The sequence below is a fragment of the Terribacillus saccharophilus genome, from assembly GCF_002272075.1.
GTDB classification, from domain to species: Bacteria; Bacillota; Bacilli; order Bacillales; family Amphibacillaceae; genus Terribacillus; species Terribacillus saccharophilus_A.
Genome location: NZ_NPBJ01000016.1, coordinates 56,644 through 113,795, shown reverse-complemented (window position 1 = coordinate 113,795; position 57,152 = coordinate 56,644). Strand labels below are relative to the sequence as shown.

Genomic DNA, 57,152 nt, shown 5'->3' with positions numbered 1-57,152 from the left:
ATTTCCATCTCTGCGAGTTCTGGAAAACATGAGAAGAAGTATCCTCTAATATGCTCGGGATTTCCTGGCAGCAGGCAATCTTCTGGTGTGCGGTCCTGAATAAGCAATACTCCACCGGGGCGCAATAAACGATATGCTTCTGAGAAACAAGGCTGTATGTCCTGTAAGTGATGAATCAATGCGCGTTCCAGAATCAGGTCGCAGCTCGCTGATTCCAACCCAGTTGCTTGAGCGTCACCCTTGTGGAAACTAATTCCTTCCCGCCCGTGACAATACTCTGCTGCTGCCTCGAGCATGACTTCTGATGAATCTACTCCTATCACAGATGGGATGCCCATTTCCGCAAGTGCTTTCGTGTAAATACCGCCGCCGCAGCCGATATCGAGAGCCTGTTCAATAGGATGATTTTCGATGAGGGAGGTATAAGTTCTAATCCATGTGGCGTTTGCATTTCTTTGGGTATAACTCCATTTATTCTTTGTATGATGAAAATCCATAGTTACTATCCTTTCTGATTGGAAGTGAAAAAATGGCTTTACAGTTGGTGGATCTAAATGGAGCACAGCAGGGTGTCATTATGAAGCATAATAAGGATAAAGCTGCTCCTATCTTGTTATTTCTGCACGGAGGTCCTGGATTTCCTGCTTATCCGTTAATAAAGGCACATGGAGTGCAACTGGAACAAGAGTTTACTGTTTGCTACTGGGATCAGCGCGGTACCGGTTCCTCCTACAAAGCAGCTGAGGGCGGAAAATTGCTTACGTTGGAACAACTACTTGCAGATACCTTGGAATTAATTGCATTCCTAAGGAAGACCTATGACAAAGAGAAGATATATGTACTTGGGCATTCATGGGGCAGTATTTTAGGAACAATGGCTGCGCAAAAAGTGCCAGAACAGCTTCATGCCTATATAGGAGTAGGGCAAATTGGTATTCAGTTTGAATCGGAAAAAGAAGCATATGACTTCCTCGTCTCGGAAGCTGATCGCCGCTCAGATGAAAGAGCTAAACGTAAATTAGCTCGGAAAAAATTTGATAAAAGTTACTACCAAAACCGTGCCTATGGAGCAGTTCGATTCAAGTATACGAATAAGTACGCTGTTGGTTTTACCCGAGATGGTTACAATAGCAGTCGCCTGATCCGGGAAGTGATGGTCTGTCCAGAATATAGATGGATAGATAAATTCAATATATTCGCAGGCAGCGGACTCTCGTATCAAAGGCTTGCAAAAGAGATAAGCACAATCAATCTAATTCGTACTGTTCCTGAGCTGGAAGTGCCGGTGTTCTTCCTTCATGGGCAGTATGACTATCAAACTACTTATCAGCAGGCTTACAACTTCTATACATCACTTAAAGCACCAGTTAAACAGTTTCATACTTTTTCAGAAAGTGCACACAGCCCGTTTCTCGAGGAACCGAAGAAGTTTATCAATCTTTTAAAAACGATACGGGAGACTGTTGCATCGTGACAAAACAAAAATCAGAAGTTCGTCCGCTTAAAAGTACCGATGTTGCCCTTCTGGTCAAATGGCTGTCAGATCCTGAAGTACTTGTATTTTATGAAGGCGGGGTTCCGCAAAGTAAAGCCATTGCAAAAGCGTGAGTGGCATGAAGGGAGCTATCGGGATTGCTTGTTAATGGAATGGAAAGGAGATGCATATGAGAATAAAGTTACGTGAGCTTATGGAGGAGAACTGGGAAGCTGTCCATGCGTATGCTTCACTGGAACAGGCTTGTCGTTATCAGCCTTGGGGGCCGAACACGGAAGCTGAATCGAAACAGTTTGTAGAGGAAGTGTTGCAGGATGCTGAGGAAGAGCCGCGGAAGCGATATGTATATGCAATCATCTTCGAGGAGAAAATGATTGGTTCTGCAGAATTGCGTATTAATAGCACACAAAACCAAGAAGGGGAAATCGGCTATATCATCCATCCCGATTTCTGGAACAAAGGCTTTGCAACAGAAGCTGCTAAAGCTGTTCTTTCTATTGGATTTCGTGGATTTGGTCTGCATCGTATCTATGCTACCTGTGATCCGAATAACCTGGCTTCTGCAACCGTATTGGAGAAAATCGGCATGCAGAAGGAAGGTTTTATCCGGGAACATATTCGCATGAAATCAAGCTGGCGGGATTCCTTCCTTTACAGCATGCTAGAACAAGAACACCCTCAAGAATGGTAGCCATATGTGTACGTGAATAGAAAATAAAGGACTGCAAGCAGAGCTGCCAGCGGTATGGTGACGCCCAGGATATTGGAGCGTTTCCAGGGACCTTTTGGATCTTTATAACCTTTATACAACAGATATATTAATAAACCGATCATCGGTACAAACAGTAAATGACGGATATCAGCTACCCATTCATTATTCACGATCCAATTCACGTTAGGTGTCGTTGCTCCTTCATAAGCGTTATCAATGCGCTCCTTAACCATAACAAACAGAGCACCGAGTACTAGATAGTAAATAATAAATAAGCTTTTAATAGGTTTGTTTAAATAGCGGGTAGATAGGATGACCGCAAAAAATAAGACAAGCAGTATAGCTAACAGAATATATTCCTGCATGATATATATTCTCCTTTCTCTTGTTAAACTGACTTACATGAAGATAGGATTGATAATGTGAAATTAACTTCGACCAATCAATTTGTGAGACAAATGAGTCTGAAGGAAGAATCCTCAGCGCTCCTTAATCATTTCCCATTTTCACTGCCAGTCATTCAAAAGTTAGGCAAACTTTCTTTCCATCCCAATGTTACGTACATCATTGGAGAAAATGGCATGGGCAAGTCGACACTGCTTGAAGCGCTTGCTGTCGCACTCGGCTTCAATCCTGAAGGCGGTTCGAAAAATTTCTCTTTCTCAAGCTACGCATCACATTCCGAATTGCATGAACTAGTGCGAGTTGTACGCGGCGGGAACCGCCCAAAGGATGGCTATTTTTTTCGAGCAGAGACTTTCTATAATGTAGCGACGCATATTGAAGAGCTGGATCGAGGAGGAGGCGGACGGAAAATCATTGATTCCTACGGCGGGACATCCTTGCATGAACAGTCCCATGGAGAGGCGTTCTTCGCAGCCTTTATGGAGCGTTTCGCCGGCAATGGATTATATATTCTTGATGAGCCAGAAGCAGCTTTATCTCCGATCCGCCAGCTGTCGATGCTTGCTCGGATTGATAAACTGGTGGAAGATGGATCGCAGTTCATCATCTCGACACATGCTCCGTTGCTGATGGCTTACCCGGGCGCGAAGATTCTACAGCTGGATGCGGAAGGAATGGAAGAAGTTCAACTGGAGGATACACAGCATTATAGCATCATGAAGCAATTTTTCGAGGATAGAGGCAAACTTTTACATCATTTATTTAAAAAATGAATAGGGGAAAAATTATGTTCGAAATGACAATCCGTTTTGCTGTTACCGATATTGAGAAAGCCAGGAGCTGGTATACGATCTTTCTTCAGAAAGATCCGGACTTCATTCCGCATGCAGGATTTTTAGAATGGGAAGTAGTGTCAGGCTGCTGGCTGCAGTTAGCCGAAAAAGCGGAAACTGAATATCGAAACGGGCCACTCCGCCTAGGTGTAAGGAACTTGGAAGCAGCAAGAGAGAGAGTTATCGAAAAGTTGGACATACAGGATTTTGACATTCATATGCGTTCAGATGTACCAGTCAAGTGGGCAACCTTTCCTGATCCGTGGGGGAATCAGCTCGGATATTATGAATATCTTGATAAGGAAGAAGAACAGAACAGGATAAATCAGTTAAAATAGTTAGATAGAAGAATAGCATGTGATAAGGAGAGTTCCCGAATGACAAATAGTGAAACGAATCCTAAGGTTGACGAGTTCTTAAGCAAGGCTAAACAGTGGAAGGAAGAATTCATAAGCCTGAGAAATATTGTTCTTGACTGTGAGCTGACCGAAGATTTCAAGTGGAAGCATCCTTGTTACACGCTTGAGGGTAAAAACATCGTTTTAATCCATGGATTCAAAGACTATTGCGCGCTTTTGTTTCACAAAGGTGCTTTGTTAAAAGATGCCCACGGGGTACTGATTCAGCAAACGGAGAATGTACAAGCGGCACGCCAAATAAGGTTCACCAATGTACAAGAAATAGCTGAAATGGAAACCGTCATAAAATCCTATATATATCTGGCGATAGAAGTTGAAAAAGCCGGTCTGCAAGTAGATTTAAAAGAGCACGCTGAATACATAATTCCTGAAGAACTTCATAATAAATTCGATGAAATCCCTGCCTTGAAAATCGCTTTTGAAGCACTGACACCGGGACGACAAAGAGCATATATATTTTACTTTTCTCAAGCTAAACAATCCAAAACGCGAGAGGCAAGGATTGATAAATATATGCAGCACATTCTCGATGGAAAAGGGTTGAATGATAAATAATGTAACGGCAGCAGAAATTAGTGGCATATAGTTAGTTATACAAATCAGAGGTGAAGACATGGAAATTACCAGAGCAACAATACAGGAAGTAAAACAAACAGCAAAATTATTCGATCAATACCGGCAGTTCTATAAGCAAGCTCACGATTTAAGTGGTGCAGAGGCGTACATAACAGAAAGGCTGGAGAAGGATGATTCCGTCATATTCCTCGCAAAGGATGGAGATGATTATGTCGGTTTCACTCAGCTATATCCTACTTTTTCTTCTATCGGGATGAAACGCGCATGGATACTGAATGACTTATATGTAGCGAAAAGTGCTAGAAAACAAGGTGTAGGAGAAAAATTGCTTGATGCAGCGGAGGCTTTCGCAAGGGAAACTGGTGCGGGAAGTATCGCACTAAGTACAGCTCCTGATAACGAGAAGGCGCAGCGTCTTTACGAACGGAAAGGATACGAGCGAGACCAGCAGTTCTATCATTACGAGTTTACCCTGTAGAGGAGGATGTAGAGGATGATTATCGATGTTCTGCAGCATGTTCCATTTGAGGATCTTGCTGCTATAAGTGATTGGGGAGAAGCGCGCAGACATAGCTTTCGCGTTCATCATCTCTACGAAAAAGTTGATCTTCCCCATGCAGCGAATATCACCTTGCTCATCATTCTGGGCGGGCCGATGAGTGCCAATGATGCAGATCAATGGGTAAAGGAGGAGCGCGAACTGATCCGTCAGCTAATTGATCAGCAAAAGCCTGTATTCGGTATCTGTCTCGGTGCACAGCAAATTGCGAAGGCTTTAGGAGCGACTGTATTCCAAGGTGAACAAAAGGAAGTTGGCTGGCATCCAATTCAGACCGTTTCTACGCACTTTTCTTTCATTCCAGACGAGATGACTGTCTTCCATTGGCATGGTGAACAATTCTCCTTACCAGACGGTGCGATACGGCTTTTTGGAAATGAAATCTGTGAAAATCAAGGCTTTGTGTATCACGATCATATAATAGGTTTACAATTCCATTTCGAGACGACTAGAGAAAGTATGGAGAAATTGATATTGCATGACCGGGATTATCTTGATGATAGTCTATATGTCCAGAGTGAGCAGGCAATGAAGACAGCAAATTTTCCGTTAGAAAATAAAGAAGTATTGTATCAGCTGCTGGATCATTTGGTGGATGCTGTGAGAGAGGATCGGAAAACAAGTGGATTGTAGCTGCGAGAAAACGAACGATATTCTTTTTGAAGCGGACTTTGCTGATCCAGTTTGGTGTGCGGTTTGCAAGGAAAATCTAGATCTTGATGAATTTCCAATATCAAATGAGTTGAAACAGATGATTGGAAATTGGACGAAGAAATATGGGCATTGGTTAGATTGGGATAAGGAATTATTAAAGATAGGTGCAGTAAGGACTGAAGAAGAATTTAATAAGGAAGGAAGGTTATTGTCTATCAAATTGCAGCATGAACTGCCTAATTTCACTATCTGCTATAAAAAATCTTATTTAAGCTCTTTTTATACATGAAAGCTGCCAGCTAATAAAGCTGACAGCTTTTTTGATTCAACTAGTTATATTGAATTACTCGTATAAATTCGGTATAAGGGATTTCCTTAAACATATAATCGGTTATGAGCACTGTTCATGCCTCTATTTTCTACTCTAAAAATGTATACGCTTACAAATTTAGTCAGAAATCAGAAGGGGGAATTCTGTATGCGAAAAAGAGTCAAAGGCTTTGGATTAATTCTGCTTATTTTTGTTCTTGCTTTGATGACGGCATGCTCCAGCAGTGATGAAACAGAAAGCGGAAAGAAAGAATTGACTGTCGTTTATCGATCACCTGGATCAGTAGATTCACTAAAGAATTTTTTTGACTCAGGTGTGTTGGATGAATTTGAAAAAGAACATCCGGATATCGATGTGAAGATAACGCCAATTACAGCGAGTGAGGGAGACTATTTCTCTAAAGTTGCACTGCAGATGAAGTCAGCAGAAACCGCTCCGGATGTTGTATCGGAGGATACATTCATGCTTAATTCTGATGCGAATGCCGGCTATCTTGATCCTTTGGATGATCGTATTGCAGATTGGGAGGAATGGGATAACATTATTGAAAATCTAAAATCAGGTGTGACAGCGGAAGATGGCAAGGTGTATGGGGTGCCGTCGACTTCTGACTCTCGTGGGCTTTGGTACAGCAAAGAGCTGTTCCAGGAAGCGGGCCTTCCTGTACCTTGGGAACCGAAAAATTGGGAAGAAGTACTGGATGCAGCGATAACAATTAAAGAGAAGACAGATGGAGTGACACCGCTATTTATGCAAGTTGGCAAGGCCAATGGCGAGGCAGTTTCGATGCAGACACTCGAGATGCTGCTATATGGAACTGGTGATACTCTCTACGACGACTCCGATAAAAAGTGGGTTGTGGATAGTCCAGGTTTACTGGATTCGTTCCGCTTTATTTCACAGGTGTACGATGTAGAAAAAGTTGGTCCAGATTTCTCTGTCGTCATGAGCGGTCAATCAGGAAACGTGGCTTTCCAGCAGTTATTCCCGCAAAAGAAACTGGCAATAGCACTGGATGGCAGCTGGAACGCACGGAACTGGGCTGAGAACGGAGCGGCTCCGATTGAAAATGTTGAGGAGAAAATAGGGTTTGCACCTATGCCGACCCAGAATGGGCAGGAACCAGGAGCAATTACAATGAGTGGAGGCTGGGCATGGGCAATTCCATCCAAAGCAGATATGAAGGAAGAATCATGGGAATTCATTCAATTCCTGATGGAAAAGGATAACAGCATCAATCGCTCCCTGACAGATGGTAACTTGAATACTCGTACAGATGCTGTTGAAGTAGAAGAGTATGTGAACCGTCCATTTGCCAAAGAATCGCAAGCGTACTTGGAAAATGCACAATTCAGACCAGCGAATGATAAGTATCCAGCAGTTTCCACGCAGCTGCAGACAGTAGTCGAAGCAATCGCAACTGGAAAACTGACTCCTGAAGATGCTGTGCAGCAATATAAAGCTGGAGTAGAACGAGTGGTAGGCAAAGAAAACACGAAGGTGGCTGAATAGGAAACCATCCCATCAAGGGCGCTGGATTACCCAGTTCCCTTTGATTGGGCGGGAGAAAGGTGACGAATATGTATGCATAGAAAAGCGATACTTTTTTTGTCTCCGTCTTGGATTCTTCTTTTATTATTTTTCATAACACCGATGTTACTGACTTTCGGTTTTGCTTTTACGAATTTGTCACTTACAGGAACCGATGCAGCCAACATTCAATTTATCGGATTCCAAAATTTCACTAATATGTTTCAAGACCCAGAATTTCGAATTAGTGTGTTCCGGACGCTTATTTTCTTACTTTTCTCTGCCGTAGTCGGACAGGTTGTATTAGGATTGATCCTTGCATTGTTAATGAAGGAGAAGCGACGCGGTTTTCGCCGATTTATTGGTGTGATCGTAATTGCCGGCTGGGTGACGCCGGAGATTGTCGTAGCTTTTTGCTGGGTAGCTTTCCTGAGTGATGCGGGTACGTTCAATGCAATTCTGCAGGGGATTGGGTTTGAACCAATCACCTGGTTATTCACTTTCCCGATGGTAAGTGTCATTATCGCAAACATCTGGCATGGTACTGCTTTTTCGATGATGGTTTTCCAAGCGGCACTGGACGATGTGCCAAAATCAGTACAAGAAGCTGCGGTCATAGATGGAGCGTCCCGCTGGCAGATATTCTTCCGCGTTACACTTCCAATTGTTAAAGGCTCGATAGTGACTAATATGATGCTCGTTACGCTGCAGACACTTGGCGTTTTCACGTTGATTTACACGATGACAGGCGGGGGACCAGGTAATGCTACACAGATTCTTCCAATATTCATGTACAACCAAGCATTCGTAAACTACCAATTCGGATATGGCACAGCCATTTCGCTAGTTCTACTCGTAATCGGTACGGTTGCCAGTCTGCTGTACATGCGTTTTATGAAAGTAAAACTATAAGGAGGAGGGATGCAGAATGAAGGTATCGAAAAAAGAATTAGTAATCCACTATCTGGCGCTCATCTTCTTAGCTATCTGCTTCTTACTGCCTTTTTTGTGGCTCGTATTCGCTTCCTTCGATCAGCAGGCAACCCAAGCAATCAAGCTGCCGGAGAAATGGACGCTCGATAACTTTACGGCTATTCTGTCAGACCCAAGTAATATCCGTTCTTTTGCAATCGGTTTGTTTATATCGCTTGGGCAGGCAACGATTGTTGTAATTGTTGCTGGATTGGCTGCTTATCCGCTTTCTCGATATAGGCTGCGATATAAGCGGTCATTCCTGCTTACCATCTTGTTCATGACGTCTTTGCCGATCACGGCAGTTATGGTTCCGGTCTATCAGCTGTTCCTATTCCTGAACATCCAAGATTCTATTATTTTCACGACGATCTTCCTTGCTGCGTCAGGATTGCCATATGCCATCTGGATGATGAAGAATTTTATGGATGCGGTACCGATTGAACTGGAGGAATCGGCATGGGTGGATGGTGCATCGGTGCTGACGAGTATGCGTAAAGTAGTTGGGCCGTTAATGCTGCCAGGAATCTTTACGATTGCAATTTTCACATTTACAGGCAGCTGGGGAAATTTCTTTGTTCCTTATATTTTGCTGCAGACACAGGAGAAGCTTCCAGCGTCTGTGACACTATACCAGTTTTTCGGAAACTACGGCATTATCGAATACGGCAAATTAGCAGCGTTCTCCATGCTGTACACAATGCCATCTATCATTCTTTATATCTTTGCTCAAAAATACATGTCCAAGGGCTTCAGTCTCGGAGGAGCATCCAAGGGCTAAGGGAGTGTAAGTATGTTGGGTTTGAAAGAACGTCAGCTAGAAAGAAGAATAGAAGAGTTGGAGAAATACCGCTATCGGGATCGACATGATTTGCAGCATTTTCTAGCATTGGAGGATCAGGATAAGAAGGTCGCACCTGAAGTACCAGGTCTGGAAGCTTTTAAAGAGAAGCTGCATGTTGGGGACCATTGGAAAGGCCGAGATCGCTATCTATGGCTGGCAAAGGAAATCGTTCTTCCTGAGGAATGGGCAGGGAAACAGGTAGTTGGTGTATTCGATTTTGGCAAGACCGGCGGCGGAGGAAATTCAGGCTTTGAGTCACAATGCTATGTGAACAATGTAATGTATCAGGCGGTAGACTCCAATCACCAGGAACTGTTCTTTGAGGATGAGTGGTATGGTGATTCTATTCTTTTGGCATTTCGTCTCTGGTCAGGATTAGAAGGAGGTGGCAAAAGGGTAGACCAGGAGCATCAAATAAAGCGCGCTGAAGTAGCCCTTTTCGATGAACAAACCGATGATTTTTATTATACGACCTTTGCCATTCTTGAAACAATACGTGTACTAGACGAGAATGCCGCGGAGCGGGTCCAGTTATTATCGCTGTTAGACCAGACTATCCGGTTAATTGATTGGAGCTCCCCAGGAAGTGATATATTCTATCATTCTATTTATGAGGCAAACGACTATCTCCAAAGAGAATTGGATAATCTGGACAGCGATTCTCCAATCACAATTCGTTGTATCGGTCACACTCATATTGATGTAGCTTGGCTGTGGCGTTTGAAACATACGAGAGAAAAAGCAGGCCGCTCCTTCTCGACTGTTTTACGTCTGATGGAAAAATATCCTGACTATAAGTTTCTGCAAACACAGCCGCAGCTTTATAGTTATGTAAAACAAGACTTCCCGGAACTGTACGCTCAGATTAAGGAGAGAATTGATGGTGGTCAGTGGGAAGTGGACGGTGCGATGTGGCTGGAGGCTGATTGTAATTTACCTTCTGGTGAATCATTGGTGCGTCAGATCTTACAGGGTGCCAAGTTCATCCAGGAGGAATTCGGAAAAGATGTGAACTACCTCTGGCTGCCAGATGTGTTCGGATATTCATGGGCATTGCCTCAGATTCTCAGCAAGGCAGGGATCAATACATTCTTAACGTCCAAGATTAGCTGGAACCAATTCAATCGGATGCCAAATGACACATTTACATGGCGAGGGCTGGATGGAAGTGAAGTGCTGACACAATTTATCACGACACCTGATCCATCACCAAGGGAAAATACATGGTTCGCTACGTATAACGGTCAAATCCTGCCTGATACAGTAACAGGAACTTGGGATAACTATAAAAACAAAGCACTTACAAAGGAACTGCTTCTTTCCTATGGATACGGAGATGGCGGAGGCGGCGTGAACAGGACCATGCTTGAAATGCGGAGAAGACTGGATCGTATGCCAGGGCTGCCTAACGTCAAAACAGGCGATGTTAAAAGTTATTTCGAATCACTCCATGATCAGACCCAGAATACATCAGAGTTCATGCCAGTGTGGGATGGAGAACTTTACTTGGAATATCACCGCGGTACGTATACGAGTCAAGCCTACAATAAGAAAATGAACCGCAGGATGGAACTGAAGCTGCGTGAGACAGAATTCCTGCATGTATGGAAAGCAATTCAGGCAGATGACTTTTTGAAGTATCCATCTTCTACTTTAGAAGAGGTATGGCGGACATTATTACGTAATCAATTCCACGATATTATTCCGGGATCTTCAATTCGGGAAGTATATGAAGATAGTGAAAAGGAATACGAGGATGGGTATGCAAAGCTGCAAGCGCTGCAGAAGGTTGCAGCAGACGATTTGATTACAGATGAAAAGCATACATGGAGCATTGTGAATTCTTCATCGTGGCAATTGAATGGTATTGTCAAGATAGAGACAGAGGATGACGGTGTATGGGAGGATGAAAACGGCAGCCCTTTGGCAGCTCAAAAACACAAAGGCGGCTGGCTGGTCGAAGTACCGGCTGTACCGGGAACAGGAAGTAAGCAGGTTCATTTAAAGACCGACAAAAAAGATTCAGAACAGGATAATGCGTGGTTCCAGTTGAAGAACCGGGAGCTTGTAACTCCATTTTATGAAGCTAGGTTTAATGAATACGGTCAACTCCAGTCTCTATATGACAGGAAAGCAAAGCGTCATGTAATAGCTGAGTCGGAGAATGCAAATGTGTTTCAGGTGTTTGAGGATAAGCCACTGGATTACGATGCTTGGGATATCGATTTATTTTATCAGGAGAAAAAGAAGGAAGTCACAAACCTGCTCGATTTTACTCTGAAAGAAGCAGGTCCACTGCAGCTGGTGATAGAAGCGTGCTGGCAGTACGGTAATTCGACTATTCATCAAGACATTATCTTCTATCGCAACCGGAAAGTTATTGATTTTAAAACAGAAGTAGATTGGCATGAGCGTCAGCAATTATTAAAAGTAGCCTTTCCTGTCCAAATTCGGGCTACAGAAGCAACTTATGATATCCAATACGGCAATGTCAAACGACCGACACATTGGAATACTTCGTGGGATATAGCCAGGTTCGAATCTGTTGCGCATCAATGGGTCGATTTCTCGGAGCAAAATTACGGTGTCAGTCTGCTTAATGATTGCAAGTACGGACATGACATCAAAGATCATACAATACGTCTGTCTTTGATCAAATCCGCAATTGCACCGGATATCGAACAAGACCAAGGTCACCACGTATTTTCGTATTCCCTTTACCCACATGAAAAAGGATGGGTGGAGGCAAATACTGTACAAGAGGCATGGAAGCTGAATCAGCCGTTCCAAGTATACAGCGGAGTAAATGACAAAGACGGAGCAAAATTATTTTCTATAGATAACCCGCATGTGCAACTGGATGCAATTAAGAAAGCAGAAGATAATGAAGACATCATCATCCGCTTGCATGAATATACCGGTGGTACACAGCAGGTGACGATACAGCCAGAGTTCAACTATACCTTCTGGGAAGAATGTGATTTGAGGGAAAGAAAAGTAGACCAAAGCCCTCAGGAAGGAAATATAGAATTATCCTTCACTCCATATGAAATAAAGACAATTCGTATATCCAAATCATGAGAAAAGCCCCTTTGTGGGCTTTTCTTTTTTACTGTATACTTTCGATTACAAAAGCAAAGGAGGATACATATGCGTGCGTTCGGTAATAAAGAGCAAGGAAAAAACTATGTAGAGAGACGGGCTGTATACGGGATTCTGCACGGGGGCATATCCGGAAAAATAGGCGTGATTCGTAAAAGAAACGATCAATTATTTATGTTGCCTGGAGGTGGAATAGAGAACGGTGAGAATGAATTAGAATGTCTGGAAAGAGAGGTCGTGGAGGAAACTGGCTACACGATAAACGAGCCAGCATTTCTATGTCAAGGAACACAATACTTCCAGTCCAGAGATGCTAGTCACTATATACAAAATATAGGGAGTTTCTACAGCTGTACACTAGGAGTTAAAGAGATAGAACCAATGGAAGAGGATCATGAATTGATTTGGCTGACTCCTAAAGAAGCAGCGAGCAGATTATTTCATCAGCACCAAGCCTGGGCAGTCCGGCAATATATCGGATTACTAGATTAAATCGGATCAGCTTATATGTGCTTTGGATTCTAACTTTCCTATAGTATACTTTAGGAAAGTGTTTCCAATTATACATATAGCAGGGGGAATGGATTTGTCTGAACAAGAAATGCAGTATACGGCAAAGGACTTGGCTGCTTCATTGGATGTGACAACCTCGACGCTTCGAAGATGGGCGATTGCATTGGAAAGTGCTCATTATCCGTTTCAGCGGAACGAAAAAGGACAGCGGATATATACAGAACAGGATATCGCTACATTTAAAGAGTTAAAGAAATTACTTGGAGAAAAAATGACTTTTGCGGATGTAATTCAGAAGCTGACCGGGCATAACAAGTCTATGGAGAAGAAGTCAGAAACAGAGAAAATAATGAACGTAACTGCGGAGGAACTGGAGAAGCTTGTCTCACGTGCAGTGAAAAAAGCAGTGAAGAAAGAACGGGAAAAGCTGTTCAAACAGATGAAAAAGCAGATGAAAAAAGAGCTGGAGAAACTAAAAGAGAAAAATTAATTAGGTTACTATGTGATGTTTTTATTACCTTAAAGAAGATATGCCTCAATCTAAATGATACAAAATTCTAAAAAATAAGTCTAGTATTATTTTTAATTGATGCCAAAATGAAATTGTATTCGATTATAGATTAGGAGGCGTTATTATGAAGCAGAATATTTATGACAATGAAGTATTTTTTGAGAATTACAAGGCTCTGCGGGAAGATCCTGTGAATTACAATGAACTTCTGGAACAGCCTGAGATAAAACGAATGCTGCCTGACTTAAATGGCAAGCATGTTTTGGATATTGGCTGTGGCATGGGGGACTTGGCCAGGTATTGTGCGGAACATGGAGCTGAGCGTGTCACTGCTATTGATCCATCCAGCAAAATGCTGCAGGAAGCAAAACTCAGAAATGGTCATCCAGCAATTGATTTTGTTCAAACAGCATTAGAGGATGCAGTGCTGAAAAAAGAGAGTTACGACATTGCTGTCAGTTCACTAGTAATGCATTATGTGGCAGACTACGATGCAGTTATCCAGTCTATCCATGCATCATTGAAAGAAGACGGTATCCTTTTGTTCTCCACCGAGCATCCAATTGTAACTGCCAGAAAAGAAGGCGACAAATGGATTACAGATGAAGAAGGGAACCGGATTCATTTCGCGGTGGATAACTACCAGGAGCAAGGCAGACGTGAAGTTAAATGGTATGTAAATGGAGTAGTTTACTACCATCGGTCGTTCGCTGCGCTATGCAACGGACTTATACGGAATGGTTTCAGTCTCCAAGAAGTAACAGAGCCAATGCCAAGTGAAGCGGCAATTGCTCAGCTGCCGCGGATAGACCATGAGCTGCGCCGACCATCATTCATTATTTTGAAGGCGAGAAAAACAGCCCGTCCTTAATGGACGGGCTCCATTTCTACCCAGCCTCGAACGCTGTTGATCAGCCAGATGCGAGAAGCAGTTTGGAGGTCAGCCTTCGTCAATACAGCTTCTTGAATCGTCTCTTTTTCCAATAATTCTTGTCGCAGTGTGCCAGGCAGCAGGCCGCTGGAAACAGGAGGCGTCAGCAGCTTGCCATCCTGCTCGATGACAAGATTGCCAATCGTGAATTCAGTCAGCTCGCCAGCATCATTCCAAAGCAGCGTATCAAACACACCTGACTTCTCTATCTTATAATCTTCGTATACTTTGCGATAAGTCGTCTTGTGATAATAATATCGGCTTCTATTGTCAATTGGTGTGGCAGCCAAAGTGAATTTCTGTTTATTTTTAATCGATGCTGGCATTTCACTATAAAAGAGCTCAAGCTGTCCGCTCTGATTAGCTAAAAGACGTATCCGGTGAGATTGTCCAGGGTGCTCGTTTTGGTGTTGATACAGAAGCTTGCGGACAGCCGCTTCTTTAATCGGGATGCTGAAATAATCTGCAGACTGCAGCAGACGGCGTATATGTCTATCCTCCAATAGGAAAACACCACTTGAATACGCAATCGTTTCCAACAGCTCGAAATCAGGAAGCTGCTCCTGCAGTACAGATGATTTGGCGATTGCTTCCTCATACTCACCCTTAGAAGTGGAATCCCAAGTGATACCTCCGCCGACACTGTAGGTAGCCTGCTTTTCTGCCTTGTCGACAATTGCAGTACGGATTGGCACATTGAAGACAGCTTCGCCGCCTGGTTCAATATAGCCGATGGCACCGCAGTAAACCTCGCGCGGTTCAGATTCGAGGTCCGTAATTACTTTCATTGTGCTCGCTTTAGGAGCTCCTGTGATCGATCCGCATGGAAAGAGGGCCCGCATGATATCGATAATTGTTGTGCCTGGGACTGTTTCTGCTTCTATAGTTGAAGTCATCTGGTAAACTGTCGGGTATTTTTCAATTGTATATAACGCTGGAACATGCACAGTACCAAGCTTGGCAACCCTGCTGATATCATTGCGCAGCAAATCGACAATCATGACATTCTCCGCACGGTCTTTGACAGAGGCAGCTAAGGTTTCCAGCTGTTCAAGGTCCTGCGTGTATGTAAGTCCACGCTTGATCGTACCTTTCATCGGTTTTGTAATAATACGTTCTCCATCCCAGCGGAAAAATAATTCAGGAGAAGCGGATAAAATAGCAGTATCTTCCCACGCCAAATAGGCAGTATAATCGGCACGCTGTGCTCGCTGCATTTGGCGGAAAAGAGTAGCAGAATCACCAGCAAAGGCTGTGCGCAGACGCATTGTATAATTCGTCTGATATGTATTGCCAGCAGCAATTTCCTCTTTAATAGTCTGGATAGCTTGGTCATATGTTGTTTTTGAGATTGCTGGCTGCCAGTTCAGCTTAATCGGTGCTTCACTAATTGATTCTGGCTGCTCTTTACTAAAGGTCTTGTAAATACCAAATTGTAAAAGGGGCAGCTTTGATCCAGCAGCAGTGACATAGCTTGGATCGAATGCTCCAGCAGCTTCATAGGAAAGGTAGCCGGCAGCATAATATCCCTTTTCTGTATATACTTGCACCTGCTCCAGGCAGGGAATGACTTCATCTATTGTGTATGCGGTCAGCAGTGTATGCTGCTCTGTGAAACGCCGATGCTGTGTTTGTCCATTTGCATCAGCAAAATTGAAATAAGCGTACATAGAATATCTCCTTTCTTGCTTTCCTAGTATCTCATATGGTGGATAAGCGGAATAGCTTATCGGAATAGAGTAATTATTGAAACTATTTCCATATTATCTCGTAATAGTAGGTACAATATTTTAGGAGGAGTTGTACGTTGCGGACGATCCAAGTGTTGAAGGAAATAGGCTTTTGGGTGTTTGCTTGCATCTATTTGATCGGGATCCGTCCCAATCTCGACGGATATGTACTCTTGATACCGGATCTGCTTATTTGTGCGGCTATTGTACTTTCACTAACTGCATACGTACTTCGCTTCGGGCGGAAGAAAGGGTATTAGTAAGAGGAGGTAACAAGGGATGAAACCATTCGACTATACGGATGCCATTATATTGCTCACCTTCATCGTGTTTATGACAAGTATAGATTTAAGTCATATGAAATGGGTGGAGTGGGGAGTTTTGATTGTATACTGTGTATGGGCTTTCTTGATGGGATTTAAGACTGTAGCCATCTTGAAACAATCAAAATCAGAGAACTGATAGCCTGAAAGAGCTCTAATCTTAGTTGATCGCATTATCTCAGATGGAGGTAAGAGAATGCATATCATATTACATAAAGCAACAGAGGCAGATGCGGAGCTGATTCATGAATACCAGGTCGCAGCTTTTCAGCCGCTACTTGATAAGTATCAGGACTTGGACTCAAACCCTGCCAATGAGCCGTTATCACGTACAATTGAACGCATTAACAGAACAGACGGAGGATTTTACAAGATACTGACAGAGGGACAACTTACGGGCGCCATTTGCCTTTTTTCGAAAGAACCTTATGTTTATTGGATCAGTCCAATCTTCATTCATCCTTCTCACCAGGGGAAGGGAATCGCTCAGCAGGTTCTAAAGCTGGCAGAAAACATGTTTTCGGATGCTAGGATTTGGCGATTGGCCACCTTGCGGGAAGAAAAGGGCAACTGTCATTTGTATGAAAAAATAGGATATAAACTGACTGGCAAGATACAAACGTTGAATGAGCGGGCTACATTGGTTTATTACGAAAAGCGGATATAAAGTTTTGCGACGGGTGATTATGCGTAAAGACATTATGTCTGCCGAATGGATGCAGACGGATCTCCATCCATTTGATGAGCGGGGCAAAACAGCGTTAGCTGCTTTATTTTACAAGAGGTTTAGGGATACGATAGATGAAGAATACGATAGCAAGAATGCCTATTTAGGTGAAATACAGGATGTGTTGGATGGGAAGTACGGTCTATTCCTGCCTTCCTGTTCTTATTTCTCACAAACTTCTGAGGGGATAAACGGTGTTACGATGGTAACGCTCTTCCGTTCTGTTCCTTTGCTTGCTTATGTGGTCACTGCTCCGGAATGGCAGGGAAAGGGCGTTGCCACTAGTTTGATACAGTCTAGTGAGCAGGCCTTAGTTCGGCTAGGCTATGAAGCTCTTTATCTAGTTGTAACCAAGCAGAATTATCGCGCCAGATCACTTTATCGGACATTAGGATTCCGCGAAGCGGGGGAAGACTGGGATGCGGTGTCAGGAAGGGAGAAGCAGAAATGATTGCAGTAAGATTAGTCAAAGAACAGGATGCAGCAGATCTCTTATCTCTGGAGCTGCGAAATAAGGAATTCTTCCAGCTTTATACGGGGAAGCGTGAAGAGCACTTTTATACACTGGATGGTCAAAAGGAGCGTATTGATCGGGCAATTGCTTCTGCTGCTGATGATACTGGTTATTATTTTGTCATTCTTATGGATGAAAATATAATCGGTATTGTCATGCTGTCAGAGGTAGTGCGCTGGAATCTTCAGAGCTGCTGGATCGGCTATTTTCTTGATAAGGATCAAAACGGAAAAGGGTATATGACAGAGGCAGTCCGTCAGGTAGTGGCTATTGCTTTTGATGAATTGGAATTTCATCGGTTAGAGGCAGGTGTCATGCCGCATAATATCGGCTCTATCAAGGTGCTGCTAAAGGCAGGCTTCCATAAGGAAGGTATCGCAAAACAGAACGTCAAAATCAATGGAAAGTGGCAGGATCATCAAACTCTTGCTATCATTAACCCTCGGGACCTCATTTGAAGGAGAGGGAAGATAGATGAACAAATGGCTGCTTATAGCTGGGGTATTGGTGGAAATCATCGGTATTCTATTGATATTGTTCTGGCGAGTTGACGATATGGTTGCGATTATTAGTGGTATAGTAATTATTGTTATAGGGATAGTACTTTTCCAAATCGGATATTGGCGGATCATAAAAGCTCGCAAAAGAGGAATGAAAAGAAGATAAAGAAGTCAGCTGGTGGGGAAACTCAATCAGCTGGCTTTTTTTTATCTAAAATTTACGCTAGGTTTGCCTGCTGTTCTGCTATGCTAATGTTATCCAGTGAAAAGGAGTGTTACCAATAATGAAGAGCAAGTCATCCTCTATTGCGATCACTCTTACATGCTGCTGTATCTTCCTCTGTTGTCATGCGGTTGAAGCCTCATTAGATCCTAACTCATCTGTATCAATAAATAACAAAAGAGCAGACATTTTTATTTGCAGTTCAGATCCAGTTTTTCAAGAGACTAACGGAAAATATTCAACAGAAGATTTCCAAAACGCAATACCAGCTGAAATGCCAGTAGCAGAAGAATCTTGGCTGGAAACTTTGTTGCATACCTTTTTTAATAAAGACACGCAAGAAACAATCTCTTCTGATACAGAACAAGCGAGTCCACAAATGATTCCCTATAAGCGAAAGCCAATAAGCCTTTATCCGCAGAATTCCTACATTCATTGTTTGCTGTCTGCCCATATGAACACAGATCCATATGCGAATCTTCCCTATTAAGCTAGTCCATTAAGTCTATAAAATATTGAATATTTGTATGTCTTGTCGATTTAATAGGGAATAATACCTTGAATTATATTATTTATTAATATTCCATTTTTACCAAATTACTTTACAAATGTGGAATATTGCCGATATATAGTAATAGAGTGAAATTTTATGAATAGGGGCTTGATGTAATGAGTATGCAAGTACATGAGCAGACGGAACAGGCAATACATCCGATGTTGGACGCCTTTGTAAAGGTAGGGCCGTTCTTGCAGGATCTAATCAATGAAGATGTCACGATTGGTATCTATAATACGGAGAAGTTGATTATCAATTTCCCTGCCAAGACCTTTTCATTGAATGTTACACCTGGAGACCCATTAATGGATGGGGATATCGTAACAGCGGCTATTCGCCAGAACAAAAATCAATATGCAGTCGTACCGGAGGAGCTTTTCGGAATCAGTATTATCGCCCGTGCTATTCCGCTTCACGATGAAGCAGGAAATGTAATAGGCGGTATCGGAGTCGGTTTGAGCATCGAAAGTGCGAATCAATTGTCCTCAATTGCTTCTAATCTTTCTGATGTTATTGGCGACGTGACTGCAACAATCCAGGATATGGCGCAATCCATCTCTGGTTTGGCAGAAGGCATGAATTACATATCAAAGAAAGCTTCAGAGGTAACAGATAGCGTGGATACGATTGAGGAAGTATCCAACGTCGTTAAGGGTATTGCGGATCAGAGCAACTTGCTTGGTCTCAATGCTGCTATTGAAGCTGCGCGTGCTGGAGAACAGGGACGCGGATTCAGTGTGGTTGCAGATGAAATCCGCAAGATGGCAACTGGCTCCAAGGATCAGGTAACAGAAATCCATCAGATTACCGAGAAAATCAAGACTGTTATCGGCAAGCTGAGCAATTCAATTCAAGAAGCAAATGCAGAATCAGACACACAATCAGCTGCCATCGAAGAGCTGACAGCGACGATGGAAGAGATTAACGCTAATGTACAAACTCTAGCAAATCTAGCAAAAGAGAATATCTCAATCAAAGACTAATAGAGGTGACCGACATGGAAAATTTCAAGCATTTGAACAGTCAGTATATTAATGGAGAATGGCGTGAGGGTCAGAGCAGTGTAAAAATGGAGAATCGCAATCCATATAACGGTGAGCTAATTGCTACCTATCAAGCTGCAAGCTTAGATGATTTAAACGAAGCATATGAAGCATCTGCCCGTGTGCAGAAAGAATGGGCGAAAACAAACCCGGTAGCACAACGCGCTGTCTTCGAAAAAGCTGTTGCTTATCTCGAAGCAAACCATGAAGCATTTGTTGAGACTATCATCGAGGAAATTGGCGGTACAAGATTAAAAGCTGAATTCGAGATCGGTCTCGTTACAAATATCATCAAGGAAGCCTCAACATTCCCATTCCGAATGAACGGCCAAATCCTGCCGTCCCCGATTGATGGCAAGGAAAACCGTGTTTATCGTGTTCCTGTTGGAGTGGTGGGCGTTATCAGCCCATTCAACTTCCCATTCTTCCTATCCATGAAGTCTGTTGCGACTGCATTGGCAGCTGGAAATGGTGTTGTATTGAAACCGCATGAACATACTGCAATTACTGGTGGTACGATGATTGCGAAGCTATTCGAGGACGCTGGTCTTCCAAAGGGCTTGCTCAATGTCATTGTGACAGAAATCAGTGAAATTGGTGATAACTTCGTAGAGCATTCAATTCCTCGTGCGGTATCCTTCACAGGGTCTACTAAAGTCGGTAAACATATCGGAATGGTAGCCGGTAAGAATTTGAAAGAGGCGCATTTGGAGCTTGGCGGTAACAGTGCATTGGTAGTTTTAGAGGATGCAGATATGGAACTTGCAGTCAGTGCAGCTGTATTCAGCCGTTTCACTCACCAAGGTCAGATCTGTATGTCTGCCAATCGTCTGATTGTGCATGAAGATGTGTATGATGAATTCGTTGAAAAATACTTGGCGAAGGTTTCCAGGCTTACTTGCGGTGACCCGAAAGATCCAAGCACAATCATCGGACCGCTTATTAACGAACAGCAAGTGAAAACGACTGTAGCGTTGATTGAAAAAGGTATCGAAGAAGGTGCAACACCGCTAATCAAAGGTAAAGTGGAAGGTAACATTGTTGAGCCAGTAGTATTCGGCGATGTAACGCCAGATATGACACTTGCAAACGAAGAACTATTTGCCCCAGTCGTCAGCATTTTGAAAGTGAAGAGCGATGAAGAAGTGCTTGCCTTTGCAAATAACAGCGATTATGGCTTGAGCGGTGCTATACATACAAGAGATGTGGAGCGCGGTGCAGAGCTTGCGAAACAAATGGATACGGGTATGATCCACATCAACGACGGTACAATCAATGATGAACCTACTGTTGCTTTTGGCGGGGTGAAGAATTCCGGCCTTGGCCGCCTGAATGGCGATTGGAGCCTTGATGCATTCACAACAACAAAATGGATAAGCATTCAGCACGATCGCAGACAATATCCGTATAGCTAATGATAGAAGCCCCGCAGCTCATAAGGCTGTGGGGCTTTTTTTATGTGCAGCTACTCTGCAGCCATGGCATCCTGTTTGGTTCGATGAACTGTGCCATATGGATGTTCAGGCGGTGCATAAATAGTATAAAGCTTCAAAGGTGTACGACCGGTATTTATCACATTATGCCATGTTCCAGCAGGGACAAAGATGGCATAATCATCTTGGACATATTGCTGATATTGTAAGTTGTCTTTCCTAGGGCCCATTTGGACTAGTCCATGCCCGGATTCAATGCGTAGGAACTGATCGACATTCGGATGCCTCTCCAAACCGATATCTTCTCCTGGTCGGATACTCATCAATGTCACTTGAAGATGTTTTCCGGTCCAGATAGCTGTTCGGAAGAATCGATTATTTTCTGTAGCTTGTTCGATGTCGACAACATATGGTGAATTTCCGTGATCGTGTATTTGCTGCTGCCACTGATAATTGCGCCAGTCATTTGGACTCGGGGGCCAGTGATAGTGCGGATATCCAGGGTACATTTATCCTTCTCCTTTGCTGCAGTTATATCGTATCCTATGCTATTGCTCACTGAGAGTTCTTGGTGGTTTAAAGCAAAAGAAAGAGTACAGGAGGTTTTCCTGTACCCTGAAAAACGATCATTTAGCTTTGATTACGTCAATCCGTGGCATCTCCGGCTGTTTCATATCATTTCCCAAGAAATAACTTGTATGAGGTGGCTGGTTATAAGCAACATTCTGCCAAGCAACGCCTAAGCGGTAAACAGGGTCGTGCATTAAGGTAGGGAGTTTTTCTTCGGTTATGTCTGTTGTCGTATAAAGGACAAGAGCGCTGCTGTCTTCTGTACGCCAGATGGCTTCCTCACGCCAGTCACCGATTAAATCAGCCTGCAGGGCAGGATTTCCTTTTGTTCCATTGTTGGAGTAAGTTCCTTCGGCATCGAGTAATGTATCCAATTTTTCTGTTTCCGGGTTCCATTTTCCGATTAGGCCAGTACCAGTCTGGATGCTTTCATCGAAAGTATGATCAAGTATTTCACGTGTCAAGTCGCCGTCCCACCAGATAGCAAAATTGGCAGGAGGGATATTTGTGGAAATTTTCTCCCCTGAAGCAGCGTAGAGTCCACCTGTCGGGCTGTTCCATGCACCGTCAATTGCCCACATTTCTGCTCCTGGATAGCGAGGGTCAATGTCAGATGCAAGACCGCGTCCTACATCTATATTTGTAGGGATCCCCCAAATTAGTTCTCCTGTACGGGCATCGCGGAACTCTAATCCTGCTTCATTTGGATAGGATTCATGTACTTGGAATACTTCAAGCCCTGGTCTGCTTGGGTCTAAATCGCTAAGATGCATTGCATCACCGTGACCAAGACCAGTCGAATAAAGACCAGTGCCATCGTCGTCCAATGCCATCGCGCCATAGATGATTTCATCTTTGCCGTCTTCATCCACGTCTCCGATACTCAAATTATGATTACCTTGCTGTGCATAAGCTTCGTTTCCAGGTGTTTCACTATTGAACATCCATTGCTTTTTCAGTTTGCCATCTTTATAGGTATAGGCCGCAATTACTGTCTTTTCATAGTAGCCTCTTGCTTCAATGATACTCGGTGTTTTGCCATCCAGATAGGCGACTCCGGCAAGGAAACGGTCCCCTCGGTTCCCGTAACAGTCACCCCAATCACAAATATCCCCCCGGGCTGGTTCATAGTCGACTGTCTGCTTGATCTTACCCGTGTTGCCTTCGAATACAGTCAAATATTCTGGCCCTTCGAGTATATAGCCTGATGCATTGCGATGATCCGCGTCAGGATCGCCGAGAACTTTTCCTTTTGAATCTGTTGTTCCGTCAGCTGTTTTGACGACAAGCTCAGATTTTCCGTTACCATCAAAATCGTAAACGAGCATTTGTGTGTAATGGGCACCTGCACGGATATTATGGCCAAGATCAATTCGCCATTTATGCGTCCCATCCATTTCATAAGCATCGATTAAAACATTGCCTGTGTAGCCGGAGCGGGAATTATCCTGTGCATTGGATGGATCCCATTTCAAAATGATTTCCCATTCTCCGTCACCATCCAGATCTCCGACGCTGGCATCATTGGCATTATAAGTATAGGACTTCCCATCCGGTGTTTTACCATCAGCTGGCTTTTGAAGGGGGATATGCAGCTGATTGTTTTGCCATACTTTAATCTTATCCTGATCTACGCCTTTTCCGATTGCTTCTACACGATATACACTATTTACAGTACCATCTTTATCCAGGAAATTTGTGCTGTGTTTCACAGGTTTCCGAGTGATTTTCTTACCGTCGCGATATACATGAAAGGAGGTTTTTTTCGTATCGTTCCCGAGGAATCTCCAGCTTAAGAAGACACCATCCTCTGTCTGGACGGCAACAGCGCCACGTTCCAAATATTCCATTTGCCTTTTAGGCAGTTTCTTGGCATCGGCAGAGAAGGGGATTGCGAATGTCAGAAGCAGGACGAGCAGCAAAAGCAGACATTTTTTCAATATAACCATTCCTCTCCTTATTTGTTGAAGCGCTTTCATTTTAATGCAGTAGGAAGGTTAATTCTTATTAGACAAGGCAGGGCATTCTCAAATATGGTTGTAAATATCTTAAAATCCATGCCTGAATAGGCATGGCTCATCAGTTAAATTATTATTTAGCAGTCCCTAATGTATGAATCACATGAGCTGTACAATTGATGCCGTTCAGGAAATAATCCACATCAAGATTCTCGTTCGGCGAATGGTTATGCTGATCAAAATTCGCATAAGGAACGATGATAGATGGCAAGCCTAGTATACCTGTCCACACATAATCCGGAAGGGAGCCACCCATACTCGGCTGAATGAGCGGGTCTGTTTGGTAAGCATTCTCGACTGCGCTGATTACTTTCTGAACAATCGGCAGCTCCGCTCTTGTGCGTGAGGGCTGCATGCTGCCCAAGTATGTAACCTCTACGTCAGGGGCATAGGCTTGAACATGCTTTTGGATCTTTTCAAAGATATCGTTTGGATCCTGATCCACAACGAGCCGAATATCCATTTTGAGACGAGCAGTGGAAGGGATGATCGTTTTCGTTCCTTCTCCTGTATAGCCGCTTTCCATACCAAAGATATTAAAGGTAGGCTCACCAGTCATCTTCTGATAGTAGGAAGGACCATCCATGGACAGGTCCGGATAGCCGATCTTTTCACCTAATGATTTCTTGTCATAAGGTAGCTTCGTAAGCAGCTGCTCCTCATAAGCGGTGAACGGACGGATGCTATCATAGAAGCCTTCTATTTTGACATGACCGTCAGCGTCTCGCATTGTATGCATTAGCTCGATCAGTTTCCAGGCAGGGTTAGGAACAATATTTCCAGTGTTGCCAGAATGGTTATCCCGATCTGCTCCTTTGCTATCGAATTGAATGGAAAGCATTCCGCGTACACCAAGCAGCACGAGTGGGGAAGAGCTGTTATGAGACGGGCCATCAGATGTGTAAACAAGATCCGCTTGCAGCAGATCTTTATGCTCTTTCACAAATGCTGCAAGATTTGTACTGCCTTTTTCTTCTTCACCTTCGAAGACGAATTTAATGTTGATAGGCAGATCGCCCACTGTATTCAAGTAGCTTTTGACGCCGAACAACTGAGCCATCAGCTGACCTTTGTTATCGCCTACACCGCGGGCATAGATTTTGCCGTTGCGGATTTGGGGTTCGAATGGAGGAGATTCCCACGCATCGTAAGGCTCAGGAGGCTGTACATCGTAGTGTCCATAGATAAGTAAAGTGAAAGCTTCCGGATCCTTGATCAATTCTCCATATACGACTGGATGACCGGCCGTCGGAATGATTTTTGTCTCTATTCCGAGTTCCTCCATCATTCCTTTCAATAGTTCAGCGCATTCCTCAATTCCGTCATTCTGCGTACTGATGCTTCGCTGGCGCAGCAAGGTGAATAGCTGGTCCAGGAAGTCTTGTTTATTTGTTTGTATATAATCCTTTAATGCAGATGAGTTCATATAATTCTCCTTTATTTCTTAATTCAATGTTCCAATCAGAACTGTGGCAATCAAGATTGAACAAGTCGTCACAGTTGTGAAACCGCCCATAAGCATGGGTGTCACAATCTCATTCATGATGGCTTCTCTTTCTTCTTCTGTTTCTCCGACTTCACGGCTGATTTCCTCACAAAGGATATAGTCTGCAGGGAAACCGAAAAGTGCTGTCAATGCAACAGGCATACCAAGATACTTTCCGACACCGAGAAGCTTGGAAGCGAGCAATCCTCCTATTGTTACACCTGCCGTACCAAGCAAACATATCAATAGAATTTCTGGAATATAGCTGGCCAAAGCAGCTGGTGTCACATCATCCATTGAAGAAATAACGATGAAGATGACAGCAATCATGGCAATTCCGGTTGCGTTTGCTTTTTCCATTGTCTTGGCAGGATAGAAGCCGATATAGGCACCAATTACCCCGATGATTAAACAGAAGATAGTGTAGTTGACGCCGGTGACAGCATCAAGGATAACAGCGATACCGCTGCCCAAATAAAGCTGAAGAATGAAAATAAGGGATGTCTGATATTTTTCCGGTAAAAGTAATTTGCGTTCGTTCTGGGCTTTGACTACTTTATTTGGCCGTTCTTCTGAAACTTCCTCTTTTTCCAAAGCTGCACCGCTGTGCAGGCGGGCCTGTACTTGCTGTTTCACAACAAGGGCATGCCTTTTTAAGAAGAAGGAAGCAAGTGGGATGCCGAATAGCTTATGAATGCTTAGTACTAATGCTGGGATGATGACAAGGCTGGATAATCCTAACTCGGTCAGTTTTTCACTCGTAACGAGATATGCTACAATTCCGCCGACGACTGGACCTGCACCTGCTACTGCAGTCTCATAATCAAAGAATATCGGAACAATTGCTAGTACTAGTGCTACTGCAGTAAGGGAACCAATCAAAGCGATCAAGATAGGTTTCAGCTGTCCTTTGATCAAGGAGAACGGAACAAGTGTACCAAGGTGGACAATGAATGGTGCAACAATCAGGGATCCGAAAGCTGTAATGACTGAATCAGACATTAGTCCATTTGGGATGATTCCTGCCCAAAGGAGCCCAACGTATAGCAGCAAAGCTGCCAGCAGCATTGGAATGCGTGCTTTCGTCCAGATGGAGATGAGTTCTCCTAAACCTAACACAGCAATCAATAAAAGGGTGATCATGACAGGGTTGCTACTGATCTCACTCCACATGTACATCCTCCTCCATTTTCTATGTAAGAATATTAATAAAAACTAAACTATATTCAGAAAATTGTCAACATACTAATCAATTAAAGCGAAAAATCTGCTAGGCTAAAAGTCTTGTTTTCTGTATAATAAGCTCATTCAATGGAGAAACGAGGAGAAGGATGGGTATATTACATGCCTTTACACTGCCGTCTGTCCCTAAGGAAAACAAGCAGAAGCTTAAGGAAGTTGTCTTAGAGGAGAATTGGAAAAGAACGAAACTGTTCGCTATCATCATATTGTTCTTTGAAGCTATCTTGATTGTGAGGCAGCTTCCAGGAGGAATTGATTTATATGTAGGGCTGTATCTTGGATTGTTCAGTGCAGCAGCTATCTACTTGCTTTGTATATACATAATGGGAAAAAAGAAGATACCTACCGGATACAGAATGTTTATGGTTCATTTCTTTGTATTTCTGTTCCTGGCTTGGGGGACGATGGTTACACTGTTGGATCAGCTGCATTACGGCCACGTCATGGCATTTGTGGTTAATTATATGTGTGTATCGACATTGTTTCTCGCAAATGGTAAGCATTATCTGTTGTTTGCTCTTCCAAACGTTGTTTTTCTTTATGTCGGTTTGCCTTTCTACCAGCAATCAGCGAATATGCTGTCAGGTCATTATACGAACCTTACAGTATTCATTTTCTTTTGCTGGCTGGCGTCACAGCTGCTGTATAAGGGGTTCGCTGCAAACTTTTTCAATAAGCTTTTACTGACAGAGATTAATGAAGAATTAGAAGCGCAGATTGCCCAAAATGAAGTGATGAACGAGCAACTGAAGAAACAAGCAATGCTGGATGAGCTGACCGGTGTACCGAATAGGAGGGGCTTCCAGGATTATATTCATTCTGCATTGGCTAATGAGTCGAAACGACGTCTCTCTTTATTCCTGCTCGATGTCGATGCCTTTAAAAGCTATAACGATCATTACGGGCATTTGCGAGGAGATGAAGTGCTTCGTCTTGTGGCGCAGTGTGTCTATCAAACTACAGCGATTCCGACAGCGGGCTGGGCAAGGTATGGCGGAGAGGAATTCGTTTTGGCTGTTTTTGATCAGTCTTCTGAAGAGTTGGACGAGCTGGCTGAATCAATCCGGCAGGCAGTGCAGGAGCTCCGTATTGACCATGCATTTTCACCGGTCTCAGATAAGGTGACTGTAAGTATCGGTGCATATAGTGCTGCTATATCAAAAGGTATACAGTTATCGTATTTCCTCGGACAAGCGGACGAAGCTTTATACGAAGCGAAACGTTCCGGTCGGAATACTTATATTAAAAGAGAAGAGCTAAGCGAATCATTCGCTTAGCTCTTTTTCCTTATACATAACCTGGACGAATCGTTTCAATTCTTCTGTCAATCCGCTGATTGGCTCTTGGAATCGGGGATTTTCCCGGTATTCAAGAGCTACTGAAGCCCTATAATTCAAATCGTCAATCGGCAGAATAACGATATTGGACATTCTCTGCTCACTTATATGATACAAAATTGACCGCGGCAGTACTGTAAATCCATGACCGCCTTCCACGAAAGCAAGCATGTTCTGAACATCATCGACCATTTGATAATCTTTGGCCTGTACCAACCTTAAAAGAGAGCTGATCTTATCCAAATTATTCGTCAATGCTGCGTGCTCGAAGACAATCAATTTCTTATCGAGTTTGACTGAATTTGCGAGCTTGCCGTCCAAAATTGTAACATCATCCTTATGACAAAGGAAAACTAACTCGTCCTGGAGCAGCGGCTCACAGAGAAACGGAGTCTTTGCTTTGTTTTCATAATGGATGGAAAACTGGATGCTGCCATATTCCAAAAGCTTCTTCAAGACATTAGTCGGTCTTGTAATGAACTTGAATGGAATGTGCGGAAAGTGTTCCTGCATGTAGGGGATGATAATGTGGTTGAATACCGGTGCAAGCCAAATGTTGATTCCAATCCGCAATTCATCTTTGCCTGCTGTAATACTGCTCAGCAACTGATAGCTTATTTTATTATCACCAGTAAGTGCAAACGATGCATCCTGCAGTTCCCCGAGAAGCTCAATCGCATAGGGAAGGAAAAAATAACCTTCTTCGGTCAGTTCGATTCCGTCCCAGCTCCGTTTCAATAAGACGAAGTCAAGTTCTTCCTCCAGTTTTCGAATTCGTGTACTCAATGTAGGCTGTGTAATATGTAAGGCTTTTGATGCTTTGGATATACTTTTATTGGAGACAACTGAAAGAAACGACTCCAATCCGTCAATGTTCATTATCCTTCACTCCTGCTGTTCTATACTGTTCATATTATATTTTTTTGGGCAAAATGTATAGGAAACTGTATAAAATTCCTTTATCTTCAAGAGCAGTGCTTGTATTTCCAATCGAGAACAATTAAGATGAAAGGATGCACCAATGACGCCATAACGAATGGCATAGAAAGGATTTAATTATGAAAAATAAACGTCCACGCTCTCGTGGGTTCCAGCCTGCGAAGCCGAAAGTATATAACGTTACAGAAGAAGCAGAACTATTACCTTTCCTGTTGGAGGTTGTAGGCAAAAGCCGTAATTCAGTGAAATCTATCTTGGCCCGTGGTCAGGTTTCTATTAATGGGCGTGTTTCCACGCAATTTAATGACAAACTGCAACCAGGTCAGGAAGTTACCATCCGAACAGATATGGTAACAGAAGCAGCACCGCTGCAGGGCATTACAATCATGTATGAAGATGATACCCTCATTGTTATCGAGAAAGCTTCTGGACTGTTGTCAATCGCTTCCAATAATGAAAAAGAGAATACAGCTTACAGACAGCTATCTGATTATGTAAAAGCGCAACATAGTGATAATAAGATATTTGTCGTCCACCGTCTTGACCGCGATACATCCGGTGTGATGGTGTTCGCTAGATCAGAGAAAATTAAAAAGATAATGCAGGAATCATGGCAAACAACGAAGGAACGAGCTTATGTTGCGCTCGTTGAAGGCGATGTTTCAAAATCAGAAGGAACCATTACCTCCTGGCTGAAGGAAACCAGTACACATAAGATGTATTCCAGTAAGTACGAGAACGACGGATTGAAGGCAGTGACGCACTACCAAGTACTTCAAGGGAACAAGGACTTTACGTTAATGGAAATCAGCTTGGAAACAGGACGAAAAAACCAAATTCGTGTCCACATGCAAGACATCGGGCATCCGATTGCAGGGGACAAAAAGTACGGAGCGGAAGATCGTTCCATCAAACGCCTTTGCCTGCATGCACGCAAGCTGAACTTCAAACATCCTGTCAATGGCATGCCACTAAGGTTTGTATCGGATATTCCGAAGCTATTTACATCTAAATCAAGATAACTTGTAAAGCAGAGCAGATATGCTCTGCTTTTTTTTCTATAAAAAAAATCTATACCTATTGCCACATGCTTCCATGTACAATACTATATCCATAAGTGATATATCAAATATGGATATAAAGGAGAACGACTATGGCAAAAGGAAAATCGCTGGATGAACTGACGGATCCGGTTTTTTATATTCTTGTCGCATTAGTTGAACCGAGACATGGGTATGCCATTATGCAATATGTTGAAGAAGAAACGGAAGGGACATTTAAGATAGGACCCGCAACGCTGTATACCATTATTAAAAAATTGCTGGATTCTGGCTTAATAGAAGCTGAACCTGACAGCGAGCCACGGCGGAAAACCTATGTTGCAACTAACTATGGCATTTCCAAACTGGAAGAGGAAGTCGAAAGACGGAGCAGAATGGTCGATCTTGCGACAATTGTATTACAGACGAGGGGGAGGAAGGGACAATGAGACACAAGAAGTATATGTCTTCAGGCGGACTGGCTTTTTCCGAAAAAAAGGATATGCAAAAGCTTGCCAAGCAGGCAGCCAAGGGTTGGCATCTGCAGGATTTTGCGTTTATGGGTTACAGGCTTGTGCGGGGAGAGCCGAAGCAGGTGCAATACATGATCGATTACCGCACGATAGATGAAGCAGAGGAACAAGAGTATTTGGATATGTTCGAGCATGCCGGCTGGACATTTGTGTGTGGTTCTTATGGGATGTATATATTTGAGGCTCCTATCGATGCAGCTCCGATCTATACGGATGTAGATACGAAGCAGGATAAACTGAAGCGTTCAGCTTCCTTTATACCGAAGCTAGCTTTAGTGAGTACTGTTCTGACTTTAATCAGCTTTTGGATTTACTACGTGACAGATAGCTGGATTGCAGCGATTGTTTGTTTACTGTTATTCATTCTTGCTGTCTTGAGTATTTGGATGACAGCAACATTTTATTATCGTTCGCTCAAGCTGATACGAAAGGGAGAGGACTAATGCAAAGAAGACCTTTATTCGGATTCGCGATACTAGTGCTTTTTCTGGTGGGTGTCTATTTCTTACTGCCCAATTTGCAACCGATAGTCAGTTTATTTTCCATATTCGGTGTGGCAGGTCTGCTGGCAATCACACTGCATGAGGCAGGCCATGTCATTGGCGGCAAAGTCATGGGAATGCAATTTGGTTATTTTGTAGCTGGTCCTTTTCATATCGAGAAGGGGAGAAAAGGGATTAGAATAAGAGAAAACCGCAACTGGGGACTCATCGGCGGAGTTGCCTTGATGCATCCTGCAGAAGGAAGGTCCGAAGACAGGCTTCGGAAGGATTTAGCTGTCATGACGATGAGCGGGCCTCTCACAAGCCTTGCTTTAGGGTTGCTGATGCTGGCAGTCTGGTACACGAGTGGAATAGAATTTTTCGCCATATGCAGTATGTTTCATGGAGTGATCCTGTTTGCTACGATCCTGCCGCTGCCAAATGGACAATTTCAGACTGACGGAACTGCTTTCTTTCATTTGATTAAACGTACCAATGAAGCAAAAAGTAAGATTCAGTCTGCTCTTTTAACTGGCGAAATGTACGGAGCGAAGCGTCCTTTACAGTGGTCGTCCAGTATGTACAAAGCATGTCAGGAGAAAATGGATAGAGCAACTGATGTAAAGGAAGTATTTATTGAAGCAATGTTTGTCTTTTACGTGGAAGCGGATAGGGATGGAATTATGCCGGCAATTGATCGGCAAATCAATCATTTCCGGATAAAACCAGATAAGAAGTCTGCTATTTATTATGGTCCATTCCTGGAATGGCGCATGCTGGCAGATGCCTTATGCGGCACATTGGATAATCAGAAACTAAGCGAATATGCGGCAGGGGTCTCAAGTTTAAGTGATGGCACTTATAGTCGGATGCAAGCGATGGTGGCTTGGTCCAGGCAGGATGGAGACAAAGCATTGATGTATAGCAAAGAAGCTTTTGCTCCTTATGAAAAATTGAATGGATTCGGAGTATTAGAGCGTGAGTGGACGAGAATGCTCGCTGCTCGCATTCGTACATCAGCTAAGACGATAGCATAAAAAAGAAGGCTCCCAGTCGGGGGCCCTCCGGTAGTTATGGCAAAATGGATTCGAATGTATAGCTGCCTGATTCTGCTTCGAAGGAAATCTCTCCGTTTTTATGTTCTTTGAAGGTGACGCCAGCTGCTTTATGAATAGGTTTTCCATTAATTCGAACCGATTTCGTATCTTTTGCTGGGATTGTAATTGTTGCTGTCGTATTAGATGGAATGACAGCCTCGTAACTGAAGGTTTGATCTTCCACTTTCCAGCTGCTTTCAATACGGCCATACATGGAATTGACATGTCCCTTTGCCCATGTCATTACCTGATCCGGATCCGGCGTCGGCTCGAGCAGGAAGTGCTTGAAGCCTGGGTGATCTGGATCTCGTTTGATTCCTAATGATTCTTTATACATCCATGCTCCAACGGCACCGAACGAATAGTGGTTGAAGGAATTCATGCTGTTATTGCCGCCAAAACCGTCTTCTTCTGTATATGAGTTAAGGCGCTCCCAAATTGTTGTTGCACCATTCTCCACCGAATACAACCAGGATGGATAGGAGGTCTGCTGGAGCAGGCGATAAGCGATGTCATCGTGACCATGGTCAGAAAGTGCTTGGCTGATTGCTGCTGTTCCAATGAATCCTGTCATTAGAGAGTACTCTGGACGCTCCTTACCTAAGTCATCCGTATTCTTCCTCTGAACCGCAGCTACTAGATGATCAGCTGCAGCAGCTGCATTGGTTTCATTTAATACGTTAAGAGCCAAAGGTACGCTATAAGAAGCTTGACTATCAGAAACAGTACCATCGGATTTCAATGTTTTTTTCGTTTCCGGATCGATGAACTTTTCATTGAAGAATTGCTTACGTTCTTCATAACGTTTCCAGTAATATGCTGCATCGTCATCATTACCGAGAATCTCTGCTGTCTTGGCCATGAGTTCCAAATCATACACATGATACGCTGCCCATAGGAAAACATTTTCTGTCTTACTGTTTTCAGGGCTCAGCCAGTCTCCTAAAGGTCCTTCATTTATCAGTCCTGTTGTAGAATTCACTTTTGTATCCAAGTAATCGACATATTGCTTCATGCTAGCATAGTGTTCCTGGAGGACAGTTTCGTCTCCATATTGCTGGTAAGCATGCCATGGTACAGTTAGTCCGGCGCTTCCCCACAGGATACCGCCAAAGCCAGGTCCAATTGGCGTAACGTCTGAATAGCGTCCGTCAGCACGCTGCAGATCACGGTTAGCTAGATTATGTCTGCGCAGGAACTGGTTCACGTTATCCATATAGGTGGCAGTTTCCGAGAAGACGGAAATATCGCCATTCCAACCCATTCGTTCATTACGAGCCGGAGTGTCAGTCGGGATAGAGAGGAAGTTACCTCGCATGCTCCATGTAATGTTTTCCCATAGCTTATTTACAGTTGAATTGGAGGTCTCGTAGCTCGAATCAATATCATGAATGGAGCTGATCACCAATCCTTTCACATCCTTGAGAGCAGGTGCTTTTTCTACACCGGTAATCTCGATATAGCGATAACCATGAAAAGTGAAACGAGGCTGTATCGTCTGATTACCTTTTTTCGTTACATACGTATCTTGAACCAAAGCAGCACGCAGATTTTCCTGCATGAGCATACCAGTATTCTCACCAGAGTCTTCATTGTCTGGATAAAGCATTTCAGCATAGCGAAGGGTGATCTCTTCATCAGCGTTCTGTTTCTTCAGCTTGACTTGCGGCACCCCAACCATGTTTTGCCCCATATCATAGACATACACGCCTGGCCGAACTTCTTCCATGCTTTTTGCTGTCAATGTCTCGACAATCTGAGCGTTTTCTCCGACTTGACCTGTAATCTGCATATCACTGTAATCCAGATTTCCTGCGGTTGTCGTTTCATCTAACGGCACTTCGACAGCCTGTTTCCAATCCTTAGGCTTGAAGCTTGCCTTACTCCAATTCTTCATTTCCTTATTTGCATCATACACTTCACCTTGAAAGAAGCTGCCGTAAACTAGCGGACCGTCTGTCGTGTACTCCCAGTCAGGGTTCGTCGTGATAGTGTCGGTCGTACCGTCTTCATAGGTGATGACGAGCTTTGCCAAAAGGGAATTACGATCGCCGAAATAGTTCCAGTTATCCGTCGTGAAGGTGCTCGCGCCGCTCCACCATCCCTCTCCCAGCATGGCTCCGAACGCATTGTCTTTACCAGACTTAAGCTGATCTGTCACATCATAAGTTTGGTACATTTGTGTCTTGTTGTATTGAGTTAGACCTGGATTGAAGTAATCTTCCCCGACGCGTTCTCCGTTCAGATAGAGTTCATATATTCCACGAGCTGTTGCATATAGTCTGGCATCTTGGATTTTCTTTTTATCTGTTTTGAATTCGGTTCTTAGCAGCGGAGTAGAATGCTCACTAGGGTCTGCAACAGCAAAGACGCCTTTGCTGCCGCCAGAAACGTTGTATGCACCAGATTTAACAGTTACTCCTTTTGATTTGGCAAAGATACCTTTATAATTCTTCGCTTCTGTATTTTCTTCAAAGAGAATATTGGATGGTTTGCGGTAGTTCGTTACGCTCAGATTAGTGAAACTTGCCTGCTGCTTTTTATCAACTGAAAATCCAATTTCAGACAGCATAGGAAAAGCGATATAATTACCGCCTGAGCCGACAGGGTTCACATTAAAGCCATTCGCAGGAGTGATTCTGTTTTCCCCATCTATGAATAGATGGAAGACACCTGAATTTCCCCAAATGGATATGTCGTGGTTTTGATACTTATTTGTTTGATTAATTATATCCCGAGAGATGACGAGTTCTGTAATGGCTTTATCTGGATCATCTTTTGGTTCATAACCTGCACGGTATATGAGCAGCTTAGCATTTCCGGAATTTTTCTTTACATCTGAAACATCCAGCTCGAATTCTACATAGCTATCATTCACATCATTTTCGAGATTGTACATATTTTTATTTTTATCCATCAGTCTCGGATCATTGGCACCGAGGATGAAGCTGGCTTTTTCAGTATTTGTCTTCTTATCCAGCTGTAAGCTGTAATGTACTTTATACACATTGAAATAGTGCGCTTGGAGCACCATATCTTCTGCTTCGGTACCGATCCATTCAGCGCCGTCCCAAGCAGAAATATCTGTATTCAATAGTCCTGTTTCAAACCAGCTGTCTGCTGTTGACTTCTTACCGTTTTCGTTCCACACGGACACTGACCATTCATAACGAGTAGCAGGTTTTAGTTCTTTTCCATCATATTGGAGGGCGACAGACTTATCAGAATGCTGTTTCTTTGTATTCCAAAACGTTTTTCCTTCTGGATCCTTCACTACAATCTGATAGGCTTTTTGTTTTGCCCCTTGATGATCAGCTTTCATTTGCCAGCTGAAGGTAGGGTTTGGATTGTCCAAACCAAGCGGTGTTGAACTGAAATCTGTTAAAAGATTAATAACTTCGACTTTCTGTTTCTTGGCATCTACAGGACTGGAAACAAAGGGTAGAAACGAGGTTAGGACTAGGAGCAGTGAGGTAACCAACACAACACGACGATAAACCCGGGTCTGCATACGATTCCTCCTTTATAGTGGTTGATGATAATACTGTAAGGCACTCCTTTCCGTGCACGAGGGGAGACAACTCCGACTGTAGCACATTTATTGTTAACGCTTACATACTTAGATTCTACTGTATCCTAGCTCATTTTTAGAGGGGACATTTCTTAGTTATGGGGGAGAATCATAAGGTGTTATAAAGAAATTAATGGAAAAAAACCTAGGCGTCAGTACTCGATCCTTTGTCTCTTGTAGCATTCCATCATAATTCATACAATTGAATAATTCATTTATATAAAGTATTTGAAAGACAGAGTATGGAGGGATAATTGTGGAATTAAATAAAGTTATATTAGATGCAACTGACGTACACAAACAACATCTATTGGAATGGAGAAGACACTTGCATGAGAACCCGGAGCTTTCTTTTCAGGAAGAGCACACATCACAGTTCGTTTACGATACATTGGCTGGGTTTGGGAATCTGGAACTAAGCAGACCAACAAAGACAAGTGTCATGGCTAAGCTGAAGGGAGCAAAACCTGGTAAAGTAATTGGCTTCCGCGCAGACATGGATGCCCTGCCGATACAGGAAGAAACGAACCTGCCTTTCGCTTCCAAGGTGGATGGTGTGATGCACGCATGCGGTCATGATGCGCATACTAGCATCTTACTTACAGCAGCAGAAATACTTAGCAGCAAGCAACAAGACGTAAGAGGAGAAATCCGCTTCTTCTTCCAGCACGCAGAAGAGCTGTTTCCTGGCGGTGCGAAGGAAATGGTAGAAGCCGGCGTTACCGATGGAGTGGATATGGTGTTTGGGCTGCATGTTGCTTCTCAATTGCCGCGAGGTAAGGTTGGTGTCATTTATGGACCAGCCACGTCAAATTCCGATCAGTTCCATTTGACTGTAAAGGGAAGAGGCGGGCATTCTTCGCAGCCGGATAAGACGGTAGATCCAATTGTTATCAGTGGGCAGATCATCACTAATTTGCAATCAGTTGTCTCACGTATGACTAGTCCAAATGAAGAGTTAGTTGTTTCTATCACCACTTTGCAAGCTGGAGATGCAGTAAATGTTATTCCGAATGAAGTGCATATAGGAGCATCACTGCGTTCGCTCAAGCAAGATGTGCGGAAGAATGCGATAACGGCTATTGAGCGAATGGTGAAAGGTATAACGGAAGCAAATGATGCTGCATATGAGCTGGAAGTTACGTATGGATATGATTCTGTCATCAATGAAAAGGAAGCTACTGCAATTGCAGAACGTGCACTCAAGCGAAAGCTTGGAGAGGAAGCAGTACTTCATGGCAGTGCAATCATGGGAGGCGAGGACTTTGCTGCCTTTGCTAATGCCGTTCCTGGATGCTTTGTTTTTGTTGGTGCTAAGGAAGAGGGAAATCCATCTCCTGCACCTCATCATCATCCGCAATTTCGAATTGAGGAAGAAGCAATGCAGGATGGTGTGCAATTCTTTCTAGGCATTGCAGAGGAACTTGTTTTCTAAAGAGGAGCCATTGGACTCCTCTTTTTGTTTACATTTATTGTATTTTCTCGTAAGCTTCGATGCAGGAGGGATGGATATGAACAAGGCACGGAACCATGTAGCAATTATGATGGATGGGAATGGAAGATGGGCTACAGAGAAAGGGAAACCACGCAGTGCCGGGCATTATGCAGGTATGCTTGCGGTAAGGCGAACTGTAGAAGCTGCTGTCCAGCTGGGTATATCAAATCTGACACTGTATGCTTTTTCGTCGGAAAACTGGAAGAGGCCAAAGCAGGAAGTGGATTATATCATGCAGCTGCCTAGTATCTTTTATAAAACTGAAATTAAAGCTCTGAATAAAGCTGGGGTAAGGGTGGAGTTCTTTGGAAATCTGCAGGTATTGCCGAAGAAGACGTTGGATGTAGTCGAACGTACGATGCAGGAAACTATATATAATGAGAAACTAATCCTTCGCATTGCGTTGAACTACGGAAGCAAGGATGAGATCATCTACGGAATAAAGGAAATGATGCAATCAAATAGACAAGGAATACAGGATTATGAAGAACTGCAGCAGTTTTTCTGGACAAAGGGGATGCCTGATGTGGATGTGCTGATTCGTACAAGCGGAGAACAGCGACTTAGTAATTTTCTATTAATGCAGGCAGCTAATGCTAGACTAGTTTTTATAAAGGCATATTGGCCTGACTTTGAGGGAGCCATGCTGTCTGCTGCTATTGAAGCGCATTGACCTTTTGTAACCTGTTTCTGACATAAAAACATTTTATAGCTAGTTAAAAACTGTGTTTTTATTAGAATTATTGAATTGATATTCATCTTAGGTCTTTTAAGCAAAACGCAGGAGTGCTATGATAGTTAGCATATAAATTTTCTGAAATATTTTACTATTTAATTATTGGAGGAGAGATCTTATGCTAACAAAACAGACCGAAATTGAATTGTCCAATGAACAGGTAGAAGAGATAGTCAACTGGAGAAGGTATTTGCATCAGTATCCAGAGCTGTCTTTTCAAGAGTATAAGACATCAGCCTTTATTTATGAAACATTAAGCACATTTCCTAATCTGGAAGTGACAAGACCTACAGAAACGAGTGTATTGGCAGTACTGAAGGGTGCGTATCCTGGTAAGACAATCGGCTTCCGAGCTGATATGGACGCCTTGCCGATACAAGAAGAAACCGGTCTTCCATATGCTTCCGAAAACGATGGTATCATGCATGCTTGCGGACATGATGGTCATACTGCCATCTTGCTTGGTGTCGCGAAAGCATTGAGTGCAAAACAGGAGAAAGTCCATGGCGAGATTCGTTTCTACTTCCAGCATGCAGAAGAGCAGTTACCAGGAGGCGCCAGAGAGATGGTTGCAGCTGGGGTGACAGAAGGCGTGGATTATGTGTTCGGTTTGCATCTTTCCTCTCTTACTCCATTAGGTCAGTTGACGATTACACCGGGAGCGGCTACTTCCAATTCGGACATGTTCCACGTCACAATTAAAGGAAAAGGCGGTCATTCATCTCAGCCAGAAAACACAATAGATCCGGTTGTAACCAGCGCACAGATTATCACGAGCCTGCAGACTGTCGTTTCGCGTATCACAAGTCCGAAGGATGAATTGGTTGTGTCAGTCACGACATTACAAGCAGGAGATGCTGTCAATGTCATTCCGGAGCAAGTGAAAATTGGCGCGTCCGTTCGCTCCTTCAGTCAGGATGTCCGAAAACGGGCAGTTGAGGCGATTGAGCAGATCATTAAAGGTGTTTCCGAAGCGAATGGCTGTCAGTATGAACTGAACTATACGTATGGCTATGACTCCGTTGTGAATGATACGGAAGCTACTGCTATTGCTGTTGGCGCTATCCGCCGCAAACTTGGTGAAGGAGCGTATGTAGAAGGAGAAGCAATCATGGGAGGCGAAGATTTCTCAGCTTTTTCAAACGTTGTTCCTGGCTGTTTCGTGTTCGTAGGCGCTTGTTCTCCGGATAATCAGACACCAGCTCCACATCATCATCCAAAATTCCTTATCGACGAAGCAGCGTTGGCGGATGGGGCGAACATGTTCCTTGCTATTGCTGAAGACTTGGTGCTGGAATAGGAGGAAACTAACATGAGTGCTGTTACAGCGACACTGATCATATTAGCTATCATCGCTCTAGGGGAAGTTTTTTCAATTATATCCCGGGCAAAGATTCCGACCTTGCTTGTTGTGGTGGTCGTATTCTTTACCTTATTACAGACCGGCGTATTGCCGAAAGATATTCTGGCAGCTTCTACTTTTACAGTAGTAGGAGCCGTATTGCAGCCGGCCATTCTTGTACATATGGGGACGCTGATTCCTTTGAAGGTAATGAAGCAGCAATATAAAGCTGTCATTATCACCTTAATCGGAATCACTATCTCCTGTGGTCTGATGCTTGTTGCAGTGCCAATCTTTTTCGATTATGAAACAGCCGTCGCTGGTGCAGGGCCGCTAACTGGCGGTATCATTGCCTATCTTGTTACAGCCGAAGGTTTGCAGGCCCAGGGGTTGACAGCATTGATTGCGATTCCTGCCATCATTCTTTCGCTGCAGCAACTGATCGGCATGCCGATCAGCTCTTGGATGCTTCGCCGCCACGGCTTGAAGCTTCTAAAAGACATGGACGAAAACAAAGCTTTTGTAGCAGCAACAATAGAAGAAGAGACAGATGATGAAACAGCTCCTGAAAAGCGAAAAAGCCTCTTTCCCGAAAAACTCATGGAAAGTCATTTCTTTGTCTTATTCTTAATTTTCATCGGGTCGGCATTGGCTGTCTGGCTGGGTGAGCTTACAAGTATTAGTTACAGCTTATTCGGTCTAGCAATCGGGATTATTGGTTCAGCCATCGGTTTCTTCCCAGATAAGGCTTTGGAACGCTCCAACGGTTTCAGTATCGCTATGGTCGGACTGATCTTTGTCGTGATGGAATCACTCGTTGATGTGACTGTAGCCGATATTCTGGCTGTATTGCCGGCTGTTTCTGCCATTCTCATCATTGGTACTTTCGGTTTGCTGTTAGGTGGGTTTCTAGGTTCCAAGTTGTTCAAGTGGGATTACAACAAAGGAGTTCCAGTTGTACTGACTGCGATGTATGGATTCCCAGGTGATTACTTAATTACTCAGGAAGTAAGTAGGAGTGTCGGCAGAAACAAGGAAGAAGAAGCGATGATTTTGAATCAGCTGCTGCCGCCGATGCTGATGGGTGGATTTGCTTCTGTCTCCATCGGGTCAGTAGTCATAGCTAGTATTTTAGTACAAACACTTTAAGGAGGCAGAAAAATGGACAAGCTTATTCGCAATGGTGTCGTAATTGATGGAACTGGAAAGGTGATAGAGGATGCTGTCATTGCAATCAAGGGAGATCGTATTACTGCAATTGGACCTGCTACTGATTTCGTAGGTATCGATGCCAAAGAAGTAATCGACGCGCAAGGTGGCTACATCCTGCCAGGTTTGATCGATACGCATGTGCATATGATGATGGAGATTAAGGACGTACGAGAATCACTTATCACCCCTTTCTCCATGCGTTTCTATGAAGCGTTAGCGTACATGAAGCGAACACTTGATGCTGGTATCACAACAGTAAGAGATGCTGGTTATGCTGACCTAGGCGTAAAGCAGGCTATCGAAAATGGCCTAATTAGCGGACCGCGTATGCAAATCAGTGTCAATCCACTGACGATCACAGGAGGCCACGGTGACAATTGGATGGTATCCGATATGGATCTGACTAATAAAGCTTATCCAGGCTTTCCATCTGGAATTTGCGACGGTCCGGAGCAGGTACGCCAGAAAGTCCGGGAGATGCTGCGGGCAGGTGCGGATATCATTAAAGTACATGCGACCGGAGGTGTCATGAGTCCGACAGATCATCCAGAATTCACCCAATTCTCTATGGAAGAGCTGCGCATCATTGTAGAGGAAGCCGCTTATCGGAAAGGGCGTAAAGTGATGGCGCACGCCCAAGGAGCAGAAGGTGTGAAGCAAGCGGTCCGGGCTGGCATCCATTCTATCGAGCATGGTATCTTCCTTGATGACGAGGCAATCGAGCTTATGCTGGAGCATGGTACGTACCTTGTTCCAACGCTGCTTGCCCCTGTCAGTGTCGTGGAAGCAAGTGAAGCGAATGAGAGCATGCCTGCGTATGCAGTTGATAAAGCGAAAGAAGTAATGGAAATTCATCAGCAGAGCGTAGCGAGAGCATATGAGGCCGGTGTCAAAATTGCAATGGGTACCGATGCAGGTGTAATGGCACATGGCACGAATCTGCGTGAGCTGGCACTGATGTGTGATATCGGCATGAGTCCGATGGAGGCGATTCTTGCATCTACTAAAATAGCTGCTGAATGCTTGGGCTGGGAAGAGAGAATTGGAACAATAGCCGAAGGAAAGCTAGCAGACTTGGTGATCGTTCAGGACAATCCTTTGGAAAATATCGCTTCCATGGCTGATACGAATAATATAAAGACAGTCATGCAGGGCGGAGAGCTGAAGAAGCAGCTTTCCATCCATGCAGGCATTCCAAGCTAGCAGCAAAACAGCGGGCAAACGCCCGCTGTTTTTGTGTACAAATATTTGACAGAACAACCTTGAGTCGAATAGGCTTAACATGTATTTTTTTTTATTTGCTTACATCATTATGTAAGCGCTTAACAAAAAGGAGGCGATTGGATGAAATCTAGTATGCTGTCGGTATGGAATGGATTATGGAATGCACATGACAGAACCAAGCGACTGTTGCTGTTCGCAGTACCAACCTCAAGGAGTGCAGCTTCAAAGCAGCCCTCTGAAACAACAGGAACTTCTGGTAAAGCACCTCGACCGTACAAACTCCCTCAGTTAGTTGGATTGTTTTTAGGTCCTCTATTGTTTTTCTCTGTTATTTTGTTTTATTACCCCGAAGGATTGAGCTATGAAGGACGTATGGTGTTGGCTACAACATTGTGGGTAGCGACATGGTGGATCACGGAAGCCATTCCGATACCTGCCACTTCTTTACTGCCGCTTATTCTCCTGCCAATAACACAAGGTCTTGATGGAGACACTGCTGCTTCAAGTTACGGAGATCCGATTGTATTCCTTTTCCTTGGCGGCTTCTTGATTGCTATGGCAATGGAGAAATGGAATTTGCATAAACGGATTGCATTAAATATCATCAGTGTTGTCGGAACGAGTACGTCACGTATTGTACTTGGATTCATGATTGCGACTGGTTTCCTCTCCATGTGGGTATCTAATACAGCAGCTGTCATGATGATGCTTCCAATTGGGACAGCTATTATCTACCAAGCTAGTCAAGCTGCCAAATCCAGTAAACAGAATATTAGGGAAGACAATAAGAAATTCGAAAAATCCCTTGTCTTCGCGATTGGATATGCGGGTACGATTGGCGGCCTTGGTACGCTGATCGGGACACCTCCGAATATTATCCTGGCAGCGATGGCAAGCAGTTTGTTCGGGGTAGAAATTTCCTTCGGAGGCTGGATGCTGATTGCAGTACCGATTGTTATCATTCTTCTATTTTCGGCATGGATCTACCTTACAAGAGTGGTTTTCCGAATAAAAATGAAGGAACTGCCAGGCGGTAAGGATCTAATCCTAAAGGAAAAACGAGATCTCGGTAAAATGTCCTTCGAGGAAAAGGCTGTACTAGCTGTATTCACTTTCGCAGCTTTCATGTGGGTAAGCCGTACTTTTCTTTGGCAAGAGGATGCTCTCTTGGAGATTATCGCTATTCCGGGTATCAGTGATACGACAATTGCAGTCTTAGCAGGTGTAATATTATTCTTAATTCCCAGTATGAATAAAAAAGGGCAAAGAATTCTTGATTGGGACGTTTCGAAAGAGCTGCCGTGGGGGGTTCTGCTTCTTTTCGGAGGAGGATTGGCAATCGCAGCTGGCTTCACTAGCTCCGGGCTTTCCCAATGGATGGGCGATCAGCTCACAGTCTTGGAAGGACTTAATATATTTGTGATTATCATTATTTCGACGACACTAGTATTGTTCTTGACTGAGATTACATCCAATACAGCAACTGCCACTATGATCTTGCCTGTAATGGCTTCATTGGCTTTGGCTTTGGACGTTCATCCGTATGCTATCATGGTTCCTGCAGCAATGGCTGCTAACTGTGCCTTCATGCTGCCGGTCGGAACACCGCCGAATGCTATCATATTTGCATCTGGTAAAATTACAATAGCAGAAATGGTCAGGACAGGTTTTGTGCTAAACATCTTCACCCTGATACTAGTGATACTTGGAGTCTTTGCGCTTGTCGGTCCTCTATGGGGCCTTGAATTGAACGTTTACCCTGAATCGTGGAAATGATTTTGATGGGAGTCTGCCATTGGCGGGCTCCTATTCTGTGAAGGAGATTATTATGAAACATTATCTAGTGATCGGAGGAACTGGCATGCTCCAAGCAGCTGTCCTTGATTGGAATCAGGAGGGGCATAAGGTGACAGTCGTTGCTCAAACGGAGGAAAAACTCCGACGTTTATCCAAATGCGCTGCCTATCCAGAGCTTCTCCGAACTGTACAAGCAGATTACCATCAGCTAGAAAGCTTTCAAAAAAAGCTTGAAGATATGCCAGCGCCGGATATCATTGTCAGTTGGATTCATCGCAGTGGAAACAATGCAATACAGGCTTTGAGCAGTATTTATGGCGTTTTAGCAAAGAGGGTAGAACTGTTTCATATAAAAGGAAGCAGTGCGCATGATTCACGACAGAACTATACACCTAACTATTCTGATACTATCGATTATCATGAAATCATTCTAGGTTTCCAGCTAACCGGAGGCGCTTCCAGGTGGCTTACAAATGAGGAAATAGCGAATGGAGTAAGAGAAGCAGTTAAACTGCGGGAGCATCGCTATATTGTCGGAACAGTTGAGCCATGGAGTGCCAGACCTTAATCTTTGTTTCTTTGTTTAGAAATATGAAATTTTTTCTTCTGAATTGTTCATAACTTATGGATTCTACCGATAATAGAGATGTGCAGCTAGGAAAATAGGTCTAGGTTTGCCCAAGGATTAACCGGAGGGTTCCCGATGAAGGAAGCAAAAGATCAAGGTTGGGCGTTGGTGGCTAAGCTGATGAAGGAAGAAGAGAACCTTGCTGTTGAGAGTGGAGAGAATGGATATACCGGGCTTAACGGTAAATTCCTAGCATTGCTAAGCATAGCTGTTTTCGTGACAAACGGAGACGAGCGTGCACTTCGGCAGCAATTCGAAGCTGCTCTTCTGTCCGGCATTTCTGTCCAAGAGATGATGGAGGCAATCCAACATTGTGCATTGTTGAATGGGTTCCCACCTTCGCTGAAAGCTATGTCATTATTAAAAGAAGTAGTGGACGACCAATGAAAAATGCGTGCAGATGATTCTGCACGCATTTTGTCATTTAAAGATATTGAACCAGCCTTTTCGTTTGAAGCGCCATAGCATTACTAAGGCAATAACAGCCATCAGCAGCATTGCAACCGGATACCCATATTTCCATTGCAGCTCCGGCATATAAGCAAAGTTCATCCCGTATACCCCGGCGATAAAGGTTAATGGAATAAAAATAGTAGAAACAATTGTCAGAGTCATCATGATTGCATTCATTCGATTGCTATTGATCGACTCATAGCTGTCCCGCATATCCGATGTGAGCTCCCTATTGGAATCAACGATTTCAGTAAGTTTCAGCAAATGGTCATAAATATCATTAAAATAGGCCTTTTGGTTTTGAACAAAATCGAATTTCTGAATACTGAGCAGGCGGTAGATCAAATCTCGCATTGGTGCAATCGTACGCCGGGTTCTAAGCAGATCACTGCGGATATCAAATACCTCATTTATTACAGTTTGCGGTGATTTATGGCTTTCTTCATCCTCGATCTCATTAAGCCGATCTTCCATTTTATATAATGGTGGGAAATAATCATCGACTAATTTATCTATCAGATGATAGACAATTTTTGATGGAGAATGCTCTGATGGACCTTCTTCCATAACTCGCTGCCAAACGTGGTCCGCTGCCATTGATTCTTCGAGATGAAAGGTGACCACATAACGTTCAGAAATAAAGATATCCAATTCATCCGACACGAAAGACTCGTGATTCAGTTCGTGAAGAACGAGGAAATGGTACCCGTCATATTCATCGAGCTTTGGCCGCTGAAGGAAATGAAAGCAATCCTCGATTGCCAATGGGTGAAAGTGGAAGATCTCTCCGAGTTTATCTGATTCGGCCTCTGTAGGTACACTAAAATCAACCCAATACCAGAGTATTTCAGGACTGTTTAGTTCCTGATACGGCAGATCTTTAAGTATTTTTTTGTCACGTGTTATCGCTATGCTGCGTATCATGGTACAACCTCCTGCAATATATAGCCACATTATAACGTATTCGGAGGCAGAGAGAAAACGACAAGCAGTGTGATTAAAGAAAAGGGCTATGGGGTATAAAATGAATATACAGCCAAGCATTGTAACTGTTGTGAAATTGCTGAAATGCCATTTGTCTGAATATTTTAAAATTTTATACGCAAAAGTATTGCGCTTTTGGAGTGAATCTTTTATAGTATTCAACAACCTACAACAATCACCATTGCTTAGCCAGCCGGTTAAGCTGAAGGAGGACAACGATATGTCTGAAAATAAAAGCTTTGTAACTGTTGGTGACTGGGTAACAGGACATTCGATAAATGATGAATTATTTACCGGATTCGTGGAAGCAGTGAATGCGAAACTGAACACGGTGAAAGTATACGTTACAGAAAGTGACCATAAAAATACGATCGGCAAAACGATCGAAACCTTCCAAAGCAAGATCAAGTATTTTCCGCCAACAGTGGATCCGAGCAAGGCGCATCTTTTGAATCTTATTGATCTATCTCTTATTTCCGGCGATAAGGACTGGTTCCTGCAGCTGACAGAAGAATTGAAGATACTAGACGAACTGGAATCAGAGTCTAGTACAGAATATATCCCGAATTAACTGGACCGAGCAGATATTGCTCGGTTTTTATTTTCTTGAAATTGGATAGACACCGGTTGAAGCAGTACTATGGTAAAGATGAAGGAGTTGGAAGTGTATTTAAGGAAATTCTGAGCGGGATATTGCTGCCTGCTGATTCAAGGCAGGAGGTAATCTAATCTCTTGTAGAGAAGTAATGTATAGCCTGCATTCTGTTCACAAAAGGAGAGGGATTTATGAAAAAGCTAATTATAAACGCGGATGATTTTGGGTATTCCCATGCCGTAAACTACGGTATTCTTGATTGCTTTCAAAATGGGGTATTAACATCAGCTACAATGATGGTCAATATGCCGGGTGCTGGACACGCAGCTGCGCTAGCTAAGGAGCATCAAAATCTTGGCGTCGGTATCCACTTAGTGCTGACATGCGGGGAACCACTATTAACGACACATAAGACAATAGTCGATAGTAATGGTTCTTTCCGTAATCTAGCATTCTATCAAGGCTCCTATACGATTGATCGGGAGGAAGTGAAAACGGAGTGGCAAGCACAGATCGAACGCTTTCTTTCATTCGGGCTTACACCGACACACTTGGATAGTCATCACCATATCAATACCTATAAAGAAATCGATGAAGTATTCCTTGAACTTGCCGATAGGTATGGCTTACCTGTCCGCCATAATATGAAGCTGCCAGCAGCGTATGTCACTACGGAAAAATTTGAGTTGTCTCTAGAGAAAGCTTTGGCTGATGAAGATTCACTGTTAGAGATCTTCGGTGACGCAGATACACTTGAAGTGATGTCCCATCCAGGTTATTTGGATAAAGCTATCTATACAGGATCCTCTTATAATTACCCGCGGCTGGATGAAGTAGAATTACTCACATCCAGTAAAGTAGTTGATTGGATCAAACAAAGCAAGACAATTGAGTTGGCGACATTCACACATATCGCTTAAGCTGAGAGAGCAATCATCGCTCCCTCACCTGAATCCCAAAAAGATCCTCCATCTTTTCATTCATAAACTGATAGGATGCTTCGATACCAGCATTATAAAAAATAGGACCTAGTTCTTTAATGATAAAGTCGAGCAGCAGACCTGCGGCCAGGTCGCCTAGCTGCTCGTCTTTTTCTTGTTCGAAATACGTCTGCAGGGAACTTATCATTTCATTGCGCTGGGTGTCGTTTAATTGGATTGGGTTTTGCACGTGTTTTCCCTCCGTTGGCTTATTTTCGTTTCATTATAGCAGAAAGTTCTGCTAGACTTTAGAAAAGGAAAAAAGGTGGGAGTAACGATGGCAGAATTATCTTATGAGATAGTGAAAGAACTCGGAGTGCTATCTGTATCACCTAAAGGATGGCAGAAGGGACTCAATTTGATCAGCTGGAATGGGCGGGAGCCGAAGTATGATATCCGGGACTGGGCGCCGGAGCATGAGAAGATGGGAAAAGGTATCACATTGTCTGTTGAAGAAGTCAGGACATTGCGCACTTTATTGCAGGAGCAGGACTGACATGCTGCCGGAGAAGTTGGTTCAGTTAGCCAAAGAAAGAATGGCTCCTTATCCGTGTGAAGGTTTCCTGCCTGGAAGAGGGCCGAAGCATCCGGTTCTTTTCTTTGTCGGAGAAGCGCCAGGGGAAACGGAGATACATAGCCTGGTGCCATTCAGCGGACGAGCTGGCAAGGAGCTGGATCTGTTTCTGGAGCGAGCTGCTGTAGAGAGATCAGAGATTTTTATTTCAAGCGCAGTCAGAAGCAGACCTTATCAATATAAGACGAAGCAAATACGCGGTGAGACCATCACGAAGAAATATAATCGAACCCCAACTAAGGCTGAAGTTCTTGCGCATGCGCCCGTTCTCGATTATGAAATTGCCCAAGCGGAACCTGAAGTTCTCGTGACTCTGGGGAGAATAGGCTGGGAACGGATAACTGGTTCGAAGGAGAAAATTACAGAAGTTGCTGGAAGGCTGATAGAACAGCCGATTCAGCAATTAAAGAGCTTGGAGGAGGATTCTTTCATCCTTTCCGAGAAGGTATATCGTATCTTCCCGACTTACCATCCAGCGTCCGTTTTTTATAATCCGGGCCTGCGACCGGTAATTGAAGAGCATGCCTATAAGATTCGCGAACTTTTGAACAGATAAGGAGAGATGTAATGGAAAAGGTCAACGGTAAAGTAATCGGGTTTGAATTGAACAGCCAAGATCCGGATAAGGCGGCGAGCTTCTACGCTAATGTTTTTGGCTGGAAGGTCGGTGCTCCAAATTGGGGTTATCATGAGGTTGAGACAGCTGGAGCAATTGATGGAGGAATCAGTAAAGGCCCACATGATTTTCCGCATGGGACAAGAATCCAGATTGAAGTGGAAGACTTGGATAAAGCCATTCAAGCTGCAAAAGAAGAAGGAGCAGTTGTTGTAAGAGAAAAGATGGATTTTGATTCTTTCTATCTCGCTTATCTGGTTGACCCGGTCGGAATCGGTATCGGACTTGTGCAGTCCAGATCCAAAGACCAGAAATAGCGGCTTAAGCGATAAATCCTTGTGCGAGGAAAAGGCACCTCACTCCAGGCTTTCTCACTTATTCCTTCGTTTCTAAGCGGTCTTTTCCGCTTTTCCATAAAAAAACAGGCGTATCAGCTGACTGATATGCCTGTTTTTTTTATTTTGCTGCTTTTTGCAGTTTAGTAATCATCTGCAGGGCACGACCTGTACCGATTGCAACAGATTCCAGTGGATTCGGAGCCAAATGAACAGGAACTGAGATTTCAGATGCAAGCCATTGCTGCATTCCTTTTAGCAATGCGCCTCCGCCAGTCAAGATGACACCGTGGTCAACGATATCTCCGCTTAGTTCTGGCGGGCAATCTTCTAATGTCATACGAATTGTTTCGAGGATCTGCTCCAATGATTCCTTAAGAGCTACTTGTACTTCCTTAGAAGAAATCCCGACAGTCTTCGGTAATCCTGTTACCATATCACGGCCGCGGACATCCATCATCAATTCATCATGGTCAATCAAAGCATAGCCGATTTCCATTTTAATTTGCTCTGCAGTTCTTTCTCCAATGAGGATATTGTACTGCTTGCGGATATATTGGATGATCTCCTCATCCATTGAATCCCCGCCGATGCGGACAGAACGGCAAGAAACAACGCCGCCGAATGAGATAATACCGACTTCACTTGTACCGCCGCCGATATCGACAATTACATTCGCAACGGGCTCATCTACAGGCAGGTCAGCTCCAATTGCTGCAGCTATTGGTTCTTCAATCAAGTGAACATGTTTAGCACCATACGATTTGACCGCATTATGTATAGCGCGTCTTTCTACGGAAGTACTTCCAGACGGTGTGCAGACAACGATGGTTGGTTTGCGAAGGGAAGAGCCCATCACTTTGCTCACTTTTTTCAGGATTTCTTTCAATAATTGAGCTGTTACATCATAGTCAGCGATTACGCCATCTTTTAAAGGACGAATTGGTACGATATTCTTAGGTGTTTTACCGACCATTTCTTTCGCTTCTGCTCCAACAGCAACAACGTTTTTTGTTTCCATATCAATCGCAACCACAGAAGGTTCATTCAATACGATTCCTTTTTGTTTTGTATACACAAGTATATTTGCAGTGCCAAGGTCTATTCCGATTTCGGGATTAGAAAACATTATATTTCCTCCAATAATGACATATTTCTACTATATTTATTCTCCCCCGTATAAAGCTTTATGGGGGTAGATCTGTCAAAGAGCTAAAAAGCCGCTAAGATTCGACATAATTTATTCTATCACCTGGTATAGAGGTGATAAAGAGATACCTTTATCCTAATTTGGGAGATTAAACTAATAAGTTTAGGAGAAAAGGATTATATGAGAGTAGTAAGCGTAAGTCAATTTACAGATTGATTACAAAAACTGAGGTATTGTTACAAAATCTAGGAGTAAAAAAGGGTGTCAATCCTAAATTACATCCAATAAATAGAAAGGACGCTGTTTATTGCTAGTTTCGTAGTCGATAAAATGGGTAAGATTTCGCATAAGAACTGACTTTTCACGAAGCTGTTTACGCTTGTATGCCTATTGGAAATTCTAGGCTGCAATATTACACAAAAACCCATGCTATGATGTTGCTGCAACAGAAAACACACATCTCGAAAGGAGCAACATCATGTTTAAGAAAGTATTAGTAACAACACTATCTACAGCTATCCTAGCAGGTGGCGCTTTGGCAGGAACAGCAAATGCTGCACCAGCTCAACCAACTAAAGAAGAAGCTCAAGTGCACGTAGCACAAGTAGTGAAAAGCGGATCTTTCTCTTCTATCGAAGATTTGAATAAATGGGTGAATGAATATCTATCAGCTTATAACATTCACATTAATACTGATAGCTTGCTAGCGAAGTACAATGTACAGCAGCCAGCTCAACAGGAGAAAGCGCAGACTCAAGCACCTAAGCAAGAGGAAGCGAAAGCACCTGCTTCTAATAAAGAAGAGCAAAAAGCAGCTCCTAAAAAAGAAGAAAAAGCTGAAGAGCAAGCAACTGAACAAAAAGCTCAAGCTCCAGCACAAAAACAAGAAACTGCTTCTGATAACAAGCAAACAGAAGAAAAACAAGCTACTGAAGGTCTAAGTGCATTCGAACAGCAAGTAGTGGACTTGACTAACAAAGAGCGTGAAAAAGCTGGTCTTAAAGCTTTAAAAGCTGATACTGAACTAAGCAAAGTAGCTCGTGCGAAATCCAAAGATATGGCTGACAATGGTTACTTCGATCACAACAGCCCAACTTACGGTTCTCCGTTCGATATGATGAAATCTTTCGGTATTTCTTATAAAACTGCAGGTGAAAACATCGCTCAAGGACAAAAGACTCCAGAAGAAGTCGTTGAAGCATGGATGAACAGCCAAGGTCACCGTGAGAATATCCTTAACCCTGATTACACTAATATCGGTGTAGGTTATGTAGAAAACGGTAACTACTGGACACAACAATTCATTGGTAAATAATTCAGATTATTGTATAATGAAAAGCAACCGATTATAATCGGTTGCTTTTCTTGTATATAGGGAGTGATTATATGGATCTGATTTCGCTGCTTGCGGAAGAACGAATCAAGCAGGCTGAAGCCAATGGAGAGTTCCGTAACCTTCCAGGAGCAGGAAAACCTTTGGAGCTGGAGGATTTATCAGGTGTACCGGAGGATATGCGGATGAGCTACAAAATTCTCAAGAATGCTGGATATATTCCGCCTGAAATGGAGCTGCAAAAAGAGATTGTAGCACTGCGCGATTTACTTCACGTTTGTACGAACGACACTGAACGAGCGTGTTACCGAAAGCGGATCAGCGAGAAAGAGATCCAATACGAAGCACTGCTTCAGAAGCTTAAGCGAAATTCGCCAGGCACTCTCAGTCAATATCGGGAACAAATCGAACATAAACTAACCTAACTAAATAATATTTTCTTATCACGAGAGGTGGAGGGACTGGCCCTTTGAAGCCTCGGCAGCAGGCAGTAATGTACTGTGCCAATTCCAGCAGACGACAAGTCTGACAGATAAGAGGAGCATTTTACCTTGGATAAGGAGCCTCTTCTGTAAAACGGAAGAGGCTTTTTTTACATAATTAGAGGAGTGGAGAACAATGACGAAACAAATTATCCTGCAAGCATTTGATATGACAGCCGCCAATCATAACGCCCATGGCTTATGGAAGCATCCGGAGAACAGAAGGCATCGGGAATATAAGTCGCTGGATTACTGGATAGAGCTTGCACGCCTTTTGGAAAAAGGAAAGTTTGATGCGATTTTCTTTGCAGATGTACTTGGTGTTTATGACGTATATGGAGGGGATGAAAAGGCAGCGCTGCGTGACGGAGTGCAAGTGCCGCTTAATGATCCAGCCTTCGTTATCCCGGCCATGGCAGCTGTGACGAAGCATTTGTCCTTCGCTGTCACTGTCAGTACATCTTATGAACAGCCATTTCATAATGCGCGTAAATTTTCGACGCTTGATCACCTGACAAATGGGCGTGTTGCTTGGAATATCGTTACATCCTATTTACCGAATGCTGCTCAGAATTTTGGGATGGATAAGATGGTTAAGCATGATGAACGTTACAGAATAGCTGATGAATTCCTAGAGGTTTCTTATAAGCTGCTAGAGGATAGCTGGGAAGAGGATGCTGTTATCTCGGATCCGGAAACAGGGGTTCTAGTGGATCCGGAAAAAGTTCACCGTATAAAACATAAGGGTACCTATTTCTCAGTAGAAGGGCCGCATGTGAGTGAGCCATCTCCGCAGCGTACACCTGTGCTTTACCAAGCAGGTACTTCGGAAAAAGGCAGGGATTTCGCAGCAAGACATGCTGAATGTGTTTTTGTCGGAGGACCTACACCAGAAAAAATCAACTATTACATCGAAGATATTAAAGCGCGGGCGGAGGCGTATGGCAGAAGCCGCGATGAAATTAAGGCGTTTACTTTCCTGCATGTCGTAGTGGCTGAAACGGAGGAGAAAGCTCTTGCAAAATATGATGAAGTTAAACATTATTGGAGCGCAGATGCTGCCAAGGCCCAATATGGCGGCTCTACTGGTTATGATTTGGCTTCTTATGAAAATGAAGAAGAGCTGTTCACATACAAGCACACAGAACAAGGTCAATCGCGAGCTGCTTATCTGACAAAGGATGCTGCCAAGCCATTTACAGTCAAAGAGATACAGGAAAAATTTAGCCAACCTGCTGAAATGGATATCATTATCGGCAGTCCTGAGCAAGTTGCGGACAAAATCGAGGATTTTTTTGTGCGAAGCGGAGTAGATGGCTTCAATCTGACACATTACATTACACCAAAAGATCTGCATGACTTTGTCGAATTAGTTGTACCTATCTTGCAGGAGCGAGGATTATATAAGAAGGATTATGCAGATGGAACATTCAGGGAGAAATTGTACGGACACCCGCATCTAGCTGCGGCACATCCTGCAAAACAAGGAAAGAGGCTGGGACAAAACTAGATAGCTCATCCCTAAAGGCGAACAATTTCTAGGTTGGAAGGGTTGAATTGCCGCTCCGGAAATACACTGCGCTTTCCGCGGGCGGCTGGAGATGCTCCTCGTGCTAACGCACTCCGGGGTCTCGCAATTTAAGTGAAAAAATCCGAACCTAAGCAAATTCACTGCTTCGTTCGGATTTTTGTTTGGCCAAAATACTATTCTCCCAGCCTCTTTTTTATTCCAAATAAGTCAGGGTTCCGCTTTTATTCTGAAAGGAAACTGTTGCAAGTGCACCATTAATCATTGTGAACTGCGGGGGCATATGCCCGATATCAGCATCAAAGATAATGGGCAGGCCAATTTCATCTGCAAATTCATGGATCATCTGTTTATCTGTATAATCCTCTGAAGGATTGCTCCGAGAAGGCCTGCCGATTAGTAAGCCACTTGCTCCATCGAACCAGTCGTGCTCCTTCAGATGCCAAAGATTCCGGTAAGCTTCTGCTGTATCCCAATCCAACCATTCCAAGTAGACGATTGTGTCTTCTTTAAAAGATTTTCGCCACTCCTTGATTGGTGCAAATTTCGTCCCGGCTATGGTCGTCAATGTATTCAGACAGCCGCCAATTAAGCGACCAGTAAAGGATACAGCTTCATTTGTCGTGGATTTCCATTCTGTACTGCTATCCAAATCGAAACCCGAAGGATTATCTAGTTCAAAAAGCGCGTCCCATGAAGATTGATACATAAGGGAGGAGTGCTGAACAACGTGTTTGCGGGATGGTGCCGATAATATCTTATGCCATTGCTTTGTCGTTTCATCGAGTGCTTCCATATTCAAATCAAAGAAATTAGTCGCATGGGCAGATGCAATATTCGTCTGGAGTGTATAGCTGCATAAAAGTGTGCTTGTGTCAGAATAACCAATCAGCCATGTCGGTTTGCTCTTGGATAGCTTGTCCCAATCCAGCCTAGGCAATACTTGTACAAGCAGCTCTCCGCCCCATGGCGGCATAATGGCATCAATTGCGGGATCGGTCAGATAGGTCATCAGCTCGTTTGCTCTAGTTTCAGCAGAACTGCTTCTTGCCGCTTGCTGTGTCCAGACAGTTTCTCCGATGACTACATGGGCACAGAGTTTTTCCAGCTGACTTTTAGCTTTATGTATTTTGTAATGCAATGGAGCAGGAACTCCGCTGGATGGAGCGGTAATTGCGAAGGTGGAGTTAAGAGTTAAAGCGCTTGGATAAATGGTCGACACTACTATCACCCTTTCCTTTTCCATATTATAGCATGGACACTGTCGTTTGAACCGTTGTTCTAGGGGGAATGGAATACCAGACATTCGCACATTTTCACATTTATAAAACGAGGGAGTTGAGTGAATGATAAATGTGTTGTTTATTTCTTTGGGCAATATCTGTCGCTCGCCGATGGCTGAGGCGATTTTCCGCAAACGGATAGAGGAAGCAAGTCTATCTGAATTTGTTACAGTCGACTCAGCTGGTATCGGTCACTGGCATGAAGGAAAGGAAATGCATCCTTCTGCTCGTGAGCTTCTCGGACAAAAGGGCATTTCGATAGTTAACCATCAGGCAAAGCAAATCCTGGCAGAGCACTTGGAAGCCTACGATTACATCATTGTGATGGATCAGCTTAATTTGCAGGATATATCTGCTATAGCTCCTGCTCATACGTCGCGTTATCAGCTTTTTTCAGATCTTCTTCCGGAGCGTGCTGGAGAGGATGTCGATGACCCATTCTTCACTGATGAATTTGAAGCTGTGTATGAGATGCTCGAGGCTGGGTGTGCGGAATTGTGCGAGACAATAAAACAACAGACAGAATGGAAGGAGCCGGTTTGATGAAAAGTAAATTCACGTTAGGTTTAACGATTGGTGCTACAGTCGGCGGCTTGATTTCGTTATGTGATGCACAGACTAGGGAGCATGTACGCGGCAATTTGATGCGTGCAGGTTCTGAAGCGGTGTTCTACCTTCGTAATCCAGGTGTTTTCGTGGAGGATGTTAAAACTTCCTACGCTCGAGTGGCGACCAGTGTATCTACTTCAGCTGATAAAGGCTTGAGAGGACTGGAGGAAGTCCAACATGCACTGCAGAAGGTAAGTAAGCTCGACGATCAGATCGAACTGCCAGCCGGACAGCGTCCGAAACAATTGGCAAGCGGTGGTAATACAGTAGCAGCCAGATAAAGAAAAGGCGGCTTTAGAGAGAGAAGGAGGAGGAACCATGGGGAGCTTTTTAAAACAGCTTGGGCAGAGAATCGGTAATGATGAAGTTACTGGATTGTCTGCCCAGCTGGCTTATTTTTTATTACTATCACTATTTCCGTTTATCATTTTTCTTGTATCCTTGATCGCATTCTTGCCGGTCAGTCAACAAGATATCATGAATACATTATCAACATTCGCACCTGATTCGACCATGGATTTGCTGGAAGAAAATATAACGGGTCTGGTCAATGATCGGAACGGCGGTCTATTGTCCATTGGTATCTTAGCAACACTCTGGTCGGCATCAAATGGTGTCAATGCCATCATACGTGCTTTGAATAAGGCATATGACGTCAATGAAGATAGATCCTTCATCGTAGCCAGAGGAGTAGCTGTAGTACTTACAATCGCTATGGTACTCGTCATCGCGGTAGCATTCTTACTGCCAATCTTCGGTAAATCAATCGGTATTTACATCTTTTCATTCTTCGGATTGGATGATGGTTTCCTAACTGTATGGGGTGCTTTGCGCTGGGTGATTTCTTTTGTAATATTCTTCATTGTATTGCTTGCATTATATGTACTAGCGCCAAGTAAGAAAATCTCGATCAAAGAATCGATGGTTGGAGCAGCCGTCGCGTCAATTGGCTGGATGCTTGCATCCCTGTTATTCTCCTTCTATGTTGATAACTTTGGCAATTATTCCGCGACATACGGTTCTCTTGGGGCAGTCATCGTCCTGATGATCTGGTTTTATCTTTCTGGCATTATCATCATCACTGGCGGTGAGATCAACGCCATGCTGGATGAGCGGAAGAAAGCGAAAACGGCTTCCTGATAAGGGAGCCGTTTTTTTTACCTTAAGAGTCGGAGTCCATTCAATATGACGAGGATTGTACTGCCTTCATGCCCGACCACACCGAGTGGTAAACCGAGATATTGACTGATATTAGCCAGTATAAGTAATAAAATGACGGAAACGGAGAAGATGACATTTTGCTTGATAATTTTCCGCATGCGCTTTGAAAGCTTGACGGCATCGGCTAGCTTACCTAAATCATTTTTAATCAGGACCATATCAGCTGTCTCCAGTGCAGCGTCGGTTCCATTGCCCATGGCAATTCCAACTTGAGCAGTAGCAAGGGCAGGGGCATCATTAATTCCATCGCCTACCATGGCTATTGTACCGTAGCTGCTTTCCAGTTTCTTGATTTCCGCAACCTTTTCATCAGGCAGGCAGTTGGCGCGATACATTGTAATACCTGCTTCTTTGGCAATAGCTTTTGCAGTCTGGTCGTTATCACCTGTAAGCATGATAGTGGAAATGCCAAGCTTGGATAAGGAACGGATAGCTGCTTTTGCCTCTGGTCTTATCGTATCCTGCAGAGCAAATACACCGGCTAATCCGTATTCGTTCTCGATATAAACAAGGGATTTGCCGGCAGCGGCCAATGCATTAGCTTGATCGGTTAAATCTTGATCAGCTGGATTCTGCATATAAGAAATTTTTCCGATCCGCCATTTCTGTCCCTGCCATATCCCATGCATTCCTTGCCCGGCAGTATCGGTTACTTGCTCCGCTTGGTTGATATTATCAGCATGTGCATAAGCAGCAACAGCTTTAGCTAGAGGATGTGAGGACTGAGATTGTATAGCATAAGCTGCTTTAAGCACAAGGGATGCTTCAGCAGTTTTGCTGACAAGAAAATCTGTGACAGATGGCTTCCCGACTGTTAAACTGCC

General features: G+C 43.6%; 62 protein-coding genes, 1 pseudogene and 1 riboswitch (2 of these 64 only partly in view). Of the genes and pseudogenes, 49 read left to right on the top strand and 14 right to left on the bottom strand.

The genetic code is table 11. The features are described from left to right. On the bottom strand, positions 1–497 hold the 5' portion of the coding sequence (locus CHH48_RS08845) for a class I SAM-dependent methyltransferase (protein WP_095218778.1). 277 nt of this gene lie to the left of the window's left edge; the window shows 497 of its 774 coding nt (coding positions 1–497); its start codon is at positions 495–497; its stop codon lies beyond the left edge, outside the window. 32 nt (positions 498–529) lie between these two features. Between CHH48_RS08845 and CHH48_RS08840 the strand changes: the two genes are divergently transcribed. Genes CHH48_RS08840 through CHH48_RS08835 form a run of 3 tightly spaced genes read left to right on the top strand, consistent with a single transcriptional unit; the run spans position 530 to position 2,186 of the window. Next, a complete protein-coding gene (locus tag CHH48_RS08840) occupies positions 530–1,474 on the top strand; it encodes an alpha/beta fold hydrolase (protein ID WP_095218777.1) in 945 nt (314 codons plus the stop codon). Next, positions 1,471–1,608, top strand: coding sequence for a hypothetical protein (locus CHH48_RS19500; protein ID WP_176466403.1), 138 nt, complete (start codon positions 1,471–1,473; stop codon positions 1,606–1,608). Before CHH48_RS08840 ends, CHH48_RS19500 begins: the two co-directional genes overlap by 4 nt. A gap of 56 nt (positions 1,609–1,664) precedes the next feature. After that, positions 1,665–2,186, top strand: coding sequence for a GNAT family N-acetyltransferase (locus CHH48_RS08835; protein WP_342747532.1), 522 nt, complete (start codon positions 1,665–1,667; stop codon positions 2,184–2,186). Here CHH48_RS08835 and CHH48_RS08830 read toward each other — a convergent pair. Beyond that, entirely contained in the window at positions 2,174–2,572 is a 399-nt protein-coding gene (locus CHH48_RS08830; protein WP_095218775.1) for a hypothetical protein, read from the bottom strand. The two genes, CHH48_RS08835 and CHH48_RS08830, sit on opposite strands and share 13 nt — an antisense overlap. Before the next feature lie 57 nt (positions 2,573–2,629). On the opposite strand from CHH48_RS08830, the gene CHH48_RS08825 reads away from it, so the two are divergent. The 13 genes from CHH48_RS08825 to CHH48_RS08765 all read left to right on the top strand — a co-directional run bounded on the left by CHH48_RS08825 (position 2,630) and on the right by CHH48_RS08765 (position 14,327). Further along, a complete protein-coding gene (locus CHH48_RS08825) occupies positions 2,630–3,385 on the top strand; it encodes an AAA family ATPase (protein ID WP_095218774.1) in 756 nt (251 codons plus the stop codon). Positions 3,386–3,399: 14 nt separating this feature from the next. Continuing rightward, entirely contained in the window at positions 3,400–3,783 is a 384-nt protein-coding gene (locus CHH48_RS08820; protein ID WP_342747533.1) for a VOC family protein, read from the top strand. Between the two features lie 39 nt (positions 3,784–3,822). After that, a complete protein-coding gene (locus tag CHH48_RS08815) occupies positions 3,823–4,419 on the top strand; it encodes a YdeI/OmpD-associated family protein (protein WP_095218773.1) in 597 nt (198 codons plus the stop codon). A 58-nt stretch (positions 4,420–4,477) separates the two neighbouring features. Next, the gene (locus CHH48_RS08810) at positions 4,478–4,918 is read left to right on the top strand and encodes a GNAT family N-acetyltransferase (RefSeq protein ID WP_095218772.1); all 441 of its coding nucleotides are present in this window, start codon (positions 4,478–4,480) and stop codon (positions 4,916–4,918) included. 15 nt (positions 4,919–4,933) lie between these two features. Further along, positions 4,934–5,632 (top strand): type 1 glutamine amidotransferase, encoded by a 699-nt coding sequence (locus CHH48_RS08805; protein ID WP_095218771.1) that lies wholly within the window; start codon positions 4,934–4,936, stop codon positions 5,630–5,632. Next, a complete protein-coding gene (locus CHH48_RS08800) occupies positions 5,622–5,942 on the top strand; it encodes a hypothetical protein (protein WP_095218770.1) in 321 nt (106 codons plus the stop codon). The genes CHH48_RS08805 and CHH48_RS08800 overlap by 11 nt, the downstream gene beginning before the upstream one ends. A 189-nt stretch (positions 5,943–6,131) precedes the next feature. Next, on the top strand, positions 6,132–7,496 hold the full coding sequence (locus CHH48_RS08795; protein ID WP_095218769.1) for an extracellular solute-binding protein: 1,365 nt from the start codon (positions 6,132–6,134) through the stop codon (positions 7,494–7,496). Positions 7,497–7,568: 72 nt separating this feature from the next. Beyond that, on the top strand, positions 7,569–8,426 hold the full coding sequence (locus tag CHH48_RS08790; protein ID WP_095218768.1) for a carbohydrate ABC transporter permease: 858 nt from the start codon (positions 7,569–7,571) through the stop codon (positions 8,424–8,426). Positions 8,427–8,442: 16 nt separating this feature from the next. After that, the gene (locus tag CHH48_RS08785) at positions 8,443–9,267 is read left to right on the top strand and encodes a carbohydrate ABC transporter permease (RefSeq protein ID WP_038558611.1); all 825 of its coding nucleotides are present in this window, start codon (positions 8,443–8,445) and stop codon (positions 9,265–9,267) included. A gap of 12 nt (positions 9,268–9,279) precedes the next feature. Continuing rightward, positions 9,280–12,411, top strand: a complete 3,132-nt coding sequence (locus CHH48_RS08780; protein ID WP_095218767.1) for an alpha-mannosidase — start codon at positions 9,280–9,282, stop codon at positions 12,409–12,411. Positions 12,412–12,480: 69 nt separating this feature from the next. Next, on the top strand, positions 12,481–12,924 hold the full coding sequence (locus CHH48_RS08775; RefSeq protein WP_095218766.1) for an NUDIX domain-containing protein: 444 nt from the start codon (positions 12,481–12,483) through the stop codon (positions 12,922–12,924). 94 nt (positions 12,925–13,018) lie between these two features. After that, positions 13,019–13,435, top strand: coding sequence for a helix-turn-helix domain-containing protein (locus tag CHH48_RS08770; protein ID WP_176466404.1), 417 nt, complete (start codon positions 13,019–13,021; stop codon positions 13,433–13,435). Between the two features lie 145 nt (positions 13,436–13,580). After that, positions 13,581–14,327 carry a class I SAM-dependent methyltransferase gene (locus CHH48_RS08765; RefSeq protein ID WP_095218764.1) on the top strand — a complete coding sequence of 249 codons (747 nt, stop codon included), beginning with the start codon at positions 13,581–13,583 and terminating at the stop codon, positions 14,325–14,327. On the opposite strand, the gene pabB is transcribed toward CHH48_RS08765, so the two are convergent. Continuing rightward, entirely contained in the window at positions 14,324–16,057 is a 1,734-nt protein-coding gene (pabB, locus tag CHH48_RS08760; RefSeq protein ID WP_095218763.1) for an aminodeoxychorismate synthase component I, read from the bottom strand. The genes CHH48_RS08765 and pabB overlap by 4 nt on opposite strands. Positions 16,058–16,194: 137 nt before the next feature. Between pabB and CHH48_RS08755 the strand changes: the two genes are divergently transcribed. The 9 genes and pseudogenes from CHH48_RS08755 to CHH48_RS08715 all read left to right on the top strand — a co-directional run bounded on the left by CHH48_RS08755 (position 16,195) and on the right by CHH48_RS08715 (position 21,418). Further along, positions 16,195–16,377, top strand: a complete 183-nt coding sequence (locus CHH48_RS08755) for a hypothetical protein (RefSeq protein WP_095218762.1) — start codon at positions 16,195–16,197, stop codon at positions 16,375–16,377. 19 nt (positions 16,378–16,396) lie between these two features. Then, the gene (locus CHH48_RS08750; protein WP_095218761.1) at positions 16,397–16,579 is read left to right on the top strand and encodes a hypothetical protein; all 183 of its coding nucleotides are present in this window, start codon (positions 16,397–16,399) and stop codon (positions 16,577–16,579) included. A gap of 57 nt (positions 16,580–16,636) precedes the next feature. Next, complete coding sequence (locus CHH48_RS08745) at positions 16,637–17,107, top strand: GNAT family N-acetyltransferase (RefSeq protein WP_095218760.1); 471 nt, start codon at positions 16,637–16,639, stop codon at positions 17,105–17,107. 13 nt (positions 17,108–17,120) lie between these two features. Next, complete coding sequence (locus tag CHH48_RS08740; RefSeq protein WP_245840352.1) at positions 17,121–17,618, top strand: GNAT family N-acetyltransferase; 498 nt, start codon at positions 17,121–17,123, stop codon at positions 17,616–17,618. Next, a pseudogene (locus tag CHH48_RS08735) lies at positions 17,615–18,118 on the top strand (GNAT family N-acetyltransferase); the annotation flags it as partial. The gene CHH48_RS08740 and the pseudogene CHH48_RS08735, both read left to right, overlap by 4 nt. A gap of 37 nt (positions 18,119–18,155) precedes the next feature. Further along, on the top strand, positions 18,156–18,347 hold the full coding sequence (locus CHH48_RS08730; RefSeq protein ID WP_095218757.1) for a hypothetical protein: 192 nt from the start codon (positions 18,156–18,158) through the stop codon (positions 18,345–18,347). Between the two features lie 118 nt (positions 18,348–18,465). Continuing rightward, positions 18,466–18,894 carry a hypothetical protein gene (locus tag CHH48_RS08725; RefSeq protein ID WP_095218756.1) on the top strand — a complete coding sequence of 143 codons (429 nt, stop codon included), beginning with the start codon at positions 18,466–18,468 and terminating at the stop codon, positions 18,892–18,894. Positions 18,895–19,073: 179 nt separating this feature from the next. Further along, positions 19,074–19,943 (top strand): methyl-accepting chemotaxis protein, encoded by an 870-nt coding sequence (locus CHH48_RS08720; protein WP_141230061.1) that lies wholly within the window; start codon positions 19,074–19,076, stop codon positions 19,941–19,943. Between the two features lie 14 nt (positions 19,944–19,957). After that, complete coding sequence (locus CHH48_RS08715) at positions 19,958–21,418, top strand: aldehyde dehydrogenase family protein (RefSeq protein ID WP_095218755.1); 1,461 nt, start codon at positions 19,958–19,960, stop codon at positions 21,416–21,418. A 50-nt stretch (positions 21,419–21,468) separates the two neighbouring features. Here the strand turns inward: CHH48_RS08715 and CHH48_RS08710 are convergent, their stop codons facing one another. The 4 genes from CHH48_RS08710 to CHH48_RS08695 all read right to left on the bottom strand — a co-directional run bounded on the left by CHH48_RS08710 (position 21,469) and on the right by CHH48_RS08695 (position 26,683). Then, the gene (locus CHH48_RS08710; protein ID WP_095218754.1) at positions 21,469–21,945 is read right to left on the bottom strand and encodes a cupin domain-containing protein; all 477 of its coding nucleotides are present in this window, start codon (positions 21,943–21,945) and stop codon (positions 21,469–21,471) included. 117 nt (positions 21,946–22,062) lie between these two features. Continuing rightward, positions 22,063–23,856, bottom strand: coding sequence for a rhamnogalacturonan lyase (locus CHH48_RS08705; protein WP_095218891.1), 1,794 nt, complete (start codon positions 23,854–23,856; stop codon positions 22,063–22,065). Positions 23,857–24,097: 241 nt separating this feature from the next. Beyond that, the gene (locus tag CHH48_RS08700) at positions 24,098–25,450 is read right to left on the bottom strand and encodes a M20/M25/M40 family metallo-hydrolase (RefSeq protein WP_095218753.1); all 1,353 of its coding nucleotides are present in this window, start codon (positions 25,448–25,450) and stop codon (positions 24,098–24,100) included. 18 nt (positions 25,451–25,468) lie between these two features. Then, on the bottom strand, positions 25,469–26,683 hold the full coding sequence (locus CHH48_RS08695; protein WP_095218752.1) for a hypothetical protein: 1,215 nt from the start codon (positions 26,681–26,683) through the stop codon (positions 25,469–25,471). Between the two features lie 158 nt (positions 26,684–26,841). On the opposite strand from CHH48_RS08695, the gene CHH48_RS08690 reads away from it, so the two are divergent. Beyond that, the gene (locus tag CHH48_RS08690; RefSeq protein WP_095218751.1) at positions 26,842–28,029 is read left to right on the top strand and encodes a GGDEF domain-containing protein; all 1,188 of its coding nucleotides are present in this window, start codon (positions 26,842–26,844) and stop codon (positions 28,027–28,029) included. Here the strand turns inward: CHH48_RS08690 and CHH48_RS08685 are convergent. Next, a complete protein-coding gene (locus tag CHH48_RS08685; RefSeq protein WP_095218750.1) occupies positions 28,018–28,968 on the bottom strand; it encodes a LysR family transcriptional regulator in 951 nt (316 codons plus the stop codon). The two genes, CHH48_RS08690 and CHH48_RS08685, sit on opposite strands and share 12 nt — an antisense overlap. A 179-nt stretch (positions 28,969–29,147) precedes the next feature. Between CHH48_RS08685 and CHH48_RS08680 the strand changes: the two genes are divergently transcribed. The 4 genes from CHH48_RS08680 (at position 29,148) to CHH48_RS08665 (ending at position 32,120) form a co-directional block, all read left to right on the top strand. After that, entirely contained in the window at positions 29,148–30,050 is a 903-nt protein-coding gene (locus tag CHH48_RS08680; protein WP_095218749.1) for an RluA family pseudouridine synthase, read from the top strand. A gap of 131 nt (positions 30,051–30,181) precedes the next feature. Further along, entirely contained in the window at positions 30,182–30,517 is a 336-nt protein-coding gene (locus CHH48_RS08675) for a PadR family transcriptional regulator (protein ID WP_095218748.1), read from the top strand. Continuing rightward, complete coding sequence (locus CHH48_RS08670; protein WP_095218747.1) at positions 30,514–31,044, top strand: DUF2812 domain-containing protein; 531 nt, start codon at positions 30,514–30,516, stop codon at positions 31,042–31,044. The genes CHH48_RS08675 and CHH48_RS08670 overlap by 4 nt, the downstream gene beginning before the upstream one ends. Beyond that, entirely contained in the window at positions 31,044–32,120 is a 1,077-nt protein-coding gene (locus tag CHH48_RS08665; protein ID WP_095218746.1) for a M50 family metallopeptidase, read from the top strand. The genes CHH48_RS08670 and CHH48_RS08665 overlap by 1 nt, the downstream gene beginning before the upstream one ends. A 34-nt stretch (positions 32,121–32,154) precedes the next feature. Here CHH48_RS08665 and CHH48_RS08660 read toward each other — a convergent pair whose 3' ends face one another. Further along, positions 32,155–35,691, bottom strand: coding sequence for an alpha-L-rhamnosidase (locus tag CHH48_RS08660; RefSeq protein WP_095218745.1), 3,537 nt, complete (start codon positions 35,689–35,691; stop codon positions 32,155–32,157). A 316-nt stretch (positions 35,692–36,007) separates the two neighbouring features. On the opposite strand from CHH48_RS08660, the gene CHH48_RS08655 reads away from it, so the two are divergent. The 8 genes from CHH48_RS08655 (at position 36,008) to CHH48_RS08620 (ending at position 44,572) form a co-directional block, all read left to right on the top strand. Next, positions 36,008–37,186, top strand: coding sequence for a M20 metallopeptidase family protein (locus CHH48_RS08655; RefSeq protein WP_245840348.1), 1,179 nt, complete (start codon positions 36,008–36,010; stop codon positions 37,184–37,186). A 76-nt stretch (positions 37,187–37,262) separates the two neighbouring features. Further along, positions 37,263–37,919 (top strand): polyprenyl diphosphate synthase, encoded by a 657-nt coding sequence (gene uppS / locus CHH48_RS08650; protein WP_175074226.1) that lies wholly within the window; start codon positions 37,263–37,265, stop codon positions 37,917–37,919. Positions 37,920–38,100: 181 nt separating this feature from the next. Continuing rightward, positions 38,101–39,282: a M20 metallopeptidase family protein gene (locus CHH48_RS08645; protein ID WP_095218743.1), complete on the top strand. Its 1,182-nt coding sequence runs from the start codon at positions 38,101–38,103 to the stop codon at positions 39,280–39,282. A 12-nt stretch (positions 39,283–39,294) separates the two neighbouring features. Then, positions 39,295–40,473 (top strand): hypothetical protein, encoded by a 1,179-nt coding sequence (locus CHH48_RS08640; RefSeq protein ID WP_095218742.1) that lies wholly within the window; start codon positions 39,295–39,297, stop codon positions 40,471–40,473. Between the two features lie 12 nt (positions 40,474–40,485). Then, the gene (locus CHH48_RS08635; protein WP_095218741.1) at positions 40,486–41,739 is read left to right on the top strand and encodes a metal-dependent hydrolase family protein; all 1,254 of its coding nucleotides are present in this window, start codon (positions 40,486–40,488) and stop codon (positions 41,737–41,739) included. 141 nt (positions 41,740–41,880) lie between these two features. Next, a complete protein-coding gene (locus CHH48_RS08630) occupies positions 41,881–43,536 on the top strand; it encodes an SLC13 family permease (RefSeq protein WP_095218740.1) in 1,656 nt (551 codons plus the stop codon). Between the two features lie 52 nt (positions 43,537–43,588). Then, positions 43,589–44,125 carry a hypothetical protein gene (locus CHH48_RS08625; protein WP_095218739.1) on the top strand — a complete coding sequence of 179 codons (537 nt, stop codon included), beginning with the start codon at positions 43,589–43,591 and terminating at the stop codon, positions 44,123–44,125. 135 nt (positions 44,126–44,260) lie between these two features. Beyond that, positions 44,261–44,572, top strand: a complete 312-nt coding sequence (locus CHH48_RS08620; RefSeq protein WP_095218738.1) for a carboxymuconolactone decarboxylase family protein — start codon at positions 44,261–44,263, stop codon at positions 44,570–44,572. Between the two features lie 33 nt (positions 44,573–44,605). Here the strand turns inward: CHH48_RS08620 and corA are convergent, their stop codons facing one another. Continuing rightward, entirely contained in the window at positions 44,606–45,562 is a 957-nt protein-coding gene (corA, locus tag CHH48_RS08615; protein WP_095218737.1) for a magnesium/cobalt transporter CorA, read from the bottom strand. 280 nt (positions 45,563–45,842) lie between these two features. Here corA and CHH48_RS19495 point away from each other — a divergent pair, with 280 nt between their 5' ends. Both CHH48_RS19495 and chbG read left to right on the top strand, forming a co-directional pair. Next, the gene (locus CHH48_RS19495; protein ID WP_175074231.1) at positions 45,843–46,193 is read left to right on the top strand and encodes an IDEAL domain-containing protein; all 351 of its coding nucleotides are present in this window, start codon (positions 45,843–45,845) and stop codon (positions 46,191–46,193) included. Between the two features lie 215 nt (positions 46,194–46,408). After that, positions 46,409–47,137 (top strand): chitin disaccharide deacetylase, encoded by a 729-nt coding sequence (gene chbG, locus CHH48_RS08605; RefSeq protein ID WP_095218735.1) that lies wholly within the window; start codon positions 46,409–46,411, stop codon positions 47,135–47,137. Between the two features lie 13 nt (positions 47,138–47,150). Here the strand turns inward: chbG and CHH48_RS08600 are convergent, their stop codons facing one another. Further along, a complete protein-coding gene (locus CHH48_RS08600) occupies positions 47,151–47,387 on the bottom strand; it encodes a DUF2164 family protein (RefSeq protein WP_095218734.1) in 237 nt (78 codons plus the stop codon). Between the two features lie 87 nt (positions 47,388–47,474). On the opposite strand from CHH48_RS08600, the gene CHH48_RS08595 reads away from it, so the two are divergent. Genes CHH48_RS08595 through CHH48_RS08585 form a run of 3 tightly spaced genes read left to right on the top strand, consistent with a single transcriptional unit; the run spans position 47,475 to position 48,704 of the window. Next, complete coding sequence (locus tag CHH48_RS08595) at positions 47,475–47,693, top strand: YdbC family protein (RefSeq protein ID WP_095218733.1); 219 nt, start codon at positions 47,475–47,477, stop codon at positions 47,691–47,693. Between the two features lies 1 nt (position 47,694). Continuing rightward, positions 47,695–48,327 carry a uracil-DNA glycosylase gene (locus CHH48_RS08590; protein WP_095218732.1) on the top strand — a complete coding sequence of 211 codons (633 nt, stop codon included), beginning with the start codon at positions 47,695–47,697 and terminating at the stop codon, positions 48,325–48,327. Between the two features lie 11 nt (positions 48,328–48,338). Then, on the top strand, positions 48,339–48,704 hold the full coding sequence (locus CHH48_RS08585; RefSeq protein ID WP_095218731.1) for a VOC family protein: 366 nt from the start codon (positions 48,339–48,341) through the stop codon (positions 48,702–48,704). Positions 48,705–48,843: 139 nt separating this feature from the next. Here CHH48_RS08585 and mreBH read toward each other — a convergent pair whose 3' ends face one another. Then, on the bottom strand, positions 48,844–49,851 hold the full coding sequence (mreBH, locus tag CHH48_RS08580) for a rod-share determining protein MreBH (RefSeq protein ID WP_095218730.1): 1,008 nt from the start codon (positions 49,849–49,851) through the stop codon (positions 48,844–48,846). 499 nt (positions 49,852–50,350) lie between these two features. Between mreBH and CHH48_RS08575 the strand changes: the two genes are divergently transcribed. From CHH48_RS08575 to CHH48_RS08565, 3 genes are all read left to right on the top strand, one after another. Beyond that, positions 50,351–51,187, top strand: coding sequence for a CAP domain-containing protein (locus tag CHH48_RS08575; RefSeq protein WP_095218729.1), 837 nt, complete (start codon positions 50,351–50,353; stop codon positions 51,185–51,187). A gap of 71 nt (positions 51,188–51,258) precedes the next feature. After that, the gene (locus tag CHH48_RS08570) at positions 51,259–51,630 is read left to right on the top strand and encodes a J-domain-containing protein (RefSeq protein WP_095218728.1); all 372 of its coding nucleotides are present in this window, start codon (positions 51,259–51,261) and stop codon (positions 51,628–51,630) included. 12 nt (positions 51,631–51,642) lie between these two features. After that, positions 51,643–51,744, top strand: a riboswitch (SAM riboswitch). Between the two features lie 79 nt (positions 51,745–51,823). Further along, complete coding sequence (locus CHH48_RS08565) at positions 51,824–53,197, top strand: LLM class flavin-dependent oxidoreductase (protein ID WP_095218727.1); 1,374 nt, start codon at positions 51,824–51,826, stop codon at positions 53,195–53,197. Between the two features lie 214 nt (positions 53,198–53,411). Here CHH48_RS08565 and CHH48_RS08560 read toward each other — a convergent pair whose 3' ends face one another. After that, positions 53,412–54,437 carry a S66 family peptidase gene (locus tag CHH48_RS08560; protein ID WP_176466407.1) on the bottom strand — a complete coding sequence of 342 codons (1,026 nt, stop codon included), beginning with the start codon at positions 54,435–54,437 and terminating at the stop codon, positions 53,412–53,414. Between the two features lie 124 nt (positions 54,438–54,561). Here CHH48_RS08560 and CHH48_RS08555 point away from each other — a divergent pair, with 124 nt between their 5' ends. From CHH48_RS08555 to CHH48_RS08545, 3 genes are read left to right on the top strand one after another with little or no spacing between them, the layout of a single operon-like run. Further along, positions 54,562–55,041, top strand: a complete 480-nt coding sequence (locus CHH48_RS08555; RefSeq protein ID WP_095218725.1) for a low molecular weight protein-tyrosine-phosphatase — start codon at positions 54,562–54,564, stop codon at positions 55,039–55,041. Next, positions 55,041–55,388, top strand: a complete 348-nt coding sequence (locus CHH48_RS08550; protein WP_095218724.1) for a hypothetical protein — start codon at positions 55,041–55,043, stop codon at positions 55,386–55,388. Before CHH48_RS08555 ends, CHH48_RS08550 begins: the two co-directional genes overlap by 1 nt. A gap of 37 nt (positions 55,389–55,425) precedes the next feature. Continuing rightward, entirely contained in the window at positions 55,426–56,247 is an 822-nt protein-coding gene (locus CHH48_RS08545) for a YihY/virulence factor BrkB family protein (RefSeq protein ID WP_095218723.1), read from the top strand. A 17-nt stretch (positions 56,248–56,264) separates the two neighbouring features. Here the strand turns inward: CHH48_RS08545 and CHH48_RS08540 are convergent, their stop codons facing one another. Then, a protein-coding gene (locus tag CHH48_RS08540) for a heavy metal translocating P-type ATPase (protein WP_095218722.1) crosses the window boundary here: on the bottom strand, positions 56,265–57,152 show its final stretch. It continues 948 nt past the right edge of the window; only the last 888 of its 1,836 coding nucleotides appear in the window; its start codon lies beyond the right edge, outside the window; the stop codon is at positions 56,265–56,267.

Coding starts and splice junctions, on each gene's coding strand:
- CHH48_RS08785 (WP_038558611.1), top strand. CDS start 8,443: ATGAAGGTATCGAAAAAAGAATTAGTAATCCACTATCTGGCGCTCATC.
- CHH48_RS08730 (WP_095218757.1), top strand. CDS start 18,156: ATGAACAAATGGCTGCTTATAGCTGGGGTATTGGTGGAAATCATCGGT.
- CHH48_RS08585 (WP_095218731.1), top strand. CDS start 48,339: ATGGAAAAGGTCAACGGTAAAGTAATCGGGTTTGAATTGAACAGCCAA.
- CHH48_RS08690 (WP_095218751.1), top strand. CDS start 26,842: ATGGGTATATTACATGCCTTTACACTGCCGTCTGTCCCTAAGGAAAAC.
- CHH48_RS08695 (WP_095218752.1), bottom strand. CDS start 26,683: ATGTGGAGTGAGATCAGTAGCAACCCTGTCATGATCACCCTTTTATTG.
- CHH48_RS08570 (WP_095218728.1), top strand. CDS start 51,259: ATGGATCTGATTTCGCTGCTTGCGGAAGAACGAATCAAGCAGGCTGAA.
- uppS (WP_175074226.1), top strand. CDS start 37,263: ATGAACAAGGCACGGAACCATGTAGCAATTATGATGGATGGGAATGGA.
- CHH48_RS08680 (WP_095218749.1), top strand. CDS start 29,148: ATGAAAAATAAACGTCCACGCTCTCGTGGGTTCCAGCCTGCGAAGCCG.
- CHH48_RS08745 (WP_095218760.1), top strand. CDS start 16,637: ATGCATATCATATTACATAAAGCAACAGAGGCAGATGCGGAGCTGATT.
- CHH48_RS08780 (WP_095218767.1), top strand. CDS start 9,280: ATGTTGGGTTTGAAAGAACGTCAGCTAGAAAGAAGAATAGAAGAGTTG.
- CHH48_RS08685 (WP_095218750.1), bottom strand. CDS start 28,968: ATGAACATTGACGGATTGGAGTCGTTTCTTTCAGTTGTCTCCAATAAA.
- CHH48_RS19495 (WP_175074231.1), top strand. CDS start 45,843: ATGTCTGAAAATAAAAGCTTTGTAACTGTTGGTGACTGGGTAACAGGA.
- CHH48_RS08790 (WP_095218768.1), top strand. CDS start 7,569: ATGCATAGAAAAGCGATACTTTTTTTGTCTCCGTCTTGGATTCTTCTT.
- CHH48_RS08700 (WP_095218753.1), bottom strand. CDS start 25,450: ATGAACTCATCTGCATTAAAGGATTATATACAAACAAATAAACAAGAC.
- CHH48_RS08640 (WP_095218742.1), top strand. CDS start 39,295: ATGAGTGCTGTTACAGCGACACTGATCATATTAGCTATCATCGCTCTA.
- CHH48_RS08705 (WP_095218891.1), bottom strand. CDS start 23,856: ATGGAATATTTGGAACGTGGCGCTGTTGCCGTCCAGACAGAGGATGGT.
- CHH48_RS08620 (WP_095218738.1), top strand. CDS start 44,261: ATGAAGGAAGCAAAAGATCAAGGTTGGGCGTTGGTGGCTAAGCTGATG.
- CHH48_RS08625 (WP_095218739.1), top strand. CDS start 43,589: ATGAAACATTATCTAGTGATCGGAGGAACTGGCATGCTCCAAGCAGCT.
- CHH48_RS08795 (WP_095218769.1), top strand. CDS start 6,132: ATGCGAAAAAGAGTCAAAGGCTTTGGATTAATTCTGCTTATTTTTGTT.
- CHH48_RS08805 (WP_095218771.1), top strand. CDS start 4,934: ATGATTATCGATGTTCTGCAGCATGTTCCATTTGAGGATCTTGCTGCT.
- CHH48_RS08715 (WP_095218755.1), top strand. CDS start 19,958: ATGGAAAATTTCAAGCATTTGAACAGTCAGTATATTAATGGAGAATGG.
- CHH48_RS08665 (WP_095218746.1), top strand. CDS start 31,044: ATGCAAAGAAGACCTTTATTCGGATTCGCGATACTAGTGCTTTTTCTG.
- CHH48_RS08820 (WP_342747533.1), top strand. CDS start 3,400: ATGTTCGAAATGACAATCCGTTTTGCTGTTACCGATATTGAGAAAGCC.
- CHH48_RS08575 (WP_095218729.1), top strand. CDS start 50,351: ATGTTTAAGAAAGTATTAGTAACAACACTATCTACAGCTATCCTAGCA.
- CHH48_RS08720 (WP_141230061.1), top strand. CDS start 19,074: ATGAGTATGCAAGTACATGAGCAGACGGAACAGGCAATACATCCGATG.
- CHH48_RS08840 (WP_095218777.1), top strand. CDS start 530: ATGGCTTTACAGTTGGTGGATCTAAATGGAGCACAGCAGGGTGTCATT.
- CHH48_RS08595 (WP_095218733.1), top strand. CDS start 47,475: ATGGCAGAATTATCTTATGAGATAGTGAAAGAACTCGGAGTGCTATCT.
- CHH48_RS08815 (WP_095218773.1), top strand. CDS start 3,823: ATGACAAATAGTGAAACGAATCCTAAGGTTGACGAGTTCTTAAGCAAG.
- CHH48_RS08635 (WP_095218741.1), top strand. CDS start 40,486: ATGGACAAGCTTATTCGCAATGGTGTCGTAATTGATGGAACTGGAAAG.
- CHH48_RS08830 (WP_095218775.1), bottom strand. CDS start 2,572: ATGCAGGAATATATTCTGTTAGCTATACTGCTTGTCTTATTTTTTGCG.
- CHH48_RS08670 (WP_095218747.1), top strand. CDS start 30,514: ATGAGACACAAGAAGTATATGTCTTCAGGCGGACTGGCTTTTTCCGAA.
- CHH48_RS08765 (WP_095218764.1), top strand. CDS start 13,581: ATGAAGCAGAATATTTATGACAATGAAGTATTTTTTGAGAATTACAAG.
- CHH48_RS08545 (WP_095218723.1), top strand. CDS start 55,426: ATGGGGAGCTTTTTAAAACAGCTTGGGCAGAGAATCGGTAATGATGAA.
- pabB (WP_095218763.1), bottom strand. CDS start 16,057: ATGTACGCTTATTTCAATTTTGCTGATGCAAATGGACAAACACAGCAT.
- CHH48_RS08630 (WP_095218740.1), top strand. CDS start 41,881: ATGAAATCTAGTATGCTGTCGGTATGGAATGGATTATGGAATGCACAT.
- CHH48_RS08835 (WP_342747532.1), top strand. CDS start 1,665: ATGAGAATAAAGTTACGTGAGCTTATGGAGGAGAACTGGGAAGCTGTC.
- CHH48_RS08660 (WP_095218745.1), bottom strand. CDS start 35,691: ATGCAGACCCGGGTTTATCGTCGTGTTGTGTTGGTTACCTCACTGCTC.
- CHH48_RS08810 (WP_095218772.1), top strand. CDS start 4,478: ATGGAAATTACCAGAGCAACAATACAGGAAGTAAAACAAACAGCAAAA.
- chbG (WP_095218735.1), top strand. CDS start 46,409: ATGAAAAAGCTAATTATAAACGCGGATGATTTTGGGTATTCCCATGCC.
- CHH48_RS08675 (WP_095218748.1), top strand. CDS start 30,182: ATGGCAAAAGGAAAATCGCTGGATGAACTGACGGATCCGGTTTTTTAT.
- CHH48_RS08550 (WP_095218724.1), top strand. CDS start 55,041: ATGAAAAGTAAATTCACGTTAGGTTTAACGATTGGTGCTACAGTCGGC.
- CHH48_RS08555 (WP_095218725.1), top strand. CDS start 54,562: ATGATAAATGTGTTGTTTATTTCTTTGGGCAATATCTGTCGCTCGCCG.
- CHH48_RS08710 (WP_095218754.1), bottom strand. CDS start 21,945: ATGTACCCTGGATATCCGCACTATCACTGGCCCCCGAGTCCAAATGAC.
- CHH48_RS08645 (WP_095218743.1), top strand. CDS start 38,101: ATGCTAACAAAACAGACCGAAATTGAATTGTCCAATGAACAGGTAGAA.
- CHH48_RS08775 (WP_095218766.1), top strand. CDS start 12,481: ATGCGTGCGTTCGGTAATAAAGAGCAAGGAAAAAACTATGTAGAGAGA.
- CHH48_RS08750 (WP_095218761.1), top strand. CDS start 16,397: ATGAAACCATTCGACTATACGGATGCCATTATATTGCTCACCTTCATC.
- CHH48_RS08725 (WP_095218756.1), top strand. CDS start 18,466: ATGAAGAGCAAGTCATCCTCTATTGCGATCACTCTTACATGCTGCTGT.
- CHH48_RS08565 (WP_095218727.1), top strand. CDS start 51,824: ATGACGAAACAAATTATCCTGCAAGCATTTGATATGACAGCCGCCAAT.
- corA (WP_095218737.1), bottom strand. CDS start 45,562: ATGATACGCAGCATAGCGATAACACGTGACAAAAAAATACTTAAAGAT.
- mreBH (WP_095218730.1), bottom strand. CDS start 49,851: ATGTTTTCTAATCCCGAAATCGGAATAGACCTTGGCACTGCAAATATA.
- CHH48_RS08590 (WP_095218732.1), top strand. CDS start 47,695: ATGCTGCCGGAGAAGTTGGTTCAGTTAGCCAAAGAAAGAATGGCTCCT.